The 57,671-nt window shown below is 72.4% G+C and carries 49 protein-coding genes (2 of these 49 only partly in view); 31 read left to right on the plus strand and 18 right to left on the minus strand.

Features of this window, described 5'->3' with window-relative positions:
* The 3 genes from ACZ5ID_RS07370 to ACZ5ID_RS07380 all read left to right on the plus strand — a co-directional run.
* On the plus strand, nt 1–1,372 hold the 3' portion of the coding sequence (locus ACZ5ID_RS07370) for a protein phosphatase 2C domain-containing protein (RefSeq protein ID WP_468894315.1). It extends 311 nt beyond the left edge of the window; 1,372 of the gene's 1,683 nt are visible here — the last part of the coding sequence; its start codon lies off the left edge, out of view; its stop codon occupies nt 1,370–1,372.
* Nucleotides 1,373–1,400: 28 nt separating this feature from the next.
* Nucleotides 1,401–3,143 carry a pyruvate dehydrogenase gene (locus ACZ5ID_RS07375; protein ID WP_468894316.1) on the plus strand — a complete coding sequence of 581 codons (1,743 nt, stop codon included), beginning with the start codon at nt 1,401–1,403 and terminating at the stop codon, nt 3,141–3,143.
* A 364-nt stretch (nt 3,144–3,507) separates the two neighbouring features.
* Nucleotides 3,508–3,966, plus strand: coding sequence for an ATP-binding protein (locus tag ACZ5ID_RS07380; RefSeq protein WP_468894317.1), 459 nt, complete (start codon nt 3,508–3,510; stop codon nt 3,964–3,966).
* Nucleotides 3,967–4,011: 45 nt separating this feature from the next.
* Here ACZ5ID_RS07380 and ACZ5ID_RS07385 read toward each other — a convergent pair whose 3' ends face one another.
* Together ACZ5ID_RS07385 and ACZ5ID_RS07390 are read right to left on the minus strand one after the other, a co-directional pair.
* A complete protein-coding gene (locus tag ACZ5ID_RS07385) occupies nt 4,012–5,073 on the minus strand; it encodes a DUF2637 domain-containing protein (RefSeq protein WP_468894319.1) in 1,062 nt (353 codons plus the stop codon).
* 193 nt (nt 5,074–5,266) lie between these two features.
* On the minus strand, nt 5,267–6,103 hold the full coding sequence (locus ACZ5ID_RS07390) for a (2Fe-2S)-binding protein (protein WP_468894320.1): 837 nt from the start codon (nt 6,101–6,103) through the stop codon (nt 5,267–5,269).
* Between the two features lie 125 nt (nt 6,104–6,228).
* Here ACZ5ID_RS07390 and ACZ5ID_RS07395 point away from each other — a divergent pair, with 125 nt between their 5' ends.
* On the plus strand, nt 6,229–7,041 hold the full coding sequence (locus ACZ5ID_RS07395) for a GntR family transcriptional regulator (protein ID WP_468894321.1): 813 nt from the start codon (nt 6,229–6,231) through the stop codon (nt 7,039–7,041).
* 174 nt (nt 7,042–7,215) lie between these two features.
* Here ACZ5ID_RS07395 and ACZ5ID_RS07400 read toward each other — a convergent pair whose 3' ends face one another.
* Both ACZ5ID_RS07400 and ACZ5ID_RS07405 read right to left on the minus strand, forming a co-directional pair.
* Nucleotides 7,216–8,010, minus strand: coding sequence for a hypothetical protein (locus ACZ5ID_RS07400; RefSeq protein WP_468894323.1), 795 nt, complete (start codon nt 8,008–8,010; stop codon nt 7,216–7,218).
* Nucleotides 8,011–8,201: 191 nt separating this feature from the next.
* On the minus strand, nt 8,202–9,878 hold the full coding sequence (locus tag ACZ5ID_RS07405; RefSeq protein ID WP_468894325.1) for a PucR family transcriptional regulator: 1,677 nt from the start codon (nt 9,876–9,878) through the stop codon (nt 8,202–8,204).
* Between the two features lie 259 nt (nt 9,879–10,137).
* Between ACZ5ID_RS07405 and ACZ5ID_RS07410 the strand changes: the two genes are divergently transcribed.
* The 5 genes from ACZ5ID_RS07410 to ACZ5ID_RS07430 all read left to right on the plus strand — a co-directional run bounded on the left by ACZ5ID_RS07410 (nt 10,138) and on the right by ACZ5ID_RS07430 (nt 17,054).
* Complete coding sequence (locus tag ACZ5ID_RS07410) at nt 10,138–11,028, plus strand: FAD binding domain-containing protein (protein ID WP_468894327.1); 891 nt, start codon at nt 10,138–10,140, stop codon at nt 11,026–11,028.
* A gap of 2 nt (nt 11,029–11,030) precedes the next feature.
* Nucleotides 11,031–11,624 (plus strand): (2Fe-2S)-binding protein, encoded by a 594-nt coding sequence (locus tag ACZ5ID_RS07415; RefSeq protein ID WP_468894329.1) that lies wholly within the window; start codon nt 11,031–11,033, stop codon nt 11,622–11,624.
* A gap of 5 nt (nt 11,625–11,629) precedes the next feature.
* Nucleotides 11,630–14,023: a xanthine dehydrogenase subunit D gene (gene pucD / locus ACZ5ID_RS07420; protein ID WP_468894331.1), complete on the plus strand. Its 2,394-nt coding sequence runs from the start codon at nt 11,630–11,632 to the stop codon at nt 14,021–14,023.
* Between the two features lie 369 nt (nt 14,024–14,392).
* Nucleotides 14,393–15,850, plus strand: coding sequence for an NCS2 family permease (locus ACZ5ID_RS07425; RefSeq protein ID WP_468894333.1), 1,458 nt, complete (start codon nt 14,393–14,395; stop codon nt 15,848–15,850).
* 61 nt (nt 15,851–15,911) lie between these two features.
* Entirely contained in the window at nt 15,912–17,054 is a 1,143-nt protein-coding gene (locus ACZ5ID_RS07430; RefSeq protein WP_468894335.1) for an XdhC family protein, read from the plus strand.
* A gap of 69 nt (nt 17,055–17,123) precedes the next feature.
* Here the strand turns inward: ACZ5ID_RS07430 and tsaA are convergent, their stop codons facing one another.
* Nucleotides 17,124–17,591, minus strand: a complete 468-nt coding sequence (gene tsaA / locus ACZ5ID_RS07435) for a tRNA (N6-threonylcarbamoyladenosine(37)-N6)-methyltransferase TrmO (RefSeq protein WP_468894337.1) — start codon at nt 17,589–17,591, stop codon at nt 17,124–17,126.
* 214 nt (nt 17,592–17,805) lie between these two features.
* On the opposite strand from tsaA, the gene ACZ5ID_RS07440 reads away from it, so the two are divergent.
* From ACZ5ID_RS07440 to ACZ5ID_RS07455, 4 genes are all read left to right on the plus strand, one after another.
* Nucleotides 17,806–18,846, plus strand: coding sequence for a 3-oxoacyl-[acyl-carrier-protein] synthase III C-terminal domain-containing protein (locus ACZ5ID_RS07440; protein WP_468894339.1), 1,041 nt, complete (start codon nt 17,806–17,808; stop codon nt 18,844–18,846).
* A gap of 104 nt (nt 18,847–18,950) precedes the next feature.
* Entirely contained in the window at nt 18,951–19,946 is a 996-nt protein-coding gene (locus ACZ5ID_RS07445; RefSeq protein ID WP_468895067.1) for an FAD-dependent oxidoreductase, read from the plus strand.
* Entirely contained in the window at nt 19,943–20,806 is an 864-nt protein-coding gene (locus tag ACZ5ID_RS07450; RefSeq protein WP_468894342.1) for a class-II aminoacyl-tRNA synthetase family protein, read from the plus strand. Before ACZ5ID_RS07445 ends, ACZ5ID_RS07450 begins: the two co-directional genes overlap by 4 nt.
* Complete coding sequence (locus ACZ5ID_RS07455) at nt 20,803–21,081, plus strand: acyl carrier protein (RefSeq protein WP_468894343.1); 279 nt, start codon at nt 20,803–20,805, stop codon at nt 21,079–21,081. Before ACZ5ID_RS07450 ends, ACZ5ID_RS07455 begins: the two co-directional genes overlap by 4 nt.
* Here ACZ5ID_RS07455 and ACZ5ID_RS07460 read toward each other — a convergent pair.
* From ACZ5ID_RS07460 to ACZ5ID_RS07470, 3 genes are read right to left on the minus strand one after another with little or no spacing between them, the layout of a single operon-like run.
* Complete coding sequence (locus tag ACZ5ID_RS07460) at nt 21,035–21,334, minus strand: muconolactone Delta-isomerase family protein (protein WP_468894345.1); 300 nt, start codon at nt 21,332–21,334, stop codon at nt 21,035–21,037. The genes ACZ5ID_RS07455 and ACZ5ID_RS07460 overlap by 47 nt on opposite strands.
* 13 nt (nt 21,335–21,347) lie before the next feature.
* Nucleotides 21,348–22,622 (minus strand): MFS transporter, encoded by a 1,275-nt coding sequence (locus tag ACZ5ID_RS07465; protein ID WP_468894347.1) that lies wholly within the window; start codon nt 22,620–22,622, stop codon nt 21,348–21,350.
* A complete protein-coding gene (locus ACZ5ID_RS07470; RefSeq protein ID WP_468894349.1) occupies nt 22,619–23,662 on the minus strand; it encodes a 3-oxoacyl-[acyl-carrier-protein] synthase III C-terminal domain-containing protein in 1,044 nt (347 codons plus the stop codon). The genes ACZ5ID_RS07465 and ACZ5ID_RS07470 overlap by 4 nt, the downstream gene beginning before the upstream one ends.
* Before the next feature lie 519 nt (nt 23,663–24,181).
* On the opposite strand from ACZ5ID_RS07470, the gene ACZ5ID_RS07475 reads away from it, so the two are divergent.
* Genes ACZ5ID_RS07475 through ACZ5ID_RS07500 form a run of 6 tightly spaced genes read left to right on the plus strand, consistent with a single transcriptional unit; the run spans nt 24,182 to nt 30,320 of the window.
* Nucleotides 24,182–25,144, plus strand: a complete 963-nt coding sequence (locus ACZ5ID_RS07475; RefSeq protein ID WP_468894351.1) for a chlorinating enzyme — start codon at nt 24,182–24,184, stop codon at nt 25,142–25,144.
* Nucleotides 25,145–25,188: 44 nt separating this feature from the next.
* Nucleotides 25,189–26,820, plus strand: coding sequence for an amino acid adenylation domain-containing protein (locus tag ACZ5ID_RS07480; protein ID WP_468894353.1), 1,632 nt, complete (start codon nt 25,189–25,191; stop codon nt 26,818–26,820).
* 18 nt (nt 26,821–26,838) lie between these two features.
* A complete protein-coding gene (locus tag ACZ5ID_RS07485; protein WP_468894355.1) occupies nt 26,839–27,111 on the plus strand; it encodes a phosphopantetheine-binding protein in 273 nt (90 codons plus the stop codon).
* Nucleotides 27,112–27,118: 7 nt separating this feature from the next.
* The gene (locus tag ACZ5ID_RS07490; protein WP_468894357.1) at nt 27,119–27,907 is read left to right on the plus strand and encodes a thioesterase II family protein; all 789 of its coding nucleotides are present in this window, start codon (nt 27,119–27,121) and stop codon (nt 27,905–27,907) included.
* Nucleotides 27,904–29,082: an acyl-CoA dehydrogenase family protein gene (locus ACZ5ID_RS07495; RefSeq protein WP_468894359.1), complete on the plus strand. Its 1,179-nt coding sequence runs from the start codon at nt 27,904–27,906 to the stop codon at nt 29,080–29,082. The genes ACZ5ID_RS07490 and ACZ5ID_RS07495 overlap by 4 nt, the downstream gene beginning before the upstream one ends.
* Nucleotides 29,079–30,320: a benzoate/H(+) symporter BenE family transporter gene (locus ACZ5ID_RS07500; protein WP_468894361.1), complete on the plus strand. Its 1,242-nt coding sequence runs from the start codon at nt 29,079–29,081 to the stop codon at nt 30,318–30,320. The genes ACZ5ID_RS07495 and ACZ5ID_RS07500 overlap by 4 nt, the downstream gene beginning before the upstream one ends.
* Before the next feature lie 50 nt (nt 30,321–30,370).
* Here the strand turns inward: ACZ5ID_RS07500 and ACZ5ID_RS07505 are convergent, their stop codons facing one another.
* Nucleotides 30,371–31,516 carry an aromatic ring-hydroxylating oxygenase subunit alpha gene (locus tag ACZ5ID_RS07505; protein ID WP_468894363.1) on the minus strand — a complete coding sequence of 382 codons (1,146 nt, stop codon included), beginning with the start codon at nt 31,514–31,516 and terminating at the stop codon, nt 30,371–30,373.
* 210 nt (nt 31,517–31,726) lie between these two features.
* On the opposite strand from ACZ5ID_RS07505, the gene ACZ5ID_RS07510 reads away from it, so the two are divergent.
* Nucleotides 31,727–33,040 (plus strand): cation:proton antiporter, encoded by a 1,314-nt coding sequence (locus ACZ5ID_RS07510; RefSeq protein WP_468894365.1) that lies wholly within the window; start codon nt 31,727–31,729, stop codon nt 33,038–33,040.
* 182 nt (nt 33,041–33,222) lie between these two features.
* Nucleotides 33,223–34,968: a serine/threonine-protein kinase gene (locus tag ACZ5ID_RS07515; RefSeq protein WP_468894367.1), complete on the plus strand. Its 1,746-nt coding sequence runs from the start codon at nt 33,223–33,225 to the stop codon at nt 34,966–34,968.
* Between the two features lie 52 nt (nt 34,969–35,020).
* On the opposite strand, the gene ACZ5ID_RS07520 is transcribed toward ACZ5ID_RS07515, so the two are convergent.
* Nucleotides 35,021–36,160: a PAS domain S-box protein gene (locus ACZ5ID_RS07520; RefSeq protein ID WP_468894369.1), complete on the minus strand. Its 1,140-nt coding sequence runs from the start codon at nt 36,158–36,160 to the stop codon at nt 35,021–35,023.
* A 375-nt stretch (nt 36,161–36,535) separates the two neighbouring features.
* Between ACZ5ID_RS07520 and ACZ5ID_RS07525 the strand changes: the two genes are divergently transcribed.
* From ACZ5ID_RS07525 to ACZ5ID_RS07535, 3 genes are read left to right on the plus strand one after another with little or no spacing between them, the layout of a single operon-like run.
* Entirely contained in the window at nt 36,536–37,897 is a 1,362-nt protein-coding gene (locus ACZ5ID_RS07525) for an ATP-grasp domain-containing protein (RefSeq protein ID WP_468894371.1), read from the plus strand.
* Nucleotides 37,894–39,903: a PEP/pyruvate-binding domain-containing protein gene (locus ACZ5ID_RS07530; RefSeq protein ID WP_468894373.1), complete on the plus strand. Its 2,010-nt coding sequence runs from the start codon at nt 37,894–37,896 to the stop codon at nt 39,901–39,903. The genes ACZ5ID_RS07525 and ACZ5ID_RS07530 overlap by 4 nt, the downstream gene beginning before the upstream one ends.
* Nucleotides 39,900–41,288, plus strand: a complete 1,389-nt coding sequence (locus ACZ5ID_RS07535; RefSeq protein ID WP_468894375.1) for an MFS transporter — start codon at nt 39,900–39,902, stop codon at nt 41,286–41,288. Before ACZ5ID_RS07530 ends, ACZ5ID_RS07535 begins: the two co-directional genes overlap by 4 nt.
* Nucleotides 41,289–41,310: 22 nt before the next feature.
* Here the strand turns inward: ACZ5ID_RS07535 and ACZ5ID_RS07540 are convergent, their stop codons facing one another.
* On the minus strand, nt 41,311–41,952 hold the full coding sequence (locus tag ACZ5ID_RS07540; RefSeq protein WP_468894377.1) for a hypothetical protein: 642 nt from the start codon (nt 41,950–41,952) through the stop codon (nt 41,311–41,313).
* Nucleotides 41,953–42,146: 194 nt separating this feature from the next.
* A complete protein-coding gene (locus tag ACZ5ID_RS07545) occupies nt 42,147–43,508 on the minus strand; it encodes a phosphatase PAP2 family protein (protein ID WP_468894379.1) in 1,362 nt (453 codons plus the stop codon).
* Between the two features lie 392 nt (nt 43,509–43,900).
* Here ACZ5ID_RS07545 and ACZ5ID_RS07550 point away from each other — a divergent pair, with 392 nt between their 5' ends.
* The 6 genes from ACZ5ID_RS07550 (at nt 43,901) to ACZ5ID_RS07575 (ending at nt 52,372) form a co-directional block, all read left to right on the plus strand.
* Entirely contained in the window at nt 43,901–44,581 is a 681-nt protein-coding gene (locus ACZ5ID_RS07550; RefSeq protein ID WP_468894381.1) for a nucleotidyl cyclase domain-containing protein, read from the plus strand.
* Between the two features lie 251 nt (nt 44,582–44,832).
* Entirely contained in the window at nt 44,833–46,839 is a 2,007-nt protein-coding gene (locus tag ACZ5ID_RS07555) for a hypothetical protein (RefSeq protein WP_468894383.1), read from the plus strand.
* A gap of 2 nt (nt 46,840–46,841) precedes the next feature.
* Nucleotides 46,842–48,566, plus strand: coding sequence for a vWA domain-containing protein (locus ACZ5ID_RS07560; protein ID WP_468894385.1), 1,725 nt, complete (start codon nt 46,842–46,844; stop codon nt 48,564–48,566).
* Between the two features lie 31 nt (nt 48,567–48,597).
* A complete protein-coding gene (locus ACZ5ID_RS07565) occupies nt 48,598–49,278 on the plus strand; it encodes a vWA domain-containing protein (protein ID WP_468894387.1) in 681 nt (226 codons plus the stop codon).
* A gap of 536 nt (nt 49,279–49,814) precedes the next feature.
* Nucleotides 49,815–50,678 (plus strand): protein phosphatase 2C domain-containing protein, encoded by an 864-nt coding sequence (locus ACZ5ID_RS07570; protein WP_468894388.1) that lies wholly within the window; start codon nt 49,815–49,817, stop codon nt 50,676–50,678.
* A complete protein-coding gene (locus ACZ5ID_RS07575) occupies nt 50,675–52,372 on the plus strand; it encodes a serine/threonine-protein kinase (RefSeq protein ID WP_468894390.1) in 1,698 nt (565 codons plus the stop codon). The genes ACZ5ID_RS07570 and ACZ5ID_RS07575 overlap by 4 nt, the downstream gene beginning before the upstream one ends.
* A 186-nt stretch (nt 52,373–52,558) precedes the next feature.
* Here ACZ5ID_RS07575 and ACZ5ID_RS07580 read toward each other — a convergent pair whose 3' ends face one another.
* From ACZ5ID_RS07580 to ACZ5ID_RS07600, 5 genes are all read right to left on the minus strand, one after another.
* On the minus strand, nt 52,559–53,284 hold the full coding sequence (locus ACZ5ID_RS07580; RefSeq protein WP_468894392.1) for a Crp/Fnr family transcriptional regulator: 726 nt from the start codon (nt 53,282–53,284) through the stop codon (nt 52,559–52,561).
* Nucleotides 53,285–53,309: 25 nt separating this feature from the next.
* Nucleotides 53,310–53,828 (minus strand): Pycsar system effector family protein, encoded by a 519-nt coding sequence (locus ACZ5ID_RS07585; protein WP_468894394.1) that lies wholly within the window; start codon nt 53,826–53,828, stop codon nt 53,310–53,312.
* A gap of 126 nt (nt 53,829–53,954) precedes the next feature.
* Nucleotides 53,955–54,125, minus strand: coding sequence for a hypothetical protein (locus tag ACZ5ID_RS07590; protein ID WP_468894396.1), 171 nt, complete (start codon nt 54,123–54,125; stop codon nt 53,955–53,957).
* Between the two features lie 92 nt (nt 54,126–54,217).
* On the minus strand, nt 54,218–54,784 hold the full coding sequence (locus ACZ5ID_RS07595; RefSeq protein ID WP_468894398.1) for a GNAT family N-acetyltransferase: 567 nt from the start codon (nt 54,782–54,784) through the stop codon (nt 54,218–54,220).
* A 153-nt stretch (nt 54,785–54,937) separates the two neighbouring features.
* A complete protein-coding gene (locus ACZ5ID_RS07600; RefSeq protein WP_468894400.1) occupies nt 54,938–56,152 on the minus strand; it encodes a magnesium and cobalt transport protein CorA in 1,215 nt (404 codons plus the stop codon).
* Nucleotides 56,153–56,345: 193 nt separating this feature from the next.
* On the opposite strand from ACZ5ID_RS07600, the gene ACZ5ID_RS07605 reads away from it, so the two are divergent.
* Nucleotides 56,346–57,458, plus strand: coding sequence for a winged helix DNA-binding domain-containing protein (locus ACZ5ID_RS07605; RefSeq protein WP_468894402.1), 1,113 nt, complete (start codon nt 56,346–56,348; stop codon nt 57,456–57,458).
* Between the two features lie 101 nt (nt 57,459–57,559).
* Here the strand turns inward: ACZ5ID_RS07605 and ACZ5ID_RS07610 are convergent, their stop codons facing one another.
* On the minus strand, nt 57,560–57,671 hold the 3' portion of the coding sequence (locus ACZ5ID_RS07610; protein WP_468894404.1) for an SAV_915 family protein. It continues 341 nt past the right edge of the window; the window shows 112 of its 453 coding nt (coding positions 342–453); its start codon lies beyond the right edge, outside the window; it ends in the stop codon at nt 57,560–57,562.

A 57,671-nucleotide genomic window follows, 5' to 3' on the forward strand; every position in this document is an offset into this window, starting at 1 on the left:
CGACCTGACCGCCCCGGCCGATCCGCCCGCCCCGGCCGACCCGCCCGCCGCGACCGACCCGGCCGCTCCGGCGGACCCCGCCCCCGCCCCGCCCCCGCCCAGGACGCTGTGGCAGCCGCCCGGCACCACGGCCCCGGGTTCCCGCCGTACGGCCGGGTGGTGGGAGCCGGCCGACGCCCTCCCCCCGCTCGCCCCGCCACCGCCCGGGTACGAACCCGCCGCCCCCACCCCGCCGTCCGGTCCGCCCTCCGCCGGGGCCGCGCCGCCACCGCCGCTGCCCGGTCCGCCCTCCCCCGGGGCCACCGCCGCCCCGCCGCCCGCGCCGCCCGCTCCGGTCGCCGCCCCGCCCGCCGCGCCCCCCACCCCCACCCCGCCCCCGCCTCCCACCCCGCCCCGGCCCCGTGCCGGTCATGTGGGGGACGGGCCGCCCACCTACGACGCCGAGCCCACCGCGCTTCCCGACGCGCGGCCCGACGGCCTCGACGAGCTCGTCGCGGACACCGTCCTGGACGGCGCCCGGTACGGGGCGTACCTCCTGCGCGCCGCCTCCGTACGCGGCGACTCGGCCCGCTACCGGGGCGAGCACCGGCGCGACGCCCTGCTCACCGCCCGGTTCGGGCACGGCGAGGACGCGCTGGTCCTGGTCGCCGTCGCCAGCGGTATGCGGGCCTTCGAGGGCGCGCACCTCGCCGCCGCCGACGCGTGCCGCTGGATCGGCGGCGCGATCGGCCGCAGCCACACCCGGCTCGCCGACGACATCAGGGCCGGGCGCCGCAGCGACCTCAAGTCCGGGCTGCACCGGCTCACCGACCGCAGCTACGGCCGGCTGCGCGCCCGCGCCGCCGAGCTGGGCGCGGAGCCCGAGGAGTACACGGCGGGGCTGCGCTGTCTGCTGCTCTCCGCCGATCCCAGCTGCCGCACCCGGGTCTTCTTCGGGGTCGGGCCGGGCGGTCTGTTCCGGCTGCGCGGGGGAGCCTGGCAGGACATCGAGCCCGCCGCGCCCGAGCCCGGCGAGGTCAGCGGCGCGCCCGTCGTCGGGTTCGGCTCGCCGCCCTCGGAGACCGCCGAGGGCGACCGGCTCACCATGGACCTGAACACCGTGGAGCCCGCCCGTCCGTACATCGACCCGCCGCCCCCGCCCGTCGACCCGTTCCGCTTCCGCGCCTCCGTCGCCCGCCCGGGTGACACCCTGCTGCTGTGCAGCGGGGGGCTGGCCGAGCCGCTGCGCGGCGAACCCGCGCTCGGCAAGGAGCTGGCCGAGCGCTGGGCCGGGAACGAGCCGCCGGGACTCGCCGGATTCCTCGCGGACGTCCAGGTGAGAGTGAAGGGGTACGCCGACGACCGTACGGCGGTCGCCGTCTGGGAGGCGTGAGGCGGCGGCCCGTGGATGAATGGGCTCCATGGCCAAACAGAACGTGGCAGAGCAGTTCGTGGACATCCTCGCGCGCGCGGGAGTGCGGCGGATGTACGGCGTCGTCGGCGACAGCCTCAACCCCGTCGTCGACGCCATCCGCCGCACCCCCGGCATCGACTGGATCCAGGTCCGCCACGAGGAGGTGGCCGCCTTCGCGGCCGGCGCCGAGGCCCAGCTCACCGGGACCCTCGCGGCCTGCGCCGGCTCCTGCGGCCCGGGCAACCTGCATCTGATCAACGGCCTCTACGACGCCCACCGCTCGATGGCTCCCGTCCTCGCCCTCGCCTCCCAGATCCCCTCCTCGGAGATCGGTCTCGGCTACTTCCAGGAGACCCACCCCGACCAGCTGTTCCAGGAGTGCTCGCACTACTGCGAGCTCATCTCCAGCCCCAAGCAGATGCCCCGGCTGCTCCAGACGGCCATCCAGCACGCCATCGGCCGGGGTGGGGTCAGCGTGGTCGCGCTGCCGGGCGACGTGGCCTCGGAGCCCGCCCCGGAGAAGGCCGTCGAGCACGCGCTGGTCACCGCGCTGCCCTCGGTGCGCCCCGGAGACGCGGAGATCGACAAGCTCGTACGGCTGGTGGACGAGGCCGGACGGGTGACACTCTTCTGCGGCAGCGGCACCGCGGGCGCCCACGCCGAGGTCATGGCGTTCGCCGAACGCGTCAAGGCGCCGGTCGGCCACGCACTGCGCGGCAAGGAGTGGATCCAGTACGACAACCCGTACGACGTCGGAATGAGCGGACTGCTCGGTTACGGCGCCGCCTACGAGGCCACCCACGAGTGCGATCTGCTCATCCTCATCGGCACGGACTTCCCGTACAACGCGTTCCTGCCCGACGACGTCAAGATCGTGCAGATCGACGTCCGGCCCGAGCGGCTGGGGCGGCGCTCCCAGCTCGCCCTCGGGGTGTGGGGCGACGCCAAGGAGACGCTGCGCTGCCTCACCCCGCGCGTGCGGGCCAAGACCGACCGCCGCTTCCTGGACAAGATGCTCAAGAAGCACGCCGACGCGCTGGAGGGCGTCGTCAAGGCGTACACCCGCAAGGTGGAGAAGCATGTGCCGATCCACCCCGAGTACGTGGCCTCCGTCCTGGACGAACTCGCCGACGACGACGCGGTGTTCACCGTCGACACCGGTATGTGCAACGTCTGGGCCGCCCGTTACCTCTCGCCCAACGGCAGGCGCCGCATCATCGGCTCGTTCAGCCACGGCTCGATGGCGAACGCGCTGCCGCAGGCGATCGGCGCCCAGTTCACCGACCGCCGCCGCCAGGTGATCTCGATGTCCGGCGACGGCGGGTTCTCCATGCTGATGGGCGACTTCCTGACCCTGGTCCAGTACGACCTGCCGGTGAAGATCGTGCTTTTCGACAACTCCTCGCTCGGCATGGTGGAGCTGGAGATGCTGGTGGCCGGGCTGCCCTCGTACGGAACGGACAACCGCAACCCCGACTTCGCGGCCATCGCCCGCGCGGCCGGTGCCTACGGCGTACGGGTCGAGAAGCCCAAGCAGCTCGCGGGCGCCCTCAAGGACGCCTTCCGGCACAAGGGGCCCGCCCTGGTCGACGTGGTCACCGACCCCAACGCGCTCTCCATCCCGCCGAAGATCAGCGCCGAGATGGTGACCGGTTTCGCGCTCTCCGCCAGCAAGGTCGTGCTGGACGGCGGAGTCGGGCGGATGCTCCAGATGGCCCGTTCCAACCTCCGTAACGTGCCCCGGCCGTAGGCCTGTCAGGCAGGTGTCCACCCGGCACCCCGGCGATGGGGTGATCCTCCTTGGTCAGCGCGTCTCATGACCGGGTGGCCGTAAAGCGTGCGGGACCGCAGGCGATGACGGCTCCGAACGTCTGAATCAGGGGTGGACGGCTCCGGGGACCCGGTGACTCGCCTGTGGGTAAGGGGCGTCGCCGGGGAGCGCCCTCGTCACCCGGCGACCCGGCCGCGACCGGACCGCGGACCGTGGAACCGCTCCCGGTGTGTATCCCGTCGGTTGTTGCGGAATCACCATGCGTGACGGGGGGTCACCGGGGCATGCATCCCGTGAGGGTGTTCGAGACGGAGAGGGATGTGACGACGTGCGGGTGGGGGCTATGACTGGACGTCAGGGAGGGGGCGGGCCCGAGACGAGCGGGGCGTTCCGTGGCACCGGCGCGCGTGCGCTGCTCCAGGGGCAGCTGCGGCGCAGGGTGGGGCGGTCCGACCTCACGGCGGTCGCGGAAGTGCGGCGCGCGCTGCGGGAGTTGCTGGGGTACTGGAAGCACACGGGGCCGGTCGAGGTGGCCGAACTGCTCACCTGCGAGCTGGTGACCAACGCGCTCATACACACCGACCAGGGAGCGGTGGTGACGGCCACGGTGGCTCCGGCGGGGCTCCGCGTCGAGGTGCACGACTTCACCCCGGAGCTCCCCGATCCGTACGTACCGTCCACCGACGACGGTACGCACGGCAGGGGCCTGCTCCTCGTGCAGGCGCTCGCGGACGCCTGGGGCGTACGGATGCACGAGGCGGGCAAGGTGGTCTGGTTCGAGCTCGGCAACGGGACGGCGTGAGGCCGCCCGGCCCACGGCTGCCGGCTGGACCGGGGCGGCCCGCGCTCAGCCGAACTGCTGCTCCAGATCCTTGAGTTTGCGCTCCAGATGGTCCAGGCGCGGCAGCGTCTGGGTGTCGTCCTCGGCCGTGAGGTCGACGGTACGGTGCGCCGTCGCGGACTCAGTGCCGTCGACGGCCTGAAGGGAGGGGCGGTCGCGAAGAGGCAGCTGTCCCGGCTCGGATATGGCGGGCTCCGCGACGGCCTTCGGCTGACCGGAGCCGGCGCCCGCCGCCATGGACGGGACCTCGATCCGACGGCCGCCCGGCCGCACCCGGCTCATGTTCCGGCCCTGCCGGCTGAGCGCCTTGAGGTGGGCCCGCTCCAGCTTCTCCTGCTCGCGCCGGCGCAGCCGGTTCTGCTCCTTGGCGCGCCGGTCCTCGCGTACCTCCTCGACCGCCTCGTCCAGCGTCCGCACCCCTTCGAGGAGCATCAGCGACCAGGCGCCGAAGGTCTCCCTGGGGGCCCTCAGCCACCGGACGATCCGGATCTGCGGCAGCGGACGGGGCACCAGGCCCTGTTCGCGCAGCGCCGCCCGGCGGGTCTGCTTCAGCGCGCGGTCGAAGAGCACCGCCGCCGACAGCGACATCCCGGCGAAGAACTGCGGGGCGCCCGCGTGGGCCATGCCGCGCGGCGCGTGCACCCAGTTGAACCAGGCCGCCGCGCCCGCGAACGTCCACACCAGCAGCCGTGAGCCGAGCGCCGCGTCGCCGTGGCTGGCCTCGCGCACCGCCAGCACCGAGCAGAACATCGCGGCGCCGTCGAGGCCGAAGGGTACGAGGTACTCCCAGCCGTCCGTCAGGCTGAGGTTCTGCCGGCCGAAGCCGACCAGGCCGTGGAAGGAGAGCGCGGCGGCGACGGCCGCGCAGCAGAACAGCAGTACATAGGAGGCGGTGCCGTAGACGGCTTCCTTGCGGCGCCGGCGTTCCTCGCTGCGTTCCCAGGTGTCGTCGGACGTGCTCCCGCTCGCGCGCTTGCCGCGCGCGAGGACGACCAGCGCCACGACGACCCCCACGATCATCACGCCGCCCGGAAGCAGCCAGTCCAGATGTATGTCGGTCAGTCGCATGCGGTGTCCCTTTAATCACGTAAGACGTTCCGGGCGCCATAGTGCTCCTGCCGCGCGCGGACGCAGGCGTTTTCGGGGGAACCGGCCGTCATTGACGGCCGGTGGCATACGGATAGGTGCGATCTGCTCGAACTGGGTTCGCCACATGATGAGTTGAGTTCGAATTCGACTCACCCGGACGAGTGGCGTGGGTTCAGGAGGCGGCGCTCAGCTTGGCCACCCGGTCGGCGTCGCAGGTACGCGGACAGGTGACACAGGTGTCCTCGGGGCGCAGCGTGTAGAAGAGGCAGCAGCTCGCCCGGTCGCGGGTCGGCAGCGGCTCACCGGCCGGCCCGCTCAGCTCACGGAAGCCCGCGGCGCCGACGTACGGCCTGGTCGAGCCGGGCAGCAGCCGCTCCAGCTCGGTCATCGCCCGGCGCTCCTCGCCGAGCAGGGCCGCCACGTACCACAGGCCCTCGACGACCTCGTCGGTCGCCATGCCCCACAGCGCCCGCCGGCCGCGCCGCATCCGGGGCCCGAAACCGTCGAGCACCGGGCCCAGATGCTCGGCGACGGCCGCGCGGACCTCGGCGCGCAGCGCCTCCTCGTCCGGGACGACCCGCGCGCCGGGCAGCGCCGCCGCCGGGTCCCCGGGCAGGCACGCGAACTCCCGCACCCGCACGGTCAGCCGTCCCAGGGTGCGCTGGAAGGACACGTCCTCGACGGGCACCCGCGGCACCCGGCGGTGCAGGAACCACGGCACCGTGATCAGCAGACAGGCGGGCCAGGCGTAGCGGTGGAAGCCGAAGGAGGCGATGACGTCGGGGCGGGCCCGCTGCCCGTAGTCGCGCAGGACCTGCTCGTCGTCCCAGCCGAGGAAGGCGTCCAGGGCGTCCCCGCCGGAGGCGAGCTGGTCCGCGCCGACCCAGCCGGGAGAGCGGGGCGCCCGCTCGCCGTCCGCCAGCTCCTGGACCCGGACGCCGGGGCAGACGTCGGCGAGGCGTGCGTAGGACGCGGCCAGGGGGCTCGCGAGCAGCGTCGGCACAGTCATGCAGGGACCACCGAATCACGATCGTTGGCAGGTAAGGCTTACCTTAGCGGATGTGCGCGATGTTTGAACTGTCGCTTTGTCCGCCTATGGTGCTGGGGGAATACCGAGCGGTAGGAGGGCGTGGGGTGGAGCGGGGCAGAGCGCGCGAGGCGGCGGTGCCGCCGTCCGGGGCTGCCCGTGTGCCCGCACAGGCCCGGGTGGAGGGTGATCTCTTCGGGCCCTCCGTACGAGAGGCTTCCGCTGTACGGGAGGGCTCAGCTGTACGGGAGGGTTCCGCACGCGGTGAGCACACGCACGGCGAGCCGCCCGCGCCCCGGGTCCGCCGGCACTCGGTGCGCGGCCAGATCCTGGAGGCGCTGCGGGCCGCGCTGGTCGACGGCGAGCTGGTGCCGGGCGAGGTGTACTCGGCGGTCGTGCTCGGCGAGCGCTTCGGCGTCTCGGCCACTCCGGTCCGCGAGGCGATGCAGCGCCTGGCCTCCGAGGGCGCCGTCGAGGTGGTCCCCAACCGCGGCTTCCGGGTCACCGAGCGCACCCCGGGGGAGCTGGCGGAGCTGGCCGAGGTCCGCGCCCTGATCGAGGTGCCGGTGATGCTGCGGCTGGCCCGGACCGTGCCCGCCGCGCGCTGGGCCGAGCTGCGGCCCCTGGCGGAGGCGACCACGCAGGCGGCGGCGGTCGGCGACCGGGCGGGTTACGCCGAGTCGGACCGTGCCTTCCACCGGGCGGTCCTGGCCCTCGCCGGGAACCGGCAGCTGCTCCAGGTGGCGGAGGATCTGCACCGGCGCTCGCAGTGGCCGCTGACGGCGGCGCCGGTCGCGCGCCGGGCGGAGCTGGTGGCGGACGCGGCCGAGCATCTGGCGCTGCTGGACGCGCTGACCGCGCAGGATCTGGCCGTGGTGCAGGCGCTGGTGCGGGAGCACTTCACCGGGTCCGCGCTCTGACGCCGGGCCGCGGCGGGGGCGTTCCCGCCGGCGCGGCGGGTGCGTGTCGCTGCGCGGCGGGTGCGGGTCCGTCGTGGCTGGTCGCGCAGTTCCCCGCGCCCCTGAGGTATCCCGCCGCAGCCGGAGAAGCCGGCTCAGCCACGGACCTTCGGGGGCGCAGGCAAACCGCGTGTCTCAGGTCGTCGCCGGGGACGGGGCCAAGTGGGTTGCCAGCCAGGTCGGGACCCCGCCCAGGAGCCGGAACAGCCGAGCCGCCTCCGTGCGCAGCCGGGCCGCCTCCGGCTCGGGCTCGGCCTCGGCCAGGGCGGCGAGCGCCGGGGCCGTACCGACCAGATAGCCCAGCTCCTCCCGGATCCGCAACGACTCCGCGAAGCCGTGTCTCGCCTCCGCCAACTCCCCGTCCCGCAGGGCGAGTCCGGCCAGATGGCGCCAGGTGAAGGAGAGCAGCAGGGTGTCCCCGTGCGCGGTGGCGCCCGCGTGCGCGCGGCGGTAGGCGGCGCGGGCCGCCTGCGGCGCGTCCGCCACGTTCTCCGCGAGCAGCCCCCGGCGGAAGTCGAGCAGGGCCCGGCCCCGCGCCGCCGGGGCGATCAGCGCGGCGGCCCGGCCCAGCGCCGAGCGGGCCTCGTCGGCGCGGTCGCGCACCCCGAGCAGTGTCGAGGCGTACGCCAGCTGGCCGCGTTCGCACGCCGCCGCGCCGCGCTCCTCGTCGTCCCCGGCCACCGCCTCCGCGCCGCGCAGGGCCTCCTCGGCCTCGGCCCAGCCGTCCCCGGTGTACAGGCACCGCTCGGTGAGCAGCGCGGCCCGCTGGAGCGCGGCGCCGGGCTCCGCGCCGTGCGGTTCGAGCAGCGCGGCGGCGTCCGTCCAGCAGCCGCGCGAGCGCAGCCGCCACACGGCGGTCTGCAGTGGATGCAGCGGATGGAGTGGATCGAGCGGATCCCCGTTCTCCACAGTCGTTCCGGAATCAGACATGGCGGAGTACGCCACGTTGCCCTCCCCGAGCGCGCCATCGAGCCGTTGAGTCCGAGCTGTTGAGCCGTGTGGCGAATCTCAGCACGGATTGGCACGCCGGGCCAAGGGCCACGCGTGAATTCCTTCACAAACGGCGGATTGCGGTACGTCGCGGTGGTGTTCCGGGTCGGCCGCGCCGTCCGCGCGCCCCCTCAGCTCATGCGCAGGGCCAGGAAGAAGTCCAGCTTGTCCTCCAGGCGCGAAAGATCACGCCCCGTCAGCTGCTCGATCCGGCCCACCCGGTAGCGCAAGGTGTTGACGTGCAGATGCAGGCGCGTGGCGCAGCGGGTCCAGGAGCCGTCGCAGTCGAGGAACGCCTCCAGGGTCGGGATGAGCTCGGCCCGGTGGCGGCGGTCGTAGTCGCGCAGCGGGTCCAGCAGACGGGCCGTGAAGGCGCGGCGCACGTCGTCCGGGACGAACGGCAGCAGCAGGACGTGCGAGGCCAGCTCGTGGTGGCCGGCCGCGCAGACCCGTCCCGGGCGGGCGGCGGCGACCCGGCGGGCGTGCCGGGCCTCCTCCAGGGCGCCGCGCAGCCCCTCGGCCGAGTGCACCGCGGCGCTGACACCCAGTGTCAGGCGCCCGTCGTCGGCGAGGCCCGCCGAGAGCGGTGCCTGCACCGCCGCGAGCAGGGCGTCCGCGTGCAGCCCGGCCTCGGTGCCCTCCGGGCCGACCGCGGGCAGCGGCACCAGCGCGATGGCCTCGTCGCCCACGTGGGCGACCGCGATCCGGTCCGAGGAGTCGGAGCCCGCCACGGCCGGGTCGACCAGGACCTCCTCCAGCAGGGTCTGGGCGACCGGGCCGCCCGCGACCTCCGCCGCGGTGGCCGCCGTCTGGCTCCAGTCGACGCGGGCCACGATGACCTGCCAGTGCGGCGCCGAGCCGAGGCCCGGCAGCAGCACCGGGGCGGCGACCCGCAGCCGGGCCGCGATCTCCGCGGGCGCGGCCCCGGTCTGCACCAGCTCCAGGACCTCCTGGGCGAGCCGGCGGCGTACCGTACGGGCCGCGTCGCGGCGGTCGCGCTCCACGGCGATCAGCTGGGTGACGCCCTGGAGCAGGTCGAGTCGGGCGGCGGGCCAGTCGGCCGCGTCGGCCTCCACGGCCAGCAGCCAGTCCGACAGGACCGTCTCGCGCACGTCACGGGCGGCGGGCGCCGCGCCGCGCCCGCTGTGGTGGATGGGGAAGAGCGAGTACGTGGTGCCCCGCACCACGGCCCGGTGCGGGCCCCGGCGGCCGGTGCGGGTCGCGCCGAGGTGTTCACCCGCCAGAGTGGCGGCGACGGCCGGGTCGAGCGGCTCGCCCGCGCCCGCGATCCGGCGGCCGGTGGGGGAGAGCACCCAGGCCCGCAGGTCGAGGTCGGAGCCGAGCAGGTCCAGGACGACCTCCGGGCCGCCGCCCGCGGGCCCCGAGGTCATCAGCCGCCGGTGCCGGTCGACCACGGCCGCCAGGTCCCCGGCACGCTCGCCGGAGACCTGGCGCACCACGTGCTCGGTGATGGTGGCGAAGGCCACCGACTCGTTCACCGCGAACAGCGGCAGCCGGTGCTGTGCGCACGCACGGATCAGGTCATCCGGGATCGCGCCCAGCTCGGCCTCGCCGGCCGCCAGGCCCACCACCCCGGCACCGGCCAGGATGCGTACGAATGGCTCGGAATCGTCGGCGTCGCGGCGCCAGGCGAGGCCGGTGAGGACCAGCTCGCCACCGGAGAGATAACGGCTGGGATCACGCAGGTCAGTGGTCATCACCCCGCGCACGGTGCGGTCCAGCTCGTCGTCGCCGCCGAGCAGCCGCAGCCCCAGCGCGTCGGTCTCCAGAAGTGCGCGCAGCCGCATCGCGTGTCGCCGCCGATCTGTCTTGTTGTTGCCGGTGGAAAGCGGTGGGGTTACTGAGCACCGCCTTTCATACGAATCTACAAGACGTGGATGGAGACCAGCCAACTCCTTCATGGTTTCGGTGACTGCACCCGGTGGAGTGAGGCTTGTGTACTGGGGCCACACAGCGTGAACAGCACATGAACGACTTCATCAGCCAAGGGCCGGCCGTCCCCGGGACCCGCGCGAACGACCCCGATTGAGAAGAAGAGAGCCACTCATGGACTTCCTTCGCCCCGCCAGCTGGGAGGAGGCGCTCGCCGCCAAGGCCGAGCACCCCACGGCTGTGCCCATTGCGGGTGGCACCGATGTGATGGTCGAGATCAACTTCGACCACCGGCGGCCCGAGTACCTTCTGGACCTGAACCGCATCGAGCTGCTGCGCGCGTGGGAGACCGGCGAGGAGACCGTACGGCTCGGCGCGTCCGTGTCGTACACCCAGATCATGGAGAACCTGCGCGCCGAGCTGCCGGGTCTGGCGCTCGCCTCGCACACCGTCGCCTCCCCGCAGATCCGCAACCGCGGCGGTGTCGGCGGCAACCTCGGCACCGCCTCCCCGGCCGGTGACGCCCACCCGGCGCTGCTCGCCGCGGGCGCCGAGGTCGAGGTCGAGTCGGTCCGCGGCTCGCGGCTGATCCCGATCGACGACTTCTACACCGGTGTGAAGCGCAACGCGATGGCGCCGGACGAGCTCATCAAGACCGTCCACATCAAGAAGGCGGACGGCCCCCAGCAGTACTCCAAGGTCGGCACCCGCAACGCGATGGTCATCGCGGTCTGCGCCTTCGGCCTGGCCCTGCACCCCGAGACCCGGACGGTCCGTACCGGCATCGGCTCCGCCGCCCCGACCCCGGTCCGGGCGAAGGCGGCGGAGGAGTTCCTGAACGCCGCGCTCGACGAGGGCGGCTTCTGGGAGAGCGGCAAGATCATTACTCCCTCGATCGCCAAGCAGTTCGCGGAGCTCGCCTCCGCCTCCTGCAACCCGATCGACGACGTACGAGGCACGGCCAAGTACCGCCGGCACGCCGTGGGCATCATGGCCCGCCGCACGCTCGGCTGGACCTGGGAGCAGTACCGCGGCACCGGCCGCTCGCTTGAAGGAGCTGCATAACCATGCGCGTCAATTTCACGGTCAACGGCCGCAAGCACGAAGCCGACGACGTCTGGGAGGGCGAGAGCCTTCTCTACGTCCTGCGCGAGCGCATGGGCCTTCCCGGTTCGAAGAACGCCTGCGAGCAGGGCGAGTGCGGCTCCTGCACGGTCCGTCTCGACGGTGTGCCGGTGTGTGCGTGTCTGGTCGCGGCCGGTCAGGTCGAGGGCCGGGAGGTCATCACGGTCGAGGGCCTGGCGGACTACGCCAAGCACCGCCAGGAGGCCCACCCGGGCGGCGCCTGCCCCGCCGGCTCCTGCGGCACCTCCGTCGACGCCGCCCGGCGCTGGCAGGCCAGGCCCGCCGACGGCCGCAGCAGCGAGACCGGCGAGCTCTCCCCGGTCCAGCAGGCGTTCATCGACGCCGGCGCCGTCCAGTGCGGCTTCTGCACCCCGGGTCTGCTGGTGGCCGCCGACGAACTCCTGGAGCGCAACGCCTCCCCGTCCGACCAGGACATCCGCGAGGCCCTCTCCGGCAACCTCTGCCGCTGCACCGGTTACGAGAAGATCCTCGACGCGGTCCGCCTCGCGACCGCCCGTCAGGAAGAGGCGGTCTGACGATCATGGCCACCACTGGTACTCCCACCAGCATCACCCAGGGTTCCAAGGCCAAGGGCGGCATCGGCGAGTCGACGCTGCGCCCGGACGGCACCCTCAAGGTCACCGGTGAGTTCGCGTACTCCTCGGACATGTGGCACGAGGACATGCTCTGGGGCCAGACCCTGCGCTCCCCGGTCGCCCACGCCGAGATCCGGTCCATCGACATCTCCGAGGCCCTCGCGATGCCCGGCGTCTACGCCGTGCTGACCTACGACGACCTGCCGGCCGAGATGAAGCACTACGGCCTGGAGATCCAGGACACCCCGGTCCTGGCCCACGGCAAGGTCCGCCACCACGGCGAGCCGGTGGCGCTGGTCGCCGCCGACCACCCGGAGACCGCGCGCCGCGCCGCCGCCAAGATCAAGGTGGACTACGCCGAGCTGCCGGTCATCACCGACGAGGCGTCCGCGACCGCACCCGACGCGATCCTGGTCCACGAGGGCCGCGACGACCACCACATCGGCCATGTGCCGCACCCCAACATCGTGCACCGCCAGCCGATCGTGCGCGGAGACGCCGACGGCGCCGCCCGGCGCGCCGACGTCATCGTCAGGGGCGAGTACACCTTCGGCATGCAGGACCAGGCCTTCCTCGGCCCGGAGTCCGGCCTCGCGGTGCCCTCCGAGGACGGCGGCGTCGAGCTGTACGTGGCCACCCAGTGGCTCCACTCGGACCTGCGGCAGATCGCCCCCGTCCTCGGCCTGCCCGAGGAGAAGGTCCGGATGACGCTCTCCGGCGTCGGCGGCGCCTTCGGCGGTCGCGAGGACATCTCGATGCAGATCCACGCCTGTCTGCTGGCGCTGCGCACCGGCAAGCCGGTCAAGATCGTCTACAACCGGTTCGAGTCCTTCTTCGGCCACGTCCACCGCCACCCGGCGAAGCTCTACTACGAGCACGGCGCCACCAAGGACGGCAAGCTCACGCACATGAAGTGCAAGATCGTCCTGGACGGCGGCGCGTACGCGTCGGCCTCCCCGGCGGTCGTCGGCAACGCCTCCTCGCTGAGCGTCGGCCCGTACGTGATCGACGACGTCGACATCGAGGCCATCGCGCTCTACACCAACAACCCGCCCTGCGGCGCCATGCGCGGCTTCGGCGCGGTCCAGGCCTGCTTCGCGTACGAGGCCCAGATGGACAAGCTGGCGGCGAAGCTCGGCATCGACCCGGTCGAGTTCCGGCAGCTGAACGCCATGGAGCAGGGCACGATCATGCCGACCGGACAGCCGGTCGACTCCCCGGCCCCGGTCGCCGAGCTGCTGCGCCGCGTCAAGGCCCGCCCGCTGCCGCCCGAGCAGCAGTGGGTGACCGCCGGCGAGCAGGCCGACGTCCGCGCGCTGCCCGGCGGCCTGTCCAACACCACGCACGGCGAGGGCGTCGTACGGGGCGTGGGCTACGCGGTCGGCATCAAGAACGTCGGCTTCTCCGAGGGCTTCGACGACTACTCCACCGCCAGGGTGCGCATGGAGGTCGTCGGCGGCGAGCCGGTCGCCACCGTGCACACCGCGATGGCGGAGGTCGGCCAGGGCGGTGTCACCGTCCACGCGCAGATCGCCCGCACCGAGCTCGGCGTCGCCCAGGTGACCATCCACCCGGCCGACACCCAGGTCGGCTCCGCCGGCTCCACCTCGGCCTCGCGCCAGACGTACGTCACCGGCGGCGCGGTCAAGAACACCTGCGAGCACGTCCGCGAGGCCGTCCTGGAGATCGGCCGCCGCAAGTTCGGCTCCTACCACCCGGCCTGGGCGACCGCCGAGCTCCTTCTGGAGGGCGGCAAGGTCGTCACCGACGCCGGCGAGGTCCTCGCGGACCTCGTGGACGTGCTGGAGGACGAGGCGGTGGAGCTGGAGCTGGAGTGGCGCCACCGCCCCACCGAGGCGTTCGACCTGCGTACCGGTCAGGGCCACGGCCACGTCCAGTACTCGTTCGCCGCGCACCGCGCCGTCGTCGAGGTGGACACCGAGCTCGGCCTCGTCAAGGTCGTCGAGCTGGCGGTCGCCCAGGACGTCGGCAAGGCGCTCAACCCGCTGTCCGTCGTCGGCCAGATCCAGGGCGGCACCACCCAGGGCCTGGGCGTGGCGGTCATGGAGGAGATCATCGTCGACCCGAAGACCGCGAAGGTGCGCAACCCCTCCTTCACGGACTACCTCATCCCCACGATCCTCGACACGCCGACGATCCCGGTCGACGTGCTCGAACTCGCCGACGAGCACGCCCCGTACGGGCTGCGCGGCGTCGGCGAGGCCCCGACCCTGTCGTCCACCCCGGCCGTCCTCGCGGCGATCCGGAACGCGACGGGTCTGGAGCTGAACAGGACCCCGGTCCGCCCCGAGCACCTCACGGGCACCGAGTCGTCCTGACCCCCCCCGGACCCTCCGGGCGGTGCGTGCCCGGGAACGTCACACTCCCCGCCGCCCGCACCGCCCGGAGCCCGGAAGTACCGCACCGCTCGCGGTCCTTCACCCGCACCACCAGCAGCAACATCCGCACCAGCCGCACCACCAGCAGCAACACCTGTACCACCGGCATCACCAGGCAGTACCCGGATGACCAGCACCATCCCCGCACTGCGGTACCGGAAGGAACCGGTACCCCCGCAGCCGCGGAAACGTTCGTCTCGGGCCGTCCCCCGGGTCGTGCAGCCCACGCACCATCCCAAATCCCGCAGCTTGTCCGACTGAATCTCAAGTCTTATGCGGGTGCCCCTGTGAACCTTGGGAGTAGGCACCATGACCCAGCAGTCTGTGGAGCCGAAGACCACCGCCGAGGAGGCGGGCCCCGGCTCGCGCGTCCCCGCCGGCAGGTCTTGGCTCGACCGGTACTTTCACATAACGGACAGAGGATCCACGGTCGCGCAGGAGGTGCGCGGCGGCATCACCACCTTCATGGCGATGTGCTACATCCTCCTGCTCAACCCGCTGATCCTCTCGACGCCCGACGTCGACAAGCACACGCTGGGCCATGCGGGCCTGGTGACGGCCACCGCCTTCGCGGCGGCGGCCAGCACGCTGCTGATGGGCTTCATCGGCAAGGTCCCGCTCGCGCTGGCCGCCGGACTGAACGTCTCCGCGGCCCTGACCACCCAGGTGGTCCCCAACATGACCTGGCCGCAGGCCATGGGCATGTGCGTCATGTACGGCGTGGTCATCATGCTGCTGGTCGTCACCGGCCTCCGCGAGATGATCATGAACGCCATCCCGCTGCCGCTCAAGCACGCGATCACCATGGGCATCGGCATGTTCGTCGCCCTGCTCGGCCTGGTGAAGGCCGGATTCGTGGGCAAGGGCCAGGGCGGCCCCGTCACCCTCGGTGCCACGGGTGAGCTGGTCGGCTGGCCGGTCTTCTTCTTCGCGGTGACCCTGCTCCTGATCTTCGCCCTCCAGGCGCGCAACATCCCCGGCGCGATCCTGATCGGCATCGTGACCGGCACGGTCCTCTCGCTCGTGGTCACCAAGGTCGCCGGCCTGAACGACAAGGACTGGGGCGGCCTCGCCCCGGGCCTGGACGGCAGCGCGGTCGCCAAGCCCGACTTCGGACTCTTCGGCGACGTGGAGTTCGGCGGCTGGGACCGGATGGGCGCCATCGGCGTCGGAATGATCGTCTTCACCCTGGTGCTGGCCGGCTTCTTCGACGCGATGGCCACCATCATCGGCGTCGGCCAGGAGGCCGAGCTCGCCGACGACCAGGGCCGGATGCCGGGCCTGTCCAAGGCGCTGTTCATCGACGGGGCGGGCGGCGCGATCGGCGGCGTCTCCGGCGCCTCCGGCCAGACCGTCTTCATCGAGTCCGCGACCGGCGCCGGCGAGGGGGCCCGTACCGGCCTCTCCTCGGTCGTCACCGGCCTCTTCTTCGCGGCCTGCCTCTTCTTCACCCCGCTCACCCAGTTGGTCCCGGCCCAGGTGGCCGCCGCCGCCCTGGTCGTGATCGGCTCGATGATGATGAGCGCGGCGCGGCACGTGGACTGGAACGACCGCTCGGTGTCGATTCCGGTCTTCCTCACCGTGGCCCTGATGCCGTTCACGTACAACATCACCGCCGGTGTCGGCGCCGGTGTCATCTCCTACACCGTCATCAAGGCGGCGCAGGGCAAGTGGCGGGAGATCGGCGGGTTCATGTGGGCCCTGTCCGGCATCTTCCTCGTCTACTTCGCGCTCAGCCCGATCGAGAACTGGCTGGGCGTCAAGTAGGGCCTCGACCGGGGCGTACGACCGGACGCCCTCCACCATCCGCTCGTTAAGGAGACCGAACATGCTGGACATCGCCGAGGAGCTGAACCGGTGGGTCGAGCAGGGCCGTGACTTCGCCGTCGCCACCGTGGTGGCGGTCGGCGGCAGCGCGCCCCGGCTGCCGGGCGCGGCCCTCGCCGTCGACGGCGAGGGCACGGCGATCGGTTCGGTCTCCGGCGGATGCGTGGAGGGCGCGGTCTACGACCTGTGCCGGCAGGCCCTGGCGGACGGTGAACCCGTCCTCGAACGCTTCGGCTACAGCGACGAGGACGCCTTCGCGGTCGGGCTGACCTGCGGCGGGATCATCGACATCCTGGTGACGCCGGTGCCGGCCGACTCCCCGTCGCGGGCGGTGTTCGCCACCGCCCTGGACGCCGCGGCGCGCGACGAGGCCGCGGCGCTGGCACGCGTCACCGACGGCCCGTCCGAACTGGTGGGCCGCCCGCTTCTCGTACGGCCCGACGGTACGTACGAGGGCGCCCTCGGCGGCCACCCCGAGCTGGACCGGGCGGTGGCGGACGAGGCGCGGGCGATGCTGGACGCGGGCCGCACCGGCACCCTCGCCCTGGGCGCCGACGGCCGGCTGTGCGGCCGGCCGATCACGGTCCTGGTCGAGTCGAGCGTCCCGCCCCCGCGCATGATCGTGTTCGGCGCGATCGACTTCGCGTCGGCGCTGGTGCGGGTGGGGAAGTTCCTCGGCTACCGGGTCACGGTGTGCGACGCGCGCCCCGTTTTCGCCACGGCCGTCCGCTTCCCGGACGCGGACGAGATCGTGGTGGAGTGGCCGCACCGCTATCTGGCGGCGACCGAGGTCGACTCCCGTACGGTGCTGTGCGTCCTCACCCACGACGCGAAGTTCGACGTCCCGCTCCTCGAACTGGCGCTGCGGCTGCCGGTGGCGTACGTGGGCGCGATGGGTTCACGCCGTACGCACGAGGACCGCAACGCGCGGCTGCGGGAGGTGGGCGTGACGGAGCTGGAACTCGCCCGGCTGCGCTCGCCGATCGGCCTCGACCTCGGCGCGCGCACCCCGGAGGAGACGGCGCTGTCGATCGCGGCGGAGATCGTGGCGAGCCGGCGCGGGGGGAGCGGGGTGTCGCTGACGGGTGCGCACACCCCGATCCACCACGACGGCCCGGAGGGACGGATACGTTCGGCGGCGTAGCCTTCCCGGCCCCGCCCCTTCCCGGAAGCCCTCCGGCGGACAGCCGGTCCTGACGTGCGGGCCGTGCGGTCAGGCGTCCTCGGGCGGTGTGTCCGACGTCGGTGAATACGGCTTGATGTCGAGCACCGGCGTGCCGTTGACGAGGTCCACCCCGTCGAAGTGGAGGACATTGCCCTTCACCTCGCGGACGCGCACCAGGCTCAGCCCGATGCGGTTGTGCCGGTTGGGCGTCCGGGTGGCGTAGACGCCGGTCGTGCGCCCGCTCTCCTCCCAGCCGCGCGGCACCACCCGCAGCGGTGCGGCCTCCTCGTCGGTCTGGTCGTGCAGCCAGGTCAGCAGCCAGACGTACCAGCCCTCGGCGACACCGTCGAGCCCTGCCGCGTACGGCTCGTAGAGCACCACCTGACCCTGGTCCCCGTACGCCAGGGTCGCCTGCGGCGGCGCCTGCTGGGGGCGGACGTACTCCGTCACGACATAGCCGATCGGCGACAGCGGCACCACCGCGTCGGCATCGAGAGGGGCGGTCGGTTGGGACACCACGTATCTCCTCGCACTCCGGAACCACGACAACCAGACAGAACGACAGCACATGCCGAACGACACTCCGCGCGGGTCCGGCGCGCGATGCCTGAAACGCGCCGGTCGTGCGCGAAGTCGAGAGACAGATGCCTGACAATCAATAACGCTGACAATATAGTGGGCTGCCGGGAGGTACGGCCCGAGTCGTCGGGCCGGTCCGAGGAGGCAGCCCGTGAGACTGAGTCCGCCGTTACCCGAACCGCCGGGCATAGCCGCCGCTGTGCTCTGGCTCCCGTCCCGGCGTCTGGACACCGCGCAGGCGGTCGTGGCCGGGCGGCTCGACCAGGAGACCGCCGACCGGCTCGGCTACCGCGCGCTGTGCGAGAGCCCGGACCGGGCGGCCCCCGAGATGGCCGTGCTCGCGGCACAGAAGGCGCTCGCCGACGCGGGCTGGTCCGGCGACGACCTCGGCCTGGTCGTGCACTCCTGGATCTACCACCAGGGCCATGACTTCTGGTCCGCGCCGCACTATGTGGCGCACGGCATCGGAGCCCGCCACGCGACCCCCCTCGGGGTGCAGCAGACCTCCAACGGCGCCGTGGCCGCCCTGGAGGTGGCCGCCGCCCGCCTCGCGCTCGACCCGTCGGTCAACCGGTGCCTGGTGACCACCGCCGACCGGTTCGTCGAGCCCGGCTTCGACCGCTGGGCCGGCGACATCGACGTGGCGTACGGGGACGCGGCCACCGCCCTGCTCCTGGACCGCGACGCGGGCCCCTACCGGCTGCTCGCCATCGCCTCCGTCAGCGTCCCCGAGTACGAGGTGCTCTACCGGGGCGACGACGCCTTCACCCCCGCCCCGCGCAGCGCCCACCCCACGGTCAGCGCCCGGCGCACCAAACTGACCTTCCGGGCGGGCGGCGGCTGGCCCCGGTTCGTCGCCGTACTGCGCCGCTCCGTGCAGCGCGTGGTGCTCGACGCCATCGCGGACGCCGGGCTCACCCCGGCCGACCCCCGGCTGCGCTATCTCGTCCTGCCCCGCCTCAGCACCGGCGCCCTCGGCCAGTTCTACGTGCCCTCGGCGCGCGAACTGGCCCTGCCCCACACCGAACTCCTCGACCTCGGCCGCGACACCGGGCACCTCGGTGCCGGAGACGTCGTGGCCAATCTCGCCACCCTCCAGGACGACGACCGGCTCGCGCCGGGCGAGGTGGCGCTCTTCCTGAGCGCCGGCAACGGCTTCACCTGGTCCTGTGTCGCGATATCCCACGAATGACCCCGGCCGGTCACACCCGGCGGACGCGGAACGTCTTCTCCGTGCGGGATTCCCGTACGGCTCTTTCGTACAGCTTCCACAGTGAGAGGTGCAGTCGAGTGACGATGCGAAACGAGGCCCTGGTCATCGGCGCGGGTGTGGCCGGACTGACCACGGCGGTATGTCTGGCGGAGCGCGGCTTCACGGTCCGGGTCGTCGCCGAGCGCGCGCCCCGGCAGACCACGTCGGCCGTGGCGGGAGCGATCATCGGGGGTCCGGCCATCGCCGACGAGACCGAGGCGGAGGCCAAGTTCGCGCCGACGGCCATCACCCGCCCCTGGCACCAGGTGAGCCTGGCCGAGTTCGGCGCGCTGGCCAAGCAGCCGGAGAGCGGCGTCCACCTGACCCGTGGCCGCCTGGTGAACCGGCAGGCCGCCGGCGGCCATGAGTGGGCCGCCCATCTGCCCGGCTACACACCGTGCGGCGAGGAGGAGAGCGGCGGGTTCCCGGTGGCGTTCCGGGTCGATCTGCCGACCGTGGACATGCCCGTCTACCTCGACTACCTGGCCTCCCGGGTCACGGCCGCGGGGGGCAGCGTCGAGACGGGCACCGTGGGCTCGCTGGAGGAGGCCGCCGCCCAGGCGCCGCTCGTCGTCAACTGCACGGGCGTGGGGGCGCGCGCCCTGGCCGGCGACCCCAAGGTCTTCCCGGTCCGCGGCCAGCACGTGATCGTGGAGAACCCGGGCATCGACGAGTTCTTCTTCGAGCAGAACCCCGGCCCCGACTCCACCGGCTACTTCCCGCACGGACGCCGTCTGGTGTGCGGCGGGACAGCCGAGCGCGAGGTGTGGAGCATGGAGCCGGACCCGGCCCGGACGGAGGAGATCCTCGCGCGCTGCATCGCCGTGGAGCCCCGGATCGCCGGGGCGCGGATCACCGGGGTCGAGGTCGGTCTGCGGGCGTCACGGCCGCGGACCCGGCTCGAAGTGGAGCCGCTGGGCTCCGCCCGGGTGATCCACAACTACGGTCACGGCGGTATCGCGGTCGGTCTCTCCTGGGGCTGCGCCCAGGACGTCCTGCGGCTGGCGCTCTCCGGCGCCACCGCCGAAGTCGTCTCATGACGGCGGCCCCGGCGGCCGGCCCGGGTCCGCAGACCCTCGGGGCCGGTCCGGCGGTCCTGCTGAAGCGGCTCGACGCCCTCCTGGAGGGCTGGGGGACCGACGCCGGCGCCACGCCGATGATCATGCCACCGCTGATCCCGGTCGCCGACCTCTCCCGACTCGACGTGTACGAGAACTTCCCGCACCAGGCGCTCGTGGTCAGCACCCTGGACCTGACCCGCCATCAACCCGGGTCGGAGCACGAGCGGTTCGCGTCGGACGACCTCGAACCCGCGCTCTTCGGGCTGCCCTCGGCCGCCTGCTTCGCCGTCTACCTCCACCACGAGGGCCGCGCCCTTCCCGACGGCACGGCCGTGACCGTCCTCGGCCGCTGCTTCCGCCGCGAGGAGCACTACGACGGGCTGCGGCGCCTCCTCGGCTTCCATATGCGCGAGATCGTGGCGCTCGGCTCGTACGACTTCACCCAGGAGCATCTGCGCCGGTTCGAGGAGCGCGTCAGCTCCCTCGCCGACGCGCTCGGCCTCACCATGCGCAAGGAGGCCGCGACCGATCCCTTCTACGACCGGGGCGGACAGCGGGCCCTGCTCCAGCGCCTCTCGCCCGTCAAGCACGAGTTCATCGTCGACGACCTGGCGATAGCCTCGCTCAACATCCACCGCAACTTCTTCGGCGAGCGGTGCGGGATCACCCTGGAGAGCACCGGTCGGCCCGTCCACACCAGTTGCGCGGCCTTCGGCCTGGAGCGCTGGCTGTCGGTGCTGTACACGCGGTACGGGAGCTGGGAGGCGGCGACGGAGGCCGTGGAGAAGGCCGCCTCGGCCCTCGGCGGCGCGCCCCGGACCGGCGGGGCCGGGCGGTGAGGGCGCCGGCCGCCGGACTGGCGGAGATCGTCGCCTGGATCGCCCGGCGCCACCCGGAGGCGGACGGGATCGGCCCGGAGGACGATCTGATCGAGAGCCGGCTCATCGACTCGCTGGGCTTTCTGGAGTTCATCGTGCTGATCGAGCGGCTCAGCGGGCGGCCGGTCGACATCGAGCACCTCGACCTGGACGACTTCCGCTCGCTGAGCCGGATCGAGCGGGCGTTCTTCAGTGGGCCGGACCCTCGGCCGTCGGGTCGTAGCTCGGCGGACTGATCAGCGGATACACCTCGAAGTCCAGGTGCAGCCCGGCGGGGCTGCGGTAGAGCAGCTGCATCAGCTGCTCGTGCGACTCCACGTCGTAGATGTTCAGCCCCGCCGAGGCGCCCACCAGGATCCAGCGGTCCTTGATGAGCCCCTTCTCCTGCAGCTCCTGGGTGTAGCGGAAGCCCTCGGCGAGCTTCTGCTGGAACTCCTCGATGCCGATGCCGACCGGGGCCCGTTTGGCTACCACCGCGAACAGCGCCATGGATGCTTCTCCTTCAGTTGAGTGGGTTCGGGGCTTCCTGGTCCACGGGCGGCCCGGAGGGCATCCGCCGGCCCCGGTCGGAGCGTTCGAAGCGGGCCCGGGCGAGGGTGCCGACGACCGACACCGGTACGGTCGCGGCTGCGGCGATGCCGAACAGCAGCCCGAAGTCGCCGCGCCCCGCGAGCGGGCCGACGGCGGCCGTACTGATGGCGGCCCCGGTGAAGACCGAGCAGGCGATGAGCGCGGTGGCGCTGCCGCGCACCTCGGGGGCGGCGGCCTCCAGGATCCACGCCTGGAGCGCGGACTGGCCGACGGCGAGGGCGAGTCCGGCGAGCGCGCTGGCGACGAGGATGCCCGCCACCGACTGGGTGAGCGCGGCGGTGAGGTAGCCGGTGAAGAGCAGTCCGGTGCCCCAGCCGAACATGCCCGCGCCGGTCGCCCGGGTGTCGAGCGCCCTGACGACGACACTGCCGCCGATGGCCGCCACTCCGTACGCGCTGGTCACCAGGCCCGACATCAGGACGCTGCTGCCGTGTTTCTGGAGGGCCGCGTTGAAGAAGTTGAAGAGTCCCATCATCGCCGCGCCCTCGACGAAGGTGAACGGGATGAAGAAGCGGAACCAGCCGTCCCCGAGCACCCGCGCGAACCGCTCCCGCACGCTCGGCCCCTCGACGGCCCGCGCCCGGGGCGCCTCCGGCAGCCGGGTGTAGACCAGGGCGAGCAGCGGTGCGGCCACCGCGGGGATGAGCAGCGGCGAGCGCCAGTCCAGCAGATCGGTGAGCGCGCCCGCGACGACGGTCGCGGAAGCGGCGCCCACCGCGCTGGAGGACATCAGCGCCGCCATCGTGCGCTGGCGGCGCTCCATCGGGATGTGGTCGCCCACGTACGCGACGGTCACCGGGATGAGCGCGGCGGCGAAGCCGCCGGCGACCGCGCGTCCCGCGATCAGCAGCGCCGCGTTGGGTGCGAGGGCCGCCGCCAGGTCCGCGAGTCCGAGCCCGAGGAGCGCGGTGCGCAGCACCCGGACCCGGCCCACCCGGTCCGAGACCGTGCCGTGCACCGGCTGCATGATGCCGACCATGGCCAGGTAGCCGGTGAGCGCGAGGGTGGTGGTGCCCAGGCTGACGTCGAAGTCCTTGGAGACGGGGACCAGGATCGGATTGATGACGACCAGGTCGAAGTCGAGCAGGAAGAACCCGGCGCACAGGACGGCCACGATCCCGCGGTCGCCGAGCGTTCCGCCCGCGGTCCGCCCCGTCGGCGCTGTTCCGGCTTTGTGTGTCCTCACCGGGCTGCCGCCCGCACCGCGACGCAGGACCAGCTGAAGCCGCCGCCCAGGCTGAGCAGCAGCGCCACCTCGCCCTCCGCGAGCCGCTTGTCGGTGTGCAGGGTTGCCAGGTTGGCGGCGGAGTCCCCGGCGCCCAGATGTCCGGTCCCGCCGCCCAGGTTGAGGATCTCCGCGTGGCGCAGGCCCAGGCGTTCGACGGCCGGGTGGAAGAACTCCTCCAGTGGACCGGAGCCGAGCCGGGGGAGGGTGAGGACGCGCACCCGGGGGTCGTCGGGGGCGAGGCCCGCCTCGGTGAGCGCGGTGCCGACCACGTCGAGGACGGCCTCGACGAGCGCCGCCGTGAACCCCGGCTCGGCACCGGAGGCGACGAACGCCCGTTTGGTGCGGCGTACGTCGACCTGGGGCAGGGTGCGCGGCATGGTGCTGAACTCGTCGTCGCCGCGGTGCATCGTCTCGTACTCCGAACGGGCCGCGGTGGCCACCGAGAGCAGCTCGTACGGGCCCTGGGCGCGGTCCAGGAGCAGGGCGGTCCCGGCGTCGCCGTAGACCAGCTCGTAGTCGCCGAGCCAGCGGTCGAAGGCGGGCGGCAGGAAGCGGTCACCGGTGGTGACGGCGGCGCGGGCCACGGAGGGATCGGCGATCATACGGGCGGCGGCGGCTTCGAGTGCGGCGGCTCCGCCGTTGCACATCTGCTGGATGCCCACGGCCGGGGCGGTGGAGGCGCCGATGTGGTGGGCCACGTAGTTGGCGGGCGCCCAGAAGTCATGGCCCTGGTGGTAGGTCCAGGCGTGCGCCACGAAGCCGAGGTCCGCCCCGTCCCACCCGGCGCGGGCCAGTGCGTCGGTGGCGGCGAGGACCGCCATCTCGGGGGCCGCGTGGTCGTGGCTGACGCTCACCTCGCGGTAGCCGAGTCGGGTCGCGGTCTCCTCGTCGACCCGGCCGGCCGCGAGGGCGGCCTCGGTGGTCTCGCGCCGGTCCGGGAGCCAGAGCGTCGCGGCAGCGATCCGCAGCGGCGTGGTCAGGGGCGGGGACAGACGCACGGGGTCCTCCCGGAGAAGAGCCCCGGAGGGCATCGTCAGTGATGCGGATTATCAGCGAGAGTCTTCCCCTCTCCGGGATACCGCGTCAAGGGCCGAAAGGCGCAAGTCGCGCGCCCGCCAAGGCCCTCACACGCCCCCGGCGGGCCCGCTGTGTGCGCAGGGCGAGCGCCGGCGCGCCGCCCGCCTTCGCCGCCCGTCCCTTCTGTCCATGTCCGCCAGGTTATGCCCGAAGCTCCGGTGCGCGGCCGATTGTGCGCGGTCCGGGCGGGCCGCGCCGCCCTTCCCCGTACGCGATCCCGCTCGGTGCGCACGGCGGTCCACCGGCCCGTCACGCCCCGCCACCCGCACGATGTCCACCGGCGGGTGTCCACCTGTGCAACTCCGGGGAATAGAAGCGTCCGGAGGAGGTCCTGTGTTAAACAGAGCGCAACTCGCCCCCGACTGGCGAGAGTTGACCGGAACAGCACGCATTTACCCGTCCGCTGCCCCAGCGGAGTGTCGCTTACACAGAGGTGATGCATGGACGACCTGGCCGGCACCACGAGCACCGACTTCTCCCTGAGCGCCCGGGAGATCGAACAGTTCCACCGGGACGGATACATCGGCCCGTTCGACCTCTACGAGCCCGACGAGATGGAGAAGAACCTCCGCGCCCTGCGCCCCAAGCTGCTCAACACCAAACGGGCGATCTACGGGCAGGAGAAGGCGGTCTCCGGCGTCACCAACCTCGCCAACTACGACCGCCACCTCGACGTCGACTTCCTCGCCGACCACATCACCCGCCCCGAGATCGTCCACCGGGTCGCCGGCCTGCTGGGGCCGGACGTGCTCTGCTGGCGCACCGAGTTCTTCCCCAAGTACCCGGGGGACGAGGGCACCGACTGGCACCAGGCCGACAACTTCTCCAACGTGGCCGGATCCAAGCACCCCCAGATCGTCTGGCCCGAGGACTCCGAGTTCGGCGGCACCATCACCGTCTGGTCGGCGTTCACCGACGCCAGCGTGGAGATGGGCTGCCTCCAGTTCATCCCCGGCTCGCACCGGACCATGAACTACGACGAGTCCAAGGTCATGACGTACGACGCCGACTCCATCGGCAAGCTGGAGAAGGACGGCGTGCGGCGCGGCTTCTTCGGCTACGACTACCGCCAGCTCCAGAAGGACCCGAACTGGAGCCCCGACGAGTCCCGGGCCAAGTCGATGGTGCTCAAGCAGGGCCAGTTCATCATCTTCTGGTCGACCCTGATGCACGCCTCGCATCCGCACGCGGGCCTGACCGACGACATGCGGCTGGGGTACGCGGCCCGCTATCTGCCGACCCAGGTGCGGGTCTACCCGTTCTCGGACGCCCTCGCGGAGTTCGGCGGGGAGGCCAGCCTCGACAAGTTCGGCTGTGTGCTGGTCTCCGGCGAGGACAGGTACGGACACAACCGGTTCGTCGACCAAACCGTCAACGGCACACCCTTCCGGACCGCCCGCTGACCCGGCCCGGCCACTCCTGCTCCGACGTCGCCACATCCCGAGGGGTGTCTGCGCTGGAACGACTCAACGGGACCCGACTCACCGGCACCGACGAGGCCTTCGCCCTCCACCGCCGGATCAACCGGACCGCCACCGACTACCCGCGGGACAGCTCCGTGCCCGCGCTCTTCGCCGCGAGCGCCGCCCGCGACCCCGACGCGCCCGCGGTGGTGCAGGACGAGCGCGCGTACACCTACGCACAGCTCGACCGGCTCTCCAACGGCCTCGCCCACCACCTGCTCGCCCAGGGCTGCACACCGGGCTCGACCGTCGGGGTCTGCCTGACCCGCTCGCCCGAGCTGATCGTGGCGCTGCTCGCCATCCTCAAGTGCGGCGGATCGTATCTGCCGTTCGACGCGGGCTGGCCCGACGAACGGCTGCACGGCCTGTTCGCGGAGGCCGACTGCCGCCGGGTCCTGACGGACCGCCACGAACAGCTGGCCCGGCGGCTCGGCGCCTGCCAAGTCCTGTCGGCGAAACCCTGGTCGGAGGAGCTGCCGACCGCCCCCGCCGTCCACATCGACGGCGACTCGCTCGCGTACGTCAACTTCACCTCCGGCTCCACCGGCCGCCCCAAGGGCGTGGCCATCCGGCACCGCGGCATCGCGCGGCTCGTCCTCGGCGCCCGCTTCGCCCGGCTGGAGGCGGACAGCCGGCTGCTCCAGCTCGCACCGGTCACCTTCGACGCCGCCACCTTCGAGATCTGGGGCGCCCTGCTCAACGGCGGTACGTGCGTGCTCTGTCCGGAAGGCCTGGTGCGGCTCTCCCGGCTCGGCCGGGTCATCGACGACCACCGCGTCACGGTCGTCTTCCTCACCACCGCCCTGTTCAACGCCGTCGTCGACGAGGCACCCACCGCCCTCGACGGGACCGAGACCGTCCTCATGGGCGGCGAACTCCACTCGATCCCGCACGTGGCGGCGGCGCTCGACCGGTACGGACCGGGCCGCCTCGTCCATGTGTACGGACCCACCGAGGCCACCACCTTCGCCACCTACCACCGCGTCGACCGGCTCGTCCCCGACTCGGGACTGCTGCCGATCGGCACCCCGATCCAGAACACCCGGCTCTATGTCATCGACGGCACCACCCTGTGCGAGGCGGGCCGGACCGGCGAGATCTGTCTGGCGGGCGACGGGCTCTCGCCCAGCTACCTCGGCATGCCGGAGCTCACCGCCGAGCGGTTCGTGGACCGGGTGGTCGACGGCGTGAGCGAGCGGCTCTACCGCACCGGCGACCACGGCACCCTGCTCCCCGACGGCTCGCTCGTCTTCCAGGGCCGCGAGGACGACCAGGTCAAGATCAACGGCTTCCGCATCGAGCTGGGCGAGGTCGCCCACCACCTCGACCGGCACCCCGCGGTGCGGCGCAGCCATGTGGCGGTGAGCACCGAACGCGGCGAACGGGCCCTGGTCGCCTTCGTGGTCGCGGACCGGTCCGTCACCCCCACCTCGCTCCGCCACCATCTGCGGGCCCGGCTCCCCGCGTATCTGGTCCCGGCCCGCATCCATCTGTGCGAGGCGCTGCCGCTGACGGCGACCGGCAAGGTCGACGGCCGCGCGCTGCTCGCCGCCCACGACACCCACACCCCACCACCCGCAGCCCCGGCCGCCCAGCCGGTGGCCTCGCGGGACTGACGGACGGAGGAGAAGGCCATGACTTCCCAGGACTCCCAGGCGGCGCCCGGCACGCCGCCCATGACCGCGACCGAGGAGGCGATCGCCGACATCTGGCGCGGTCTCTTCGGCATCACCGACGTGGCCGTCGGCGACGACTTCTTCGAGCTCGGCGGCAACTCGCTCACCGCCATCAAGTTCCTCTCCCGCGTCGAGGAGCGCTTCGCCGTCGACGTGCTGCTGCCCGAGACGCTCTACGAGGACGCCCGGCTGAGCAGTCTGGCCAAGGCCGTCGACGAGGCGATGGCGTAGGCCCGCCGTGCGCCCCCCGCCCCGCGCCGCCGCGCCGCACCGGACCGCGACGGGCGAGCTGTTCGCCCGGTTCGGCGGCGACGCCCCGGTCACCACCCGGCTGTTCTGCTTCCCGTACGCGGGCGGCGGCACCCAGGTCTTCCGTGACTGGCAGACACGGATGCCGCCGGGCGTCGGGGTGACGGGCATCCGGCTGCCCGGGCGCGAACAGCGCTTCCGCGAGCCGCCCTTCGACTCCTGGCCGCAGGCGCTCGACGCGCTGGCCGAGTCCCTGGCCCCCGAGACCGCGCGCGGGCCGTACGCCTTCTTCGGCCACAGCCTGGGCGCCCGCCTCGCCTACGAACTCACCCACCGGCTCACCGCCGACGGCCACCGGCCGCCCGAGCTGCTGGTCGTCTCGGCGTGCCGGGCGCCGGGCGTGCCCGCGCGCACCCCGCCCATGCACACCATGGACGGGCCCACCCTGCACCGGCGGCTGCGCGAGATGAACGGCGTCCCGCCCGAGGTCCTCGCCAGCCGCGCCCTGATGACCCTCCTCGAACCGGTGCTCCGCGCCGATCTCCGCCTCGCCGAGACCTGGCAGCCCTCACCCGGGCGGATCACCGCGCCGGTCCTGGCGCTGTGCGGCGAGGACGACGACATCGACCCGTACGAGTCCATGGTGGCCTGGAAGCACCACACCACCGGGGAGTTCACCATCCGCTCCTTTCCCGCCGGGCACTTCTTCCTGCGCGACGAGGAGGAGGCCGTGCTCGCGACGGTCTGCGCGCGGCTGGCGGCGGGGGGTGCGCGGTGACCGATCCGCTGAGCGGCCCCTCGGCCCATCTGACGCCCGCGCACGAGGAGTTCCGTGCCTCGGTCCGTACCTTCTTCCGCAAGGAGGTCGTGCCGTACGCGGCGGAGTGGGAGCGCCGGCGCGCGATGCCCCGCTCGGCCTGGCACGCCTTCGCCGCCGAAGGACTCCTCGGCCTCAACCACCCCGTGTCCGTGGGCGGCGCCGGACTCGACATCTTCCACTCGGTGGTCTTCCTGGAGGAGCTGGGCCGCACCGGCTTCGGGGGAGTGCGGTTCGCGGTGGCGCTCCACGCCTATATGGGCACGAGCTACCTCGCCACCAACGGCTCGCCCGAGCTCCAGCAGCGCTATCTGCGCCCGGCCGTGGCCGGTGACCTGATCGCGGGCCTCGCCATCACCGAACCCCAGGCGGGCTCGGACCTCGGGCGGCTGGAGGCGACGGCCGTCGAGGACGGCGACCATCTGGTGGTCGACGCCGAGAAGCGTTTCGTCGTCAACGGCGGTTTCGCGGACTTCTTCGTGACGGCGGTACGGACCGGGGAGCCCCGGTCCCGCGCCGGCCAGGGCAATCTGACCCTGCTGGTGGTGGACCGCGCCGCCGAGGGCGTCCACGTCGTGCCCAACGACTCGATCGCCTGGCGTGCCTGCGCCATGGCCGACGTCAGCATGCGCGGGGTACGGGTGCCCAAGGAGAACATGATCGGCCGCCGTAACTCCGGCTTCGTCCAGATCATGAAGAACATGCAGCTGGAGCGGCTCGCGGCGGGGATCTCGGCGGTCGGGGACGCGGCCAACTGCCTGGACCTGACCTGGAGACACCTCAAGAACCGCGCCATGTTCGAGTCCACGCTCAGCGCCAAGCAGGCCGTCCGCCACACCATGGCCGATCTGCTCACCGAGGTGGAGGCGGCCCGCCGGCTCACCCACCACGCGGCCTGGAGCTACGCCCGCGACCCGCTGTCGATCACGGCCTGCTCGATGGCTAAGCTCAAGGCCACCGAAGTGGCCCGGACCGTGGCCGAGGAATGCCGCCATCTGCACGGCTCCGAGGGCTTCCGGGAAGGCGCGCCGATCGTCCAGGCCGCGCATGACGCCCAGGCCGCAACCGTCGCCGCCGGAGCGAGCGAGGTCATGCGCGACATCGTCGTACAGAGCGGATACGAGGAGTTGCCGTGACCACGTCCGAGACGGAGGCGCTGAGCGCGGGTGGTCCACCGAGCCCCGGACCCGGACCCACTCGGGGGCCGGGTCTGGCGTCCGAGCTGGTCAGGGCGGGGACGGTCGGGCTGATCGCCGCGTTCGTGGGCTTCTCCAGCTCGTTCGCGATCGTCCTCGAAGGTCTCACCAGGGTGGGCGCGAGCCGCGCCGAGGCGGCGTCCGGCCTGATGGCGCTCTGCGTCGCGATGGGCGCCTGCGCGATCTTCCTCAGCCTGCGGCTGCGGATGCCGATCAGCGTCGCCTGGTCGACGCCCGGGGCGGCGCTCCTCGCCGGAGCGGCCTCGGTCGACGGCGGATTCGGCGCGGCCGTCGGCGCGTTCCTCGTGGCCGCCGCGCTGATCGTGGTCACCGGGCTGTGGAAGCCGCTCGGCCGCGCGGTGTCGGCCATCCCGAAACCGCTGGCCAACGCCATGCTCGCGGGAATCCTGCTGCCGCTGTGCCTGGCCCCCGCCAAGGCCGTCCAGGAGAAACCGGCGCTGGGGCTGGCGATCGTCGGGGTCTGGGCCGTGGTCGGCACCTTCCGGAAGCTCTACGCGGTCCCGGCGGCGGTCGTCGTCGCGGTGGTCCTGATCACCACGACCACCCATATATCCGCCGCCGACCTCGGCCCCCTGTGGCCCCACCCGGTCCTGGTCACGCCCCACTTCACGGCGTCGGCCCTGATCGGCCTCGCGCTGCCGCTGTACGTGGTGACGATGGCCTCGCAGAACATCCCGGGCATCGCGGTCCTGAACGTCAACGGCTACGAGCCCGAGCCGGGCCCGCTGTTCGGCTGGACCGGTGCCTTCGGCCTGGCCGCGGCTCCCTTCGGCGGCCACGCGGTCAACCTCGCCGCGATCACCGCCGCCCTGTGCGCCGACGAGAACGCCGGGCCCGACCCGCGCAAGCGCTACCGGGCCGCGGCGGTCGGCGGCGGCGCCTACATCCTGCTCGGCCTCGGCGCGGGAGCGGCCGTCGCGTTCGTCGGCGCGGCCCCGCCCACCCTGATCGAGGCGGTGGCGGGCCTGGCGCTGCTGGGCGCGCTCGGCAACTCGCTGGTCGGAGCGGTCACGGACCCCAGCGACCGGGAGGCGGCGGTGGTCACCCTGGTGGTGACGGTGTCGGGCGTGCAGTTCTTCGGGATCAGCGGCGCGTTCTGGGGCCTGCTGGCCGGGGGCGCGCTGTACGCGGCGAAGAGGCGGCTGCCGGCGAAGTGAGGTGCCCGGCGCGGTGAGCCGGGCGGGGTGGGGCCGGGCGGTGTGAGCGCTCAGCCGTCCGGGAAGAGGTGCGCCTCGATCGCCTCGTTGTACTTCTGGAGCGCGAACTCCTGCGTACCGAAACAGTGTTCCTCGTTGGCGCCGCTGGTCAGCCCGATCTGGATCTCCCGGTAGATCTCCAGGTCCTCGTACTGCACCTGATAGGTCAGCTGCCGGTTCTCCTCCCACTGCTCGGCGCTGCCCTCGCCCACCGATCCCTTCGGCACGATGAGGCGCAGTTTGACGAGCGTACGGGTCGGGCCGAGCGGGTGGCTGGTAATCCACAGGAAGTGGTCCGACTGATGCAGCACGGTCTCGTTCGGAAAGATCGTGTGGATCACGTTGGCGACCGACAGCAGACGCCGTTCGGAGCGTTCCGTCTTCGTGATGAAGTTTATCGACCGCTTCGGCAGGATCGAGCGGAGATGAGGTCCGAACGTATCGAAGAAGAACGTGCTGTTCTCGAAGAGCGGGTTGGCGCTCTTCGCATGCAGGAACGGGAAGTGGTAGCCCTCCAGGGTGCCTTCGACCACCAGCTTCCAATTGATCTCCCATTCCTGGCTCTCGGCGCCGTAGATCTCGAACGAGGCCAGGTCGAGATCCGCGATGTCGGGCCGGAAGTCGCCCAGGAACGCGTCGAGGTCGGCGCGTCCCGGATTCTCCTGCGGCATCAGCCACACGAATCCGTACGCCTCGACCGCCGGGAGCGCCACCAGATTGCGTTTCCCCCGCTCGACACCGGGGAAGCAGTGCGGGCTCGGGATCGCGGCGAGGGTGCCGTCCAGATCGTAGCGCCAGGCGTGATATCCGCAGGTGAACTGCTTGCGCAGACCGGACGGCTCCTTTTCCAGACGCGCTCCGCGATGCCGGCAGGCGTTGAGGAACACATGCGCCGCGCCGTCCTGGTCGCGGCTGACGATCAGCGGCCTGCCGAAATGCTCCAGGGTCGCGAAGGTGCCCGGTCCGGGAATCTCCGAGCTGTGCACCAGCATGGACGGCAACTGGGTGAAAATACGGTCGAGTTCCGCCCGGTACCACTGCGGGGAGTGATAGCGGTCTACGCTCACCCGGGTGTCCGAGTCGGTCAGGGGGAGCCGTTTGTCGCGCAGATGCTCCAGGGCACGGTCGAGAATCCTGAGTTCCTCGTCGCGATCCATCCGTCAACTCCCTCCAAGTCCCACGCGCACAACGGTGATCATCGGGATGGGGTTCGGGTGCGCGGCAATTCTATAGGGGTTCCTTTGCGGTGACGAGGGTTGTTCAATGTCAAAAAGAGCGCGGTTGAACGGTGGTTGTGCCCATCCGTGAATCCCCGGTAGAACGGCGGGACAGCGGAACACCCTGCGGCCCGACAGGAGTGCCCCGACGTGCCGACGCATCGTGTACTCGCCCAAGCCGCGGCGCCCCCCACCGGACGGTTCCTCCTCGCCCTCGCCGTCATCCTCGCCGTGGCGTTCGTACTGGCCCGGCTGGCCCGGCGGGTACGCCAGCCCGCGGTGATGGGCGAGATCGTCGGCGGCATCCTGCTGGGCCCCAGCCTTCTCTCCCTCCTCCCCGGCGACCCGCAGACGAAGCTGGTCCCGCCCTCGACGCTGCCCCACCTCCAGCTCCTCTCCCAACTGGGCCTCGTCCTGTTCATGTTCGGCGTCGGCTACCACTTCGACCTCGGGCAGCTGCGCACCCCGACCGCGAAACGGCAGGTGGCGGCGGTCTCGCTGACCTCGGTGGCTCTGCCGTTCGGGCTGGGCGCGGGCCTGGCGTACGGGCTCCACCCCTGGCTCAGCCAGTCCGAGCTGAAGACGGACGGGCGGCTGGGCCCCGCGCTCTTCCTCGGCGCGGCCATGTCCATCACCGCCTTCCCCGTCCTCGCCCGCATTCTGGCCGAACGCGGTCTGTACAAGGACCCGTTGGGCGCCCTCTCACTCGCCTGCGCGGCCGTACAGGACTTCCTCGCCTGGTGCATCCTGGCGGCGGTGGTCGTGGTGGTCCGTGCGAGCGGGCCGTGGCCGCTGGCCCGGATGATCATCGAGTCGGCGCTGCTGCTCGCCGTGCTCGTCCTGCTCGTACGGCCGGGTCTCGCCTGGGTCCTCGACCCGGCCAGACCGTGGGCCGTCGGTCCCGCGCTCACCCACGCGGTCCTCGTCGTCGGCGTCCTGCTGACCGCCGTCGCCACCGAGGAGGCCGGTCTGCACGCCGTCTTCGGCGCGTTCGCCTTCGGCGCCGTCGCTCCGCACCGCCGGATCGACGAGAGCGCCCCCCAGGTCCCCGAGCGGATCGAGCAGACCAGCCTGCTGCTCCTGCCGGTCTTCTTCACCGTCACCGGGATGTCCGTGGACGTCTCCGGCCTCGGCGTCCGGGGCCTGGTCATGACGGCGGCCGTCGTGGTGGTGGCCTGCGCCGGGAAGTTCACCGGCGCCTTCGGCGCGGCCCGTCTGACCGGGGCGACGCCCCGCGAGGCCACGGCACTCGGGGTGCTGTTGAACTGCCGGGGACTGACCGAACTGGTCATCCTCAACGTGGGCCTGGGCCTGGGTGTCATCGACACGCGCCTGTTCACGGCGATGGTGCTGATGGCGGTCGTCACCACGCTGATGACCGGGCCGCTGCTGCACCGGGTCCGGCCGCCGCTGCCCCAGGTCCCCGAGCGCCCGGCGAGGCGGCCCGCCCGGGAGGCGGGCTGAGGAGCGGCCGAGCCGGGAGCCCCGCGGAAGGGACGCCCCCGGAAAGGGGCGCGTCCGGCGCGAGCTTCGATAGGCTCGGCGCCGTAAGCGCTGGGTAAAGGGATATACGGGGGCGAAGAGTGTCGGATCATCAGCATCAGTCGGGCCAAGGCGGGGCGGACGGCCCGGCGGCGGATGCGGCGGTGTTCCAGCCGCTGGCCGAGGACGACCCCCGTTCGGTCGCCGGATATCTCCTCAGCGCCCGGCTCGGCGCCGGCGGCATGGGCAAGGTGTACCTTTCCTACACGCCCGGCGGACGCCCGGTCGCGATCAAGGTGATCCGCCCCGAGTTCGCCGAGGACCCCGACTTCCGCCGCCGGTTCCAGCAGGAGGTGCGGGCCGCGCAGCGGGTCCAGGGCCTCTACACCGCGCCCGTGGTCGACAGCGACACCGACGGGCCGCGCCCGTGGCTGGCCACCGCCTACGTCCAGGGCCCCTCCCTGCACGCCGCCGTCGCCGCCCACGGCGCGATGCCGGTCGGGACCGTGCTGCTGCTGGTGGCCGGGATCGCGGAGGCGCTCCAGGCCATCCACCAGGCGGGCATCGTCCACCGCGACCTCAAGCCGTCCAACGTGCTGCTCGCCGTCGACGGCCCGCGCGTCATCGACTTCGGCATCGCCCGCGCCGCGGACGCCACCGCGCTCACCGGGACCGGTGTCAGCGTCGGCACCCCGTCCTTCATGTCGCCCGAGCAGGCGGCCGGGACGAGCTGCACGGCGGCGACCGACGTCTTCGCGCTCGGCCAGATCGCGGTCTTCGCCGCGACGGGCGCCGCGGCCTTCGGCGACGGGTCCTCCCACGCCGTCCTGTACCGGATCGTGCACGAGGACCCGGACCTGTCGCGCCTGCCGGACGAGCTGCGCGAGATCGTCACCGCCTGCCTAAGCAAGGACCCGGCCCACCGGCCGTCCCCCGCCCAGGTCATCGAGGCGTGCGGCCGAGCGTCCCAGGACCCGGCGCTGCGCCGCCCGGAGGGCTGGCTGCCCTCCTCGTACGCGGCCGACCTCACCCAGGCCGCCGCCCCGACCCCGCCGCCGCAGCCCGCCCACCCGCCGACCCAGGCGGCCCCGGCCGCGCCCCCGGCGTACCCCCCGACGCAGGCCGCCCCGCACACCCCCTACACCCCGCCCGCGCACCCGCCGACCCAGCCCGCCCATCCGCGGCCCGCGCAGCCCCACGTCGTACAACCCCACCCGGTACAGCCGCAGTTCGTCCATCCGCCCGCCCCGGGGACCGTCACGGCCCATCCGTCGGGGGCGGGCCCGACGCCGCCGCCCCGCAAGCGGAACCGTGCCGCGCTGGTGGTCGCGGTAGCGGTCGCCGCCGTGCTCGTCGGCGTCGGCGGCTATCTGGTCAGCCGGCTCGCCGGTGGCGACTCGGACGCCGGCAGTCCCACCCACAAGGCCGGCGACAAGAACAGTGCCCAGCCCGGCAGTTCGACCCCGGGCACCGGCGCCGGCAGCGCGAACAACAAGCCCCCGGCGACACCGAAGGGGACCGTGTACAAGAACATGAGCATCACCCGTGGGTACTCGGTGAACTTCGCCGACGAGCCGCCCCAGCCGCAGAAGATGGACGTGTTCTACGAAGGCGACTTCGGCTACGCGGAGGACATCGTCAACGGGGACGCCCTCGCCACCAACCAGTCCAAGAACACCATGGCCCTGCTGGATTCCGGCGAACCGGGAACCCTGGCCGGCTGCCGCGCCAACACCCGGTACACCACGTCGATCACGCGGGACAAGGTCGGCAAGGGGTCCCGGATCTGTGTGAAGACCGGCTCCGGGCACTACGGCCTGGTCACCGTGCTCGGGTTCGCGCCGAAGGAGTCGGCGAGCCAGTTCGTCGGCGTGGACCTCACGGTGTGGCGCAACGTCACCACCTCCTGAACGGGTCCGCCCGCGGCGGGGCCGCCGGTCCGCGCGGCCCCGCCCGTTCCCGTCAGGCCGGGCTGAGCGGATGGGCGGCCGTGGCCGAGCGCGGCGGCCAGGCGCGCGGGGCCAGGATGCCCAGCACATAGGCGCGGGCGACGAGCGCCGGCCGGGTCGCCGCGCCCAGCAGGTCCCGCAGCCGGCTGAGGTGGTAGTCGACCGTCTGCCGGGACAGCTTCAGCGAGGTGGCGATCTCGCCGTTGCTGCTGCCCGCCGCCAGCAGCGAGAGGATGCGGACCTGCGCGGGGGTCAGTGACGGATGGGCCTCGTGGGCGAGGCTCTGGTGGGTGACGACGGCCCACACGTGCCGGGCCCGGGCGGCCGAGTGGCCGACCGTCGTCAGATGGATCTGCGCGCGCCGCTGCCGCCCCCGGGTGTCGAGCAGCACCGCCGAGGTCTCCACCCGTCTGGTGCGGCGGGCTATGAGAGCGGCCCACCGGCGGTGCAGTGGGTCGAGGCCGGGGTCGGCGGCGAGCAGGGTGTGCGCGCGGCGCCCGACCAGCTCGGGCAGGCTGAGGCCGAACAGCTCGGCCGCCGCCGTGCTCGCCTCGACCACGCGCCCGTTGGCCGACAGCAGCGCGCAGGGCAGACCGCTGTGGTCGCGCAGCGCCTGGAGGTTGTCCTCCGCCTCCTGCCACTGGAGCATCGCGCGCAGCCGGTCGGAGATGTCCACGTAGATCCCGGCGACGCAGGTGCGCGCGTTCTCCTGTACGGGGAACCGGTGGCCCACCGCCCGCCCCGCGCTGCCGTCCGGGCGCCGGTAGTCCAGGGTGTGGCGCACCGGCGTCCCCCGGCTGAGGACCTCCTGGTCCAGGGCACGGAAGTGCACGGCCTCGGCGGGCGCGTCGAAGTCCTCTATGTACTTGCCGACCAGCTTGTCCGGAACGGTCCCGTAGAGGTGCGCGTAGGCGTGGTTGGCCCACAGATAGCGGCCCTCGCCGTCCCGGATGAAGGCGGCGGCCGGAGCGAGGTCCGCGAGACCGGCGAAGGCGGCGTACCGGCGCGGCAGCCCGGGACGGGCGTCGGCCTGCGGCGCGCCCGGACCGGCGAAGGCGCCGCCGCCCCGCTCCCGCACCTGCCACGGCTCGTCGACCTCCCCCCAGAACACCGGGAAATGTTCGAGCAGCGCCTTCAGACTGGCGTCGTCCACAGCGGTCCCTCCCTCCCTGCGCGACCCGTACGCCACTGGTTGACGCAGAGTCACAACGCGATGCGTATCCCGTCCCGATCCCGCGCATGCTCGGTTCTCGGCCGAAGTGACGGCCGCCCCCGCGCCCCGCAGCCCCCGCCCACCCCGCGAACACAGCCTGCTATTCAGGCATTTGCCTGAATACCGGATGGCCCTGATGGCGTTTGGAACGCCGGTCGCGTGGTCCTCTTGAGTAAGCGGGTGAACACGCACCGACACGTGGCCGGCCGGCTCACCCGTACCCGGCGCGCATCCCCGATCCGTACGACGGCGCGTACGACCCCGCGTACGGCACGTACCGACATGGACGAATGGAGACGAACTTCAGTGAGCAAGGTGCTGTTAGTGCATGCCAAGGGTGGTCCGCCGCTCGGTCACGTCCTGTCCCGGACGGCCGCCAGGGCGGAAGTGCACCTGCTGGCGCTCAGCGCTCTTCCTCCCGTCGTGGCGGACTTGGCTCGCAGACTGTGCGTCTCGGTCGTGACGGCCGACGCGCACCGCTCCGACCTGGTCTCGTTGATCGTCTCACGGGCCCGGACCGTGGGCGCGGACGCGGTTCTCACCTTCTCCGAGTACGCGGTCGTCGCCGTCGCCGAGGCGTGCGAGGCCCTCGGTCTCGCCGGGCCCGGCGCCGCCGCCTCACTCGCCCGTGACAAGCGCCTGATGCGGCGCACCTGGCGCGAACACGGCCTGTCGCAGCCCGAGTTCCGCTCCGTCGCCACGGAGGCCGACCTGTACGAGGCGGCCGGCGCGCTTCCCTTCCCGCTGCTCCTCAAGGCGGCCTGGAGCGCGGGCTCCACCGCGCACCAGATCATCCGCTCCCCGTACGAGGTGTCCACCGCCTGGCGCCGCTCGCGCGAAGTGATGGCCGAGTCCGCGCAGTTGGGGTACGCCGAACTCCATGTCGCCGAGGCGCAGGGGCACTACGTGGTCGAGCAGATCGTGACCGGCACCGCCTCCGACTGGTTCGACGACCCCGGCTGGGGCGACTACGTCAGCGTCGAGGGAGTCGTGGCGGACGGTGTCTTCCACCCGGTCTGCCTCAGCGGCCGGATGCCCACGGTCGAGCCGTTCACCGAGCGCGCGGGCATCACCCCCGCCCTGCTCTCCCGGGACGCCCAGGACCGCGTCGTGGAGCTCGCCCGGCAGGCCGTCGACGCCCTTGGCCTGCGCGACTGCGGAACGCACACCGAGATCAAGCTCGGCGCGGGCGGACGCATGTGGCTGATCGAGACGGCCGCCCGGTTCGGCGGCGCGATGACGGTGCCGCAGATCGAGGACGTCTTCGGGCTCGACCTCGTCGGCATGCTCGTCGACCACCTCCTCGGCCGCCCCGTCGAGTGGCCCGAGCAGGCCCTCACCCCCGCCGACGCGCAGGGCGCGGCGGGCTCCCTCGTCGTCCTCGCGGTCGACGGCGACGGCGAGGCCTGGCACGGCCGCAAGGTCTGGGACTTCCCGGCCGTCGCCCGGAACGTACCGCTCAGCCCGGGCAGCGAGCTGTCGGTGGTCGCGGAGAGCTCGCTCCCCGACGGCAGCGTCGTCCCCGTCTACGACCCGGCCGGGGGCGCCAACACCATGGCCGCCCTCTGCCTGCTCTCCGCCACCGACGCCCGCACGGTCCTGCGCGACTTCGAGACCCTGGTCGACGCCCTGCCGCGGGTGCTGCCCGCGGTGCGGACCGAGGAGGTCTCCGTATGACCGCCCACCTGCTCACCGGACCCGCCGAGTCGGCCGTGGACCGCACGGTCGTCGGCGAGAACCTCTCCCTGCCGCTCTTCCGCACCCTCTCGGGGGTCCTGGCCGGCCACCCCTACCTCAAGGTCGTCGTCGACCGCGCCGAGAACACCTGGCACCTCCTCGACACGGCGGCGCACCCCTTCCACGTCAACTACATCGCCACCCGCGTCCTCGGTATGAGCCTGGACGAGCTGGACGCGGACCTGGACGGCTTCAACGCCTCCGTCTACATGGACCCCGGCCGCCGCTTCCTGCTCGGGGTGCTCTCGCTCCACACCGACGAGGACGCCGAGGGGAGCGGACGCACCTTCCTCGTCCTGGAGACGACCGAGGCCGACACCATGAACGGCGAACTCCTGGAGTTCTTCTACGCGTTCGTGCGCGACCGGGTCGACGGCCGGCTCCCCCTCCTGCTCAAGCCCGCCAACCACGGCCAGGAGGAGGAGCTGGCGGCGATCAGCGAACGCCGGGTGCCGCGCATCCTGAGCCATGAGCTCTTCGGCTCCAGGACCCGCACCCCGCTCAACCCCGGCGAGGTCACCGGGCGGCTGCGGTTCTTCCGTACGAACGAGGAGTACGCGGCGGCCGAGGCGCAGCTCGGCTGGGCCGACATCGTGGCCATGCCGTGCCTGCCCGACGACGTGCCCCGGGTGGCCGGGTTCCTCAACACCGCGCCGATCACCCCGCTCTCGCACACCAACGTCCTGGCCTCCGGCTGGGGCATACCCAACGCGATCGTGCGCGACCTGGAACAACTCGTCGAGCGGGACGGCCTGGACGGCGCGTGGGTGCGCTACCGGGTGGGGGAGGACGAGATATCGCTGGAGCGGCTGGACGACGAGCCGGTCCTGCGCGCCCCCGCCTGGCACCAGCAGCGCATACGCCTGGAGCCGCCCCTGCTCGAAGAGGCGCCCGTGCTGTCCCTGCACCGGCTGCGCGCCGCGGACCGCGACCGGTACGGCACCAAGGCGGCCAACCTCGGCGAGCTGCACCACGTACTGGACAGCCGCACCGCCGACCTGACCGCCTTCTACGGACGCCCCCGGCCGCCCCGCGACGACCTCTACGGCCACCTCGCCACCCGCCTCGGCCTCAGCTCGCCGGGCACCGCCGAACTGCGCTCCGCCGCGGCCGACTTCGTGGCCCGGACGGTCGGCGCCCCGGAGGGTGTGGCCCTGCCCTTCTCCCTCCAGCAGCACTTCCTCGCCTCCTCGTCCGCCATCCAGCAGGGCATCGGCAAGCTCAAGATGGCACTCGAACTCGACGCCACCGACGTCCTGGACCCCATCTGCCTGCAACTGCAGCAACTGATCCGGCAGACCCCCGTGCCCGAGTCCGTCACCCGGCAGATCACCCAGGCCTTCGCCGTCCCGCCGGACGAGCACGGGCGCCTGGTGGTGCGCTCCTCCTCCAACGCCGAGGACCTGCCCGGATTCTCCGCGGCGGGCGTCTACGACTCGGTCACCACCGTCCACGGCACCGGCGAACTGCTGGACGCGGTACGCCAGGTGTGGGCCTCGCTGGTGTCGCCCCGCAGTGTGCGTCTGCGCCACCAGGTCGGGATCTCCCTCGACGACACCTACATGGGCGTGATCATCCAGAAGTACGTGCCCGCCTCCCTCGGCGGCGTCCTGGTGACCTGCGACCCGACCCGCCGCGAGGACTTCCGCAACGTCTACCTCAACTGTTCCCCCGGCTCCCCGGAGCGCGTGGTCGAGGGCTCGGTGCTGCCGCAGCAGTACCTGTACAACGTGGTGGAGGGCGGTGGCCGCACGGTCGCCCTGGGCTCCTGGGGCGACGGGCTGCCCGCCGACACCCGCGCCCGGCTCGCGGACCTCTCGCTGACGGGGCGGCTCCTGCAGTCGCACTTCAGCGGGGACGACCTGGACCGGCCGCTGGACATCGAGTGGCTGATGACGGAGCGGGGCGACTTCCGGCTGGTCCAGATCCGCCCGTACGCGCTGTGAGCGCGGGCCTTGCGGACGCGCCGCCCGGCAAGGGCGCGCTGACACCCGCCGCGCAGCGGATCATCCGCCTCAACTACGGCTTCCAGCTGCTGTTCAACCTGCTGTGGTGGATGCCGGTGTTCTACGCGTACCAGAAGGAGGCCGGGCTCTCCGACGGCCAGATCTTCGGTATCCAGAGCATCTACTACGTCGCGTTCTGCCTGTTCGAGATCCCCACCGGGCTGATCGCGGACCGGATCGGCACCCGCAACTGCCTGCGGGCCGGGGCGGTGGTGATGACGGCGGCGAACCTGGCTCCGGTGGCCGCCGCCTCGTACACCGGCTTCCTGGTCCACTTCCTCGCCATCGCGCTGGGCCGTTCGCTGACCTCGGGAGCGGCGAGCGCCTATCTGTACGACGGGCTGCGCGCCGAGAAGTGCGACGCGCACTATCTGAAGGCGGAGGGCACCGCCCGCGCCCTGGGGCTGGCGGCGAAGGTCGTGTGCTGGCCGCTGGTCGGACCCCTGATGTCGGTCGCCCACGCGGCCCCGTACGTCCTCAGCGCCGCCAGCGCCGCGGGCTCGCTGGCCTGCGCCGTCGCCCTGCCCCGGCTCGCCGGTACGGGGTCCGGTACGGGGTCCGGTACGGGCGGTGGTACCGCGAAGGCGGCCGGCCGCGGGGACGGCGGGCGCAGGGGCGGCGCGTTCCTGCGGGACGCGGGCGCCGCACTGCGCTGCGTGGCGTCCTCGCCCTGGCTCGCCGTGGTGATGGTGCAGGGCGTGGCGGTCTTCACGCTCTCCCGGATCTGCCAGGTCAACCTCTTCCAGCCGATCCTGCTGCACCACGGGGTGGGGGAGGCCTCGCACGGCTCGGTGCTGGCCGCGATGACGGTGGCGGAGGCGGTGGGCTCGGCGCGCCCGCAGTGGCTGAGCCGCCGTCTGCCACCGGTGGCCTGGGTGTCGATCCTCAGCCTGGCGCTGGCGGGCACACTGGCGGCCATGACGCTCGGCGGCCCGTGGGCGGTCATCGCCCTGCTCTGCCTGTTCGCGGCGGCGACCGGCTTCGCGTACCCGGTGCAGCGCAAGCTGATGAACGACGCCGTACCCACCGGCGCCCCGCGCGCCACCCTGCTCTCGATCGAGAGCCTCGTGGACCGCGCGGTGTGCGCCCTGGCGGCGGTGGCGGTGGGCGCCTATGTCTCGGCCGGCCACCTGGACGCCCTGCTCTGGCACAGCGCGCTGGTGACGGTGGTCCTTCTGGGAGTGGTCCAGCTGCTGCTGCGCACCGGGCTGGTGGAGCGGGACCGCACCGGGACCGGAGCCCCGGCGGACGCCGGCGGCCCTCCTCCCGGTGACGCGGTACGGGTGGCGGGAGGAGGGGTGCGCAGGCCTCCGTCGGGCCGCTAGCTGCGGTGTGCGCGGACGCCGCTCAGCGCGGCCACCGGCGGAGGAGCTCGACGAGCCCGACCGGCAGGAACGCCGGCCGGTGGGGCTGCCCCACCTGGTACGGCAGATATCCCAGCGAGCCGGCGACCCCGACCTCCTCGGCCGTCTCCGCCTGGTAGACGAGCCGGCACCGCCCCGAGTCGGCCTTCGCGCGCTGCCAGAGGGCGGGCGCGGGCTTGCGTTCCGCGTCGGTACGGGGAGTGAGGACCCGGTCGCCGAAGTCGTCCCAGGCGAAGGGCGCGGAGCCCCGCCAGGCGGAGTCGACCTCCTTCCTCAGCCTGGCGGCCCGCTCGGCGTCGGTCGCGCCCCAGGACGGCGGGACGTTGGTGATCAGACCGATGCCGATGTGGCGCAGACGCAGTGAGCGCAGATAGGCGGCGGCGCCGGGCTGGTAGCCGATGCTGCCGTCGGCGGCGGTGTGGACGAGGGTCTCACCGAGGTCGAACCAGACGACGGGGCAGGCGCGCGCGGCGCCCGTGGACGCGTCCGAGTGCCCGCCCGCATGGCCGGCCGCCTCGGCGGGCGCTGCCGCGCTCGTGGCCGTGCAGAGCACGGTGGACGCCAGGGCCGCACCGAGCGCGAGGCCCGCTCGGCGGCCCCGGCCGATGGAGGTGGATCGGTTCATGGCGTCGTCACCCTTCTTGTGCGCACAGTGCGTACTAGGAGGATGCGCGATTGTCCGGACCATGACACGCGAAGCCATGAAATTGCTCAGGGGTGTCCACTGGGACTCAGCCGGCACTCAGGCCCCGCTCCGGGTGACGGAGGCGGGAAGGGTGCGGCACGGCCGCGCCCAACCACCTCCGTGCCGCCCTTCATTCAGACGAGCTCGGGCTGAGGTTCCCGAAGGAGCGCCGGGGCGGCTTTCGGCTCCCACTCCTTGGTGGTGCGCAGATACCCGTAGACCACGGAGGCCAGCGCGAGAAGGAGGAGGGGCCCGAACACCCACGGGTGCGCGGCCATCTTCATGGGCAGCCAGCGGTAGGACGCGAGGAGCGCGGCGAAGACCGCCGTGCCGTGGGCGACCAGCTGGATGCCGGACCGGTCCCAGCCGCGGTCGTACGTACGCAGGGCCGCCTCGACGGTGAGCGCGAACACCAGACCGGCGACGAGGTCGACGCCGTAGTGGTAGCCGAACCCGAGCGTGGCGCACACCGTGGCGACCAGCCAGAACGTCCCCGCGTACCGCATCGGGCGGGGGGCGTTGCGGGAGTGGATGAAGATCGCGGTGGCCCAGGCGGTGTGCAGGCTGGGCATGCAGTTGCGCGGGGTGAGCCCGTCGTACAGCACCGGGTGCGGGGCGGTGATCGGCGCCGGTGTGTGCGGCCACAGGTTGACCACGGCCCACTCCACACCGCCGGTGCCGGAGGCGCCCGGCCCGTAGGCGAAGACCGGTCCGACCACCGGGAAGACCATGTAGACGGCCGGTCCGAGGAGGCCGATCACCAGGAAGGTGCGCACCAGGTGGTGGCGGGGGAAGCGGCGCTCGGCGGCCACGTTGCGCAGTTGGTGGACGGCGACGACGATCGCGGCCACCGCGAGCTCGCCGTAGACGAAATGGAGGAGGTGCGAGCCGACCGAGCCGGTGGCCTCGACGGCCCGGCCCACCACCCACGAGGGGCTGCCGAGCGCGTGATCGGCCATGGCCACGTACGGGTCGAGCACGTTCGGGCGGCTCTTCGCCGTGATGAACAGCCAGGCGTCACCGATCTTGCGCCCGGTGACCAGCAGCAGGCCGAGACCGACGCCCTTGAGCAGCAGGACCCGTTCCGGCCCGGTCCGGCGCGTGATCGCGAAGACCGCGCAGCCGAGCATCACCCACAGCGCGCCGTTGCCGAAGAGATGCCCCTCGGGCACGTCGACCCCGGCCGCCCACCGCCCCAGGACGAAGAGGACATCGATGCCGATGGCGGCGCCGAGCGCGATGAACCGCTGCCGCCAGGTGAGCACCACCATCATCAACGCCAGCCCGCCGTAGAGCGGCCCCGGCTTGGGCGGGAACACCACTTCCCGCGCCTGGACGGTGATCGGCCCGGCCGCGCCGTAGTGACGCGACATGACCTCCACGGCGATCAGGAACCCGAGGGCGACCACGCCCGCCGTGGCCCACAGCACCACGCGCGGCTGACGCCCGGGGCGCCATGGGGCGGACGTGATGCTGCGGTCTATTCGCGAGGACATCTGCGAGATTATAGGTATCAACGGCTCGACCGACTGCGCTGGTGCTGACTGTGGGGCGCGACCCTCCCGGTGGGGTGGATGGGGCGGGGGCTGGTCGCGGGGGCGATCATCCCATGGGGGCGCGGGGGCCGGAGCCAGTCGGAAACAGCGCGGACCTCGCTCCGAACGCATGTCGCAGAGCGTTTCCGGCCAACCTTGCGAGTACGTCAGATGGCGTGGACCGGCAATCTCCGGATGCCGTCTACTGGAGCCTCGTTCGGCAGCACCTTCGCGGGGAGCACGGGGAAGGTCCACACATGTCAGGGGAAGCCACGCATCACTGGATCATCGCGCTGGACATTGAGAGCTTCAGTCCGCGCCGAGACCCGGTGCAGCGACGAGTTCGGGCCGCGATGTACCGCGTTCTCGGCGGCGCGATGGAGCGTGCCGGGCTCGCGGCGACGGGCACCGTGTCCGAGGACCGCGGCGACGGCGTGCTCATGCTCATCGGGTCGTCCGTGTCGCCCTTGGTGATCGCCGGACCGTTCGTGCGCGAGCTCGACGAGGGGCTCCGCGAATACGCGCAGGAGGCCAACGAGGATCACGCGATCCGGCTGCGGATGGCCTTGCACCAGGGTCTGGCGGCAGACGACGAGCACGGCTGGTCGGGCGACGCGGTCAACACCACCTGCCGGATCGTGGACGCCCAGCCGCTGCGCGACGTCCTCACCTCCGCTCCGTCGGCCCGGATGGTGTTCGCCGTGTCGGACGAGGTGCATCGCGCGGTGATCAGGCACGGTCACCGGGGGATCGACCCGGCGGCCTATCTGCCGTTCGACCTCACCACCAAGCACGGTGAGACGATCGGTATCTGGCTCAGCGTCCCTGGCTACCCGGCCCCGCCGGGGTTGCCCGAGCCCGAGTCGCTCGCCGAGCCGCGCCGGAACCAGGAGTCGTCGGCCGTCAGGAACGGGCAGCGGAGCACGGCCGCAGGGCAGCCCTCCGTCGTGCAGCACGCGCGGACTGTGCAGGGTGACCAGGTGGCCGGGCCCAAGCACGTGACCGTCCACAACACAGGGAATGTGCGGCTGTGACGGCGGCCACGGCGGGGGGATCCCCCGCCGCCGGTGACTCAGGGGGGAGCCAGCCGGCGGCGGGGCCGGGGGGACCCGCGGCGGGCGGCGCGTCCAAACCGCCCGCCCCGGGTGCCCCCCAGGAGCCGGCGAAGGACAGACAGGACGGGCCGCCACAGGCTCAGCCGGCCGCGGGAGGGGAGGACGGGGCGGAGACTCCGCCACCTCCGCAGTCCGGACCGGGCGCGGAGTCCTACGAGGCGACCGGCCAGGTGGGGCAGGGTTCGCAGCGCCGCGGGCTGCTGCAGAACGCCGTCGCCAACGTCGAGGGGGACATGGTCGGCGGCGACAAGTACGTGGTGGTGCTCGGCGGGCACAGACGCAGGCTGCGCGTGCTGTCCCCGCTCGTCGCGGAACGGATTCGGTTCGCCTACTGCGCGCCCGCCGATCTGTCCGACGCCCGCGATGCGCTCACCAGGCAGCGGCTGTTGATCCTGCGCTCGGCGGCCGGGTACGGCAAGTCCGCGATGGCCGTACGGCTGCTCCTCGGCGCGTGCCCGGGCGCGGTCTACCACCTGGACAGTGGAGTGGACTTCGCTTCGCTGGCCGAGCAGTTGGAGAACGACACCGGGGTCATCGAGCGAGGCGTCGGCTTCCTGCTGGAGCGGCCCGAGGACATCGGAAACCTGGGCCGGGAGACGTACGAGAAGGTGCAGGGCGCGCTGTCCCAGGCGGACGCGTGGATGGTCGTCACGACGACGGCCGGTGAACTCGCCGACGGGGAACTGCTAGTCGGCGTAAGGGATCTGACGGAGGCTCCGCAGCCCCTGGAGGTCGTGCGCGCGCATCTGCGCTGGCGACTGGGGGAGCGCGTCGCCGACCGGCTGCTGACCCGCGAGGGCGTGCGCGACGTGATCGCCGAGCTGGTGGGCGGCGGCCCGGCCTGTCGGCAGGCCGGGGACCTTGCCGCCGCGATGATCGAGCAGTACGACCTGCACGGCGGCGTCGACCTGGACCGGCTGCGGGAACATCGCGCCCGGCTGGAGGCGGAGGACTTCGAGATCTGGGCCGAGAGCCTTCCGGACGCCGGCGCGCGCAGCTTCGCGCTCGCCCTGGCAGTGCTCAACGGGCTGCCGCAGGAGGACGTCGCCCAGGCCGCCCGTTCGCTGCGCGAGCGGCTGGAGGACGACGGGCCCTACCTTCTGGCGCCCGGGCCCGACGGCCGCCCGGCCCGGTCCAAGGGCCTGTTCGAGACGCCCCGGCGGCGACAGCTTCAGCATCTGCGCGCCCAGGAGCGGGACAAGCCGGACGGTGAGCCCGGAAAGATCATTGAGTACAAGGACCCCGGATACGCGCGCCGGGTGATCCTGCACGCCTGGACCCAGTACGAGATCCAAGGCGAACTCCTCGACTGGCTGGACGAGCTGGTGGTGCACCCGGCGGAGCAGGTGCGCGTCTACGCGGCGGCTTCGGGCCTCGGGGTATTGGCCGCCGAGGCCTACCGGTACATCGAAGGCCGAGTCCTGGCGCCCTGGGCACGCAGCGACAGCGCGCCGCGCCGCACGGCCGTCGCCTACGCGCTCTCCGTGGCCTGCCAGAACTCCTGGGTGCGGGAGCAGGCGACCGCGCTGGTGAACGGCTGGTACGCCGACGAGCGGCCCCAGGTGCGGGCGACCGCGGCCCGGGTGCACGGGTTGGGCGCGGTGCTGGGACGTCCCGTGGAGGAACTCGCCCGGTTGTTCGCGGTGGACAACGTGGCGGTGGCGGTGGCCGTCGGCTGCGCGCTGGCCGATCTGGTCGCCGACGAGCCCGACGCGGCCGGCTCGGTGCTGCCCATGCTGCGGGACAGGACTGGCGACCACCGCTCCGGCCGGGCGGCGGTCCTCGCATTCCTGATCGTCGCGGCACAGGTGGTCGTGGAGACGAAGGACATCGACGCGGGAGCCGCAGTGCCCGAGTGGCCGACGCTGCTGTACCTGGCGCATCGGCGGCCCGAACTGCGCGACTCCTTCGTATGGTTGTGGCGTGCCGCGCTGAACGAGTCGTTCTTCCACGACGAGGCGGAACAGGTCGTCGGTGGCTGGGCGAGGCTGGCCGAACGGGACTCCGAACTCCGTCAGATGCTGAGGCTGCTGGTCGGTGCCATCGCCCACGGCGATCAGCGGTCGGGCCGGATCCTGCGTTCCTGCGCCGACGACTGGGTGCACCCGGACCGGATCGTGGGGCTGCCCCTGACGGCGGCCATGGTGCACGCGCAGCTCGACCTGGAAGGGGCGTGAGGATGGCCGTCTCTCTCATTCTCAACGAGCAGGTGATCTCCCGCGGCCAGGTGGGCGAACTGCCCAACCTGCCGCCTTCGGTGGCGATCGTGTACCCGGTGGAGGGCGGGCCCTTCGAGGTCGAGACCGTCCGCACCTTCGGGCAGCGCTGGTTCGGCAGGAACCGGGCCTGCTACGTCGTGGACCTCGGCGACCACAGACGCCAGGCATCCGTCAGCAAGACCCCGCTGACCTGTAAGGACGGTGGGCACCGGTTCCAGGCCACGATCGACGTCGGCTTCCGGGTGCATGACCCGGCGATGGTGGTGAGGAGGAACGTACGGGACGCGTTGGCCGTCGTCTACGGATACCTGACCGACCGCATCCGGCTGCAGGCCGCGCGGTTCGCGATCACCGAGGCGATGACGGCGCAGCTGGCCGTCAACCAGGAGCTGGACCGGGAGATCCTGCTCCCCGAAGGCATCACCCTCTACTACTGCAAGGTCCAGATGGAGCCGGACGAGGCTGCGGCCCGGCACATCCAGGAACTGGAGGAGTCACGGCGCCGGGCCAAACTCGGTGTGCACACCCACGAGGCGAGACGCTCGCAGACCTACTCCGACGAGGACATGGAGGACATCAGGGCGGCCGGCCGCAGGCGCCGGGAAGCAGAGGAGCGGGCCGTACTGGGGAGCACGCGGCTCGACTTCGACAACCTGATCCGCGAGCACCTGGTCCGCCACCCCGAGGAGACCGTGCACGCCCTCGAACTGCTGGCGCGGGTCCGCGAGGCCGAGGCGACCCAGCACGAGATCCGAGACCAGCGGCACGCCGACATGGTCAGGTACCTCATCGAGCAGGGCGTCGTACGCGAGGTCGACCTGCCCGGCCTGCGCAAGGGTGTGCTCGGCCCGGGCGCGCCCGGAACCGGGGTCGCGGGTGTGCTGGAGCGGCCCGACGCCGGGCGGCCGGCCTCCTTCACCTCCGGTGCGACACCCGGCGGCCCGGACTACTCGGCGTCCGCCCCCGCGGCGGGGCAGGGCGGGCCCGTGCAATGGGGCGGCAGCACTCCGGCGCCCGCCGTCGCGCCGCCGAGCGGACTGATCCCGGTGTACGTCGTCCTGGACACGTCGCAGGCAGCGGCCGGCTGCGTCACCGACCTCGGCAATACGCTGCGCTCGGTCCAGACGCTGCTGTCCAACAGCCCCGACGTGGCCGCCGCCGTCCGGCTCTCGGTGATCACCTACGCCGACGGTGCCGACGTGGTCCTGCCGCTCACCGAGGTCTCCTGGCGCACGGGCGTCCCGGGGCTGAACACCTCGCCGGGCTGCCGTTACCGGCCGGTGCTGCGGCGGCTGCTGGACCTGGTGCCGCTGGAGACGGAACGGCTGAAGGAGCAGGTGCCCCGGGTGCTGCGACCGGTCGTGTTCTTCCTGGCCGTCGGCCAGGCCGAGGACGACACCGAATGGCCCTCGGCGCACGCCGAGTTGATGGCACACAAGTACTTTCCGCACCTCGTGGCGTGCGGCATCGGAGCGGACCGGGACCGGGTCGTGCGGCGACTCGCCTCCCGGCCCGAACTGGGCGTCGTCGCCGTGCCGGGCGCGGATCCGACGCAGTCGACGGTGCAGTTCTCCGTCCTGCTGCAGCAGACGCTGCTGCATCTTGGCCGGAGCGCGATCGCGGGCGGCATGGAGTTGAGACTCGACTGCCCACAGGGCCTTCGGCCCGTCACGCATGAGCAGTAGTGCGGTTGAACAGCGAAGGGGGAGAACCGGGATGGCCGAGACGCTCGGGCAGTTGCTGCCGGTGTACGTCCTCGCCGACGAATCGGGCTCCATGGCGAGCTACGTCGGCGACCTCAACGAAGGAATGAAGGCGTTGCACGTCGCGCTCCTGGGAGAGCCGATGGCCGCCGCGAAGGTGCGTTTCTCCGTGTTGGGCTTCTCCAGCAGCGTCGTGGAACACCTGGTGCTGGCCGATCTGAGAGGCGAGAACGAACTGCCCCGGCTGTCGGCGGGCGGTGGCACGAACTACGACGCGGTGTTCGCCGCGCTGCTGGAGCGCATTCCGCAGGACGTGCGGACGCTCAAGTCCCAGGGGTACAAGGTGCTGCGCCCTGCGGTCTTCTTCCTCAGCGACGGTCAGCCGACCTGCGGCGAGGAGTGGCGCCAGACGCACGGCCGGCTCACCGACCGGCGGGTGACCGGCGCGGCACCCAACGTCATCGCCTTCGGGATCGGTGGGGCGCGGGCGGAGACGATCCTGGCCGTGGCGACCGAGCAGAAGTTCGCGTTCATATCGATCCCCGGTGCTCAACTCGGCGACGCCATCGCCAAGTTCTTCACCGCGCTCACCAAGAGCGTGGTCGAGTCGGCAAACGCCCTGGCCTTCGGCCAGCAGGCCGAGCTGGCGGTGGAGAAGCCGGAAGGCTTCCGGCTCGCGATCGACGAGGTCTGATGGTGGACAGGTGGCCGCATCTGCGACGGGACAGGAATCGGGGAGACGAGCAGCGGACCACACCCGCGCCGGCGGACGCCGACACGGCCGGGGCCGCCGATCGGGAGTCCCTCGACCCGCGTCAGGCGGGGGATCGGCACACTTCTGCTCCGGATGGAGGCGGTACGGCACCGCCCTGCGGGCACGTCGCCGAGTACGTGGTGCCCGACTACCGGGTCGAAGGATACGCCGTACCCGAATACGACGGCCCGGACCTGGAACCCCCGCCATCCCTTGACCACGGACAGCGCGCGAACCCGCCCCGCCGGCAAGGCGCCGACCAGGACCACGGCATGGAATCGCAGGGCGCGCAGGATCCGCGCGTCAGTCCGCCGCAGCCCGCCCCGGCGCCGCGGCACGCGCTTCCCGACGGGCAGGCCGGAGTTCCCCAGCGACACGGCTCGACACCGCGGCACGCGGCATCGGGGGCACCGGAACCCGGGGCCGACCGGCCCTCGTCGGACTCCCGCCGCGGCACGAACCGGTACCGGCGGGTCGTGCTGGGGACGCCTGCCGTGCACGTGGAGCCCAAGCCGCCGCCCGGCGATCCCTATCGGCCGGACACTCTCTTCGACGGGTGGTCGAGCCCGGAGCTGACTGTACGGCTGGCCTCCGTACGAGGGGACCAGCACCGTTTCGACGGGCGACCGCGCCAGGACGACGTGGTCGTCGCCTGGCACGAACCGTCCGCCACGGTCGTCTTCGCCGTGGCCGACGGTGTCTCGGCGGCCACGCAGTCCCACGTGGGTGCCGCGCTGGTCTGCCGCACGGCGGTCAACGACCTGCTGGTGCAGTTGGGTGAGGAGCGAGCCGGCCCCGACTGGACCCGGGTGCTGCAGGCGGCCCGGTATCAGCTGCTCATGCGGGTGGCCCGCGGCCGGGAACCGGACGAGGGCGACCTGCCGGAGACGATCCGGACCCTGGCCACGACCCTGGTGGCGGGCACGGTCGCACCGGCCGAGGGCGGCGGGATGCGCGTCACGCTGGTGCACGTCGGGGACTCCTCGGCGTGGTGCCTGCACCAGGGGCGGTTCAACCCGCTGCTGAGCGACAAGGACAGCGGCCCCGGCGAGATCACCAGCAACGCCGTGGACGCGCTGCCGCGCCTGTCGACCCGTTCCCGGCCGCTGTCGTACACCCTGCCCGCCGACGGCGTCCTGCTGGTCGGCACCGACGGTTTCGGCGATCCGCTCGGCGACGGCTCCGGCATGGTGGGCGAGCTGTTCGCGGAGCTGGCCGTGAGCCCGCCGGAGCCGCGCGGGCTGGCCCATCTGCTGGACTTCTCCCGGGAGACCTTCGACGACGACCGCACGCTGCTCGCCGTCTGGCCCCGGCACCGGCTCCCCGGCGGGGCCCCGTGACCGGGCCCGGGGCGGCACGGATCGCGCGTTCGGACCTGGTGCTGGGCGCGGAGCTGGGGGGTGGTGGGCAGGGCAAGGTCTGGGCGGTCGAGAAGCGGCTGGTCAACAAGGCCTGGCCGGTGGTGTACAAGGAGTACAGGCCGGAAGCCCGGCGGCAGTTGCGGGTCGACGCACTTGAGCGGATGGTCGCCTTCCTGCCCCAGCAGCCGCTCGCGGTCGGGCAGTGGCTGGCCGGGCACACGGCCTGGCCCGCGGCGCTGGTGACCGAGGGGTCGCAGGTCTGTGGCTTCCTGATGCGGCAGATCCCGGACGAGTTCTTCATCACCCTGCCGTCGGGCGACAGGAAGACGGCGGGTTTCGAGTTCCTGCTCAACTCGCTGGCCTACGTGAACAAGATGGTGGGGGACGTGACGCCTCGCCAGGTCTTCGGTCTGCTCCTCGCCTTGGCCGACACTCTGGAACGGCTGCACGGCCTCGGTGGGGTGGCCGGCGACCTGTCCCCGAAGAACCTGCTGTTCTCGCTTTCCGGGTCGCGGCCCGGCTGCTTCCTCATCGACTGCGACGCCATGGGGCTGGGTGGCGACTGGGTACTCAAGCCCGTGCACACGCCCGGCTGGCAGCTGCCCGACGGCGAGGCGCCGGAGACAGTGGAGGGCGATCGCTACAAGTTCACGCTGCTGGCGGTGCGGCTCTTCCTGCACGAGCAGCACGGGCAGGACCCGGCCGAGCTGCGGCGGATGGACGGTGAAGTCGCCGACTTGGCCGAGCGCGGCCTGAGCCGGACGCCCAGCGACCGGCCCGCCCTCGGCGACTGGCTCGACCCGTTGCGCCGTGCCTTCGACAGCGCCCCCGTGACCTGGCCGGCCGCCGCTCAGGGCGGGCCGCCGACGGTGCCCGTGGCGACTGCGGGTCCGGGCCCGTTCGGGACGGTCACCGGCAGCACACGTCCCGCGGGTTCGCCCCCCGGCGGCCCGCGTGGCCGACGCACTCCCGTGGGCCTGCGACACACCGCGGCCGGCGGCCCAATGCCCCGGCAGACCTCTGGCCCGTTGCCCTCCAGCCCCTACAGCCCTCCCCGCGGCGCACCTCAACGCGTGCCGTCGTCGGGCCGGCCGGCTGCCGTCGTCGTCGTGCTGGGGATCATCGCGCTGGTCGTCTGGCAGTTCGCGATGCACATGAACTCCGGGAGCGGCGGGCGCGGCGGCAGCAGCGGTGGCGGCACGGACCGGCCCCGGATCGAGTCCACGGACACGCGCGAGGAACAGGCGGCATCGCTGCACAGGCTCCTGACGCAGAACGCCGACCGTCGCAGCAGGGTCTCCGACGCCGTGCAGTCGATGATGAACTGCAGCGACCTCCAGGAGGACCGGCAGGTCTTCGAGGACGCGGCCGGCGCGCGGGCCGGTCTGGTCGAGAAGCTGGACGCGCTCTCCCTCGACCAACTGGCCGACAGCCTGGCGTCAGCCCTGCGCAGCGCCTGGCAGAGCTCGGAGAAGGCCGACCGGGCCTACGCCCGGGTGGTCGACGACGTGTCGGGCAACTGCTCGACCTCCGCCGTGACCGGATCGAGTGCCTGGCAGGACGCGGCTTCGGCGAGCGCTGATGCCACGGCGGCCAAGAAGAACTTCGTCGCCGCATGGAACCCCGTCGCACGGGAGTTCGACCTGGCCACGCTCACCTGGACCGATCTGTGAACCGCCGGCAGACCTCACTCGCGAACCACCTGAACCGGTCTGTGCGTCCCAGCCGGTGCTCGCGGACGAACCCCGGGCCGGACCGCGTCGGCCATCCGCAGCGGGGCGGTCGGGGTGGTGCCGCCGATTGCCGCTGCTCGGCGGACTCCGGTCGATGGCGTCACTCGCCGGCCCGAGACGGCGCTGTCACCTCCCGGCCGGCCCACCCTCCCGTACTCGCTTCAACGCGTCCGCGTTGTGGACGGTCACCTGGGTGCGCCCGGTCGTCACCCACCCCTCGGCCCGCCATTGTTCGAGGACCCGGCTGACAGTTCTGCGGGAGCCGAGTACCAGGCCGGCGAAGTCGTCCTGCGACAGCGGCAGACCGATATCCACGACCCCGGAGGCGTTGCGCCGCCCGTGGCTGGCGGCGAGGTCGAGCAGGAGACCGGCCAGGCGCGCGGCGAGCGGATCGGCTCCGGCCGAGGTGCGTTGCCGGTCGGCGTCCCGCAGGCGCGCGGAGAGCATCTGGTGGACGGCGCCGGTGATGACGGGGTGGTCGCGGGCCGCCGCCCGGAATGCCACGGCGGGTATCACGAGGGCCTGGACCGGTATGAGGGCGGTGAGTGTCGCCGATCTGGGGCCGCCGTCCAGCCCCGCCTGCTCGCCGAGCAGGTCACCGGGGCCACGCAGGGCCAGTACCGCTTGATAACCGGCGGCGGCGACCGTGGTGACCTTGATGCAGCCGCGGCCCAGGACGAGAAGATGGTCGCTGAACTCGTTCTGCCGCACCAGGTGTTCCCGGGGGGTGAACTCGGTCACCCGGCCCGCCTCGCGCAGTGACTGCCGGGCCGCGGCGTCCAGCAGGTTCCAGAACGGAGTCCGGCTGGGCCCGTGTCCGATCGCGCCACTCTGTCGGAAATCCGCAGTCATCCCCACCTCCCGCCTCACCCCGTCGTCAGCCAGTGAGGCCCGCGACCGCTATCAGGGCGCAGGCGCCCACCGCGGTGAGCAGTGACTGACGTACGAGCCGCTGTTTGATCCACAGGATGCGGCTCATGTCGACCAACTGGCGGCTCAGCGCGGGCAGTGGGGAGTACCGGCCGAGTCGGTCGGCGAGCTCGTCCGGGCTCCGGTGCCGTAGGTGGCCGTAGAAGATGAAGTCGTCCGCATGGTCCGAGCGTACGTGTCCCGCACCGTTGTGGCGGGGCAGAACGGCCAGGATCGCGAGCACGGCGGAGAGGGCGAGCAGTGCCAGGCCGGCCCACAGGGCCGTCCTCGGCAGGGTGCCCGAGACGCGGTCGAGTGGGCGTCCGGAGCCGGACAGTGCGGCCGTGCCCGCGAGGGCCGCGGACTCCATCGCCAGGGCGAAGGAGGCCTTGGCGTCCACGGTGCGGGTCCAGTCGGTCAGTACGGAGTGCACTTGCCAGGCGGTCTTGGCCGCTTCCTCGCTGGTCACCGGTTCACCGTCGGACACGGTGCGCGCCCCTCCTCGTCATCGGCGGACGTGTGCGCCGGGCCGACGCAGGAGGACGTTACCCGTCCGCCTGCCGCCGCAACCTCCGGCCCAACGGCGGGCAAAGCGCCGCCTGGCGATCAAGGTTCAGTGCGCAAGCAACAGCCAGTCCCGCCGCTGGAAAATCAAATGGGGGGCCTGGTGCGACTCGGGCCGGGCGGTGCTCGGCGCGCCGTCGGAGGCCGAACGCATGGCGTAACTCCTGTCCTCGGCCGAGGTGTTCGCGGTACCGGTGGAGCCCCGCTCGTACCACTCCACGGGCGCATCCATCCAGCAGCCGCCGACCGTCCGCCCGCAGGGCGGCGCACGGGGCCACGGGTCGCCATCTCGGTGAACCGGCTGCTGTCAGTTCAGGGGCGGCAGGGCATGCTCATGTAGAGCGCCTGCTCGCCCTCCGAGGGCGTGCCGTCGTACAGGGCGGTGTCCAGCCCGCAGAAGGCGAAGCCCATCCGCCGGTAGGCCCGGATCGCCGGCGCGTTGACGTTGGTGACCTCCAGCCACAGGTGCCCGGCGCCCCGCTCCCTGGCGAACTCCACGGCGAGGGCCATCAGGGCGCGGCCGACCCCCCGGCCCCGGTGCTCGGGAGCGATCTCGATGTCCTCGACGGTCAGCCGACGGTTCCACCCGGAGTACGAGACGGCGACGAAGCCGACCAGGTCGCCTGCGGCCCCTTGGGCGACGAAGGTGCGGGAGTCCGGGTCCCCGTCGTCCCCGTCGCCGCCGTCCGTCTCGTCGTCGGGGAACACCTTGGTCAGGGGCGGGTGCACCGGTTCCTCCCTCAGCGTGAAGCCGTCCTCGGTTGCGGTCACCCGGAAGACGGTGTCGGTGGTGAAGGAACCGTCCAGGGCCTCGATGGCATCGGTGTCCCCGGGGAGGGCGATGCGGTACCCGTAAGCCGTGTCGTCAACAGTGGTCACGGCATGACGCTACGACCGCTCCCGCCAGAGCGGGACGGGTTTCGGACGCCATTCGTCGGCCCCTGGGCCCCTCGGCCCGTGGTCTGGCCCCGGCACGTCTGGACGCCGTGATGGCCCGCTCCCCAACCGTGCGACCTCCCCCCAAGGTGGCACCTACAGCCAATCCCGCCGCTTGAAGATGAAGTACAGGCTCACACAAACCCCCGCCATCAGCAGGATCGCGAACGGGTACCCGGCCACCCACTTCAGCTCTGGCATCCGCTCGAAGTTCATGCCGTAGATGGTTCCCACCAGCGTGGGAGCAAACAAAATAGCGGCCCACGAGGAGATCTTCTTGATCTCCTCGTTCTGCTCGAAGCCCGCCTCCGCCAGTGCCCGCATCTCCGCGTTCTGCTGCTGGGTCACCAGCGTCGCGTTGACCGTGAGGATCTCCGTGAGGGCCTGGCGGAAGCCGTCCACGCGTTCGCTGGTGTGGGTGACGTGGTCGGCCACGTCGCGGAGGTAGCGCTGGAGTTCCTCGTCCGTGCCGTACTTCGCGAAGCCCGCCATCAGGCCGTGCAGCATGCCTACCAGGGGGCGCGTGGCGCGCTGGAACTCCACCATCTCGCGGGAGAGTTCGTAGATGCGGCGCGACACCTCCGGGTCGCCGCGGAAGACTTCCGTCTCGATCTCGTCGATGTCGTTCTGGACGCCGGCGACGACCGGTGCGTAGCCGTCCACCACCGCGTCCAGGATCGCGTACAGCACCGCCTCCGGGCCCAGGGCCAGCAGCTCGGGGGTCTCCTCCATGCGGCGCCGCACCGCCGAGAGATCGGGGGCGGCGCCGTGGCGGACGGTGATGAGGAAGTCGCGGCCGATGAAGACGTGCAGCTCGCCGAAGTCCACCTCCTCCGGCGCGTCCAGATAGCGGGCCGCGCGCAGCACCACGAAGAGGGTCTCGCCGTACCGCTCCAGCTTCGGGCGCTGATGGGCCTCCAACGCGTCCTCGACCGCCAGCGGATGCAGGTCGAACTCCTCCGCCAGGGAGAGGAGTTCGGACTCGGACGGGCGGTGCAGGCCGATCCACGCCATGCCGTCGGGGGTCTCGCGCAGCCTGCGGAAGGTCTCCGCGAGCGTGTCGGGGGAAGAGACCCGGCGGCCGTCCCGGTAGAGCGCCGCATCCACCACGCTGCGGTGGTCGTGCCGTACGGGGCCGGCGGCGGACGGAGCCGGGGGAGCCGGGGGCGGTGCCGTCGGCGCGATCGGTGGCGGGAGCGGCTGGCGTCGCCAGGAGTGCTTCCTGCGCGGCGCGGAGCCCTCGGGGGCCTCGGGGCCCCTCTCCCGGTCGGAGGGCGCGGACCTTCCCGGGTCCCTTCCCCGGTCGGTCATGGCCTCACCTCTCGCACTGTCCGCCGCCATCTGGGTCGTCTGAGTCGTCTGAGTCGTCTGAGTCGTCTCGTGCAGGATATCGGGATCAAATGGCGCAGGCTTGGCGTTTCGGACACCGATGGGTCGCCGTGGAGAGGCCCTCGTGCGGATATGGCGGACAGGATCTGTCCCCCTTCGGCGTTAGCTTGCCCGTATGGCCTCACCCCTCACCCCCCGTGCCCTCAACCGCGCCACCCTCGACCGTCAGCACCTCCTGCGCCGCACCTCCGCGCTCGGGCCGAAGGACGCCGTCGCGCACCTCCTGGGGCTCCAGGCACAGAACGTGAAGCCGCCCTACTTCGCCCTCTGGGCCCGCCTCGCCGGATTCCGGCCCGAGCGGCTCTCCGCGCTCATCGAGGCCCGCGAGCTCGTACGGATCGTGACCCTGCGCTCCACCATCCACCTCCACACCGCCGACGACGCCCTCACCCTGCGCCCGCTCGTCCAGGCTGCCCGCGACCGCGAGCTCAGGCAGTTCCGGGGGCAGCTGGAGGGCGTGGACCTGGGGCGGCTCGCCGGGACCGTGCGGGCGCTGGTCGAGGAGCGGCCGTACACCATGAAGGAGCTGCGGGACGTGCTCGGCCAGGAGTGGCCCGACGCCACGCCCTCCGCCCTCTCCCTCGCCGCGCGGTGTGTGCTGCCGCTCGTGCAGGTCACTCCGCGCGGGCTGTGGGGCCGCAGTGGACAGGTCGCGCTGACCACGGCCGAGCACTGGCTGGGGCGGGCGCCGGGGCCGGCCCCGGCGCCCGACGACACCGTGCTGCGCTATCTCGCCGCCTTCGGTCCCGCCTCCGTCAAGGACATGCAGACCTGGGCGGGACTCACCCGTCTCGGCGAGGTCTTCGACCGGCTGCGGCCCCGGCTCCTCACCTTCCGCGACGAGGACGGCGTCGAGCTCTTCGACCTCCCGGAAGCGCCCCGCCCCGGCGAGGACACCCCGGCCCCGCCGCGCTTCCTGCCGGAGTTCGACAACCTGCTGCTGTCGCACGCCGACCGTACGCGGGTGATCCCGGCCGCGTACTGGGGCCGCTCCTGGAAGGGCAACCAGGCCTATCCCACCCTCCTCGTGGACGGATTCCTCGCCGGGGTGTGGCGCCTGGAGGAGTCGGTGGGGGAGGGGAGCGCGGTGCTCACCGTCCAGCCGTTCGGGACGCTCGGACGGGCGCGGCGCGACGAGGTGGCCAAGGAGGGCGAGCAGCTGCTCACCGCGATGACCCCGGCCGGCGTCACCTCGTACGAGGTCCGCTTCGGGGACGTCATGGGGTGACCGGTGACCCCTGCTGGATGCCCCCGCCACTCTTCGCCGGGTCGCGTGGATCGCAACCCACGGTTCGCGGCCCTCGGTTCGCAGCGCTCGGTTCGTGGCCCTCAGTTCACCAGAGCGGGGACGGCCGTGGCGGTGGTCCGCGCGGCCGTCGCCGCTCCCGCCCCGCCCGCCAGGTGCGCCGCACCGGCCATCTCCGGGTCCCAGCCTCCCCTG

It is taken from the genome of Streptomyces sp. NPDC031670 (genome assembly GCF_055580545.1).

Bases quoted from the DNA above. Each gene is read 5' to 3' on its own strand.
- ACZ5ID_RS07375 (WP_468894316.1), top strand. From the start codon at position 1,401: ATGGCCAAACAGAACGTGGCAGAGCAGTTCGTGGACATCCTCGCGCGC.
- ACZ5ID_RS07380 (WP_468894317.1), top strand. From the start codon at position 3,508: ATGACTGGACGTCAGGGAGGGGGCGGGCCCGAGACGAGCGGGGCGTTC.
- ACZ5ID_RS07385 (WP_468894319.1), bottom strand. From the start codon at position 5,073: ATGCGACTGACCGACATACATCTGGACTGGCTGCTTCCGGGCGGCGTG.
- ACZ5ID_RS07390 (WP_468894320.1), bottom strand. From the start codon at position 6,103: ATGACTGTGCCGACGCTGCTCGCGAGCCCCCTGGCCGCGTCCTACGCA.
- ACZ5ID_RS07400 (WP_468894323.1), bottom strand. From the start codon at position 8,010: ATGTCTGATTCCGGAACGACTGTGGAGAACGGGGATCCGCTCGATCCA.
- ACZ5ID_RS07405 (WP_468894325.1), bottom strand. From the start codon at position 9,878: ATGCGGCTGCGCGCACTTCTGGAGACCGACGCGCTGGGGCTGCGGCTG.
- ACZ5ID_RS07410 (WP_468894327.1), top strand. From the start codon at position 10,138: ATGGACTTCCTTCGCCCCGCCAGCTGGGAGGAGGCGCTCGCCGCCAAG.
- ACZ5ID_RS07415 (WP_468894329.1), top strand. From the start codon at position 11,031: ATGCGCGTCAATTTCACGGTCAACGGCCGCAAGCACGAAGCCGACGAC.
- pucD (WP_468894331.1), top strand. From the start codon at position 11,630: ATGGCCACCACTGGTACTCCCACCAGCATCACCCAGGGTTCCAAGGCC.
- ACZ5ID_RS07425 (WP_468894333.1), top strand. From the start codon at position 14,393: ATGACCCAGCAGTCTGTGGAGCCGAAGACCACCGCCGAGGAGGCGGGC.
- ACZ5ID_RS07430 (WP_468894335.1), top strand. From the start codon at position 15,912: ATGCTGGACATCGCCGAGGAGCTGAACCGGTGGGTCGAGCAGGGCCGT.
- ACZ5ID_RS07445 (WP_468895067.1), top strand. From the start codon at position 18,951: ATGCGAAACGAGGCCCTGGTCATCGGCGCGGGTGTGGCCGGACTGACC.
- ACZ5ID_RS07450 (WP_468894342.1), top strand. From the start codon at position 19,943: ATGACGGCGGCCCCGGCGGCCGGCCCGGGTCCGCAGACCCTCGGGGCC.
- ACZ5ID_RS07460 (WP_468894345.1), bottom strand. From the start codon at position 21,334: ATGGCGCTGTTCGCGGTGGTAGCCAAACGGGCCCCGGTCGGCATCGGC.
- ACZ5ID_RS07475 (WP_468894351.1), top strand. From the start codon at position 24,182: ATGGACGACCTGGCCGGCACCACGAGCACCGACTTCTCCCTGAGCGCC.
- ACZ5ID_RS07485 (WP_468894355.1), top strand. From the start codon at position 26,839: ATGACTTCCCAGGACTCCCAGGCGGCGCCCGGCACGCCGCCCATGACC.
- ACZ5ID_RS07505 (WP_468894363.1), bottom strand. From the start codon at position 31,516: ATGGATCGCGACGAGGAACTCAGGATTCTCGACCGTGCCCTGGAGCAT.
- ACZ5ID_RS07530 (WP_468894373.1), top strand. From the start codon at position 37,894: ATGACCGCCCACCTGCTCACCGGACCCGCCGAGTCGGCCGTGGACCGC.
- ACZ5ID_RS07540 (WP_468894377.1), bottom strand. From the start codon at position 41,952: ATGAACCGATCCACCTCCATCGGCCGGGGCCGCCGAGCGGGCCTCGCG.
- ACZ5ID_RS07545 (WP_468894379.1), bottom strand. From the start codon at position 43,508: ATGTCCTCGCGAATAGACCGCAGCATCACGTCCGCCCCATGGCGCCCC.
- ACZ5ID_RS07550 (WP_468894381.1), top strand. From the start codon at position 43,901: ATGTACCGCGTTCTCGGCGGCGCGATGGAGCGTGCCGGGCTCGCGGCG.
- ACZ5ID_RS07560 (WP_468894385.1), top strand. From the start codon at position 46,842: ATGGCCGTCTCTCTCATTCTCAACGAGCAGGTGATCTCCCGCGGCCAG.
- ACZ5ID_RS07565 (WP_468894387.1), top strand. From the start codon at position 48,598: ATGGCCGAGACGCTCGGGCAGTTGCTGCCGGTGTACGTCCTCGCCGAC.
- ACZ5ID_RS07580 (WP_468894392.1), bottom strand. From the start codon at position 53,284: ATGACTGCGGATTTCCGACAGAGTGGCGCGATCGGACACGGGCCCAGC.
- ACZ5ID_RS07600 (WP_468894400.1), bottom strand. From the start codon at position 56,152: ATGACCGACCGGGGAAGGGACCCGGGAAGGTCCGCGCCCTCCGACCGG.
- ACZ5ID_RS07605 (WP_468894402.1), top strand. From the start codon at position 56,346: ATGGCCTCACCCCTCACCCCCCGTGCCCTCAACCGCGCCACCCTCGAC.